Origin of the sequence: Ferrovibrio sp. (assembly GCF_041906005.1) — a bacterium.
Classification (GTDB): domain Bacteria; phylum Pseudomonadota; class Alphaproteobacteria; order Ferrovibrionales; family Ferrovibrionaceae; genus Ferrovibrio.
The window spans coordinates 3,398,371-3,452,670 of the sequence record NZ_JAYRJY010000001.1; the positions used below are offsets into that span (position 1 = coordinate 3,398,371).

At 63.3% G+C, this 54,300-nt stretch carries 60 protein-coding genes and 2 tRNA genes (2 of these 62 cut by a window edge); 50 read left to right on the forward strand and 12 right to left on the reverse strand.

Annotated features, from left to right (window positions below; all coding sequences use genetic code 11):
• From ACE3OO_RS16695 to tgt, 7 genes are all read left to right on the forward strand, one after another.
• Positions 1 to 697 carry the 3' portion of an inositol monophosphatase gene (locus ACE3OO_RS16695; RefSeq protein ID WP_374304571.1) on the forward strand. 134 nt of this gene lie to the left of the window's left edge, so only the last 697 of its 831 coding nucleotides appear in the window; its start codon lies off the left edge, out of view; its stop codon occupies positions 695 to 697.
• A 143-nt stretch (positions 698 to 840) separates the two neighbouring features.
• The gene (gyrA, locus tag ACE3OO_RS16700; protein ID WP_374304572.1) at positions 841 to 3,576 is read left to right on the forward strand and encodes a DNA gyrase subunit A; all 2,736 of its coding nucleotides are present in this window, start codon (positions 841 to 843) and stop codon (positions 3,574 to 3,576) included.
• On the forward strand, positions 3,576 to 4,097 hold the full coding sequence (gene coaD, locus ACE3OO_RS16705; RefSeq protein ID WP_374304573.1) for a pantetheine-phosphate adenylyltransferase: 522 nt from the start codon (positions 3,576 to 3,578) through the stop codon (positions 4,095 to 4,097). Before gyrA ends, coaD begins: the two co-directional genes overlap by 1 nt.
• A 1-nt stretch (position 4,098) precedes the next feature.
• The gene (locus ACE3OO_RS16710) at positions 4,099 to 4,659 is read left to right on the forward strand and encodes a peptidylprolyl isomerase (RefSeq protein WP_374304574.1); all 561 of its coding nucleotides are present in this window, start codon (positions 4,099 to 4,101) and stop codon (positions 4,657 to 4,659) included.
• Positions 4,660 to 4,674: 15 nt separating this feature from the next.
• Positions 4,675 to 5,157 carry a peptidylprolyl isomerase gene (locus ACE3OO_RS16715; protein ID WP_374304575.1) on the forward strand — a complete coding sequence of 161 codons (483 nt, stop codon included), beginning with the start codon at positions 4,675 to 4,677 and terminating at the stop codon, positions 5,155 to 5,157.
• Between the two features lie 31 nt (positions 5,158 to 5,188).
• Positions 5,189 to 6,241 carry a tRNA preQ1(34) S-adenosylmethionine ribosyltransferase-isomerase QueA gene (gene queA, locus ACE3OO_RS16720; protein WP_374304576.1) on the forward strand — a complete coding sequence of 351 codons (1,053 nt, stop codon included), beginning with the start codon at positions 5,189 to 5,191 and terminating at the stop codon, positions 6,239 to 6,241.
• 18 nt (positions 6,242 to 6,259) lie between these two features.
• Positions 6,260 to 7,384, forward strand: a complete 1,125-nt coding sequence (gene tgt / locus ACE3OO_RS16725) for a tRNA guanosine(34) transglycosylase Tgt (protein ID WP_374304577.1) — start codon at positions 6,260 to 6,262, stop codon at positions 7,382 to 7,384.
• A 105-nt stretch (positions 7,385 to 7,489) separates the two neighbouring features.
• Here tgt and ACE3OO_RS16730 read toward each other — a convergent pair whose 3' ends face one another.
• The 4 genes from ACE3OO_RS16730 to ACE3OO_RS16745 all read right to left on the reverse strand — a co-directional run bounded on the left by ACE3OO_RS16730 (position 7,490) and on the right by ACE3OO_RS16745 (position 9,757).
• Positions 7,490 to 7,981 carry a PAS domain-containing protein gene (locus ACE3OO_RS16730; RefSeq protein WP_374304578.1) on the reverse strand — a complete coding sequence of 164 codons (492 nt, stop codon included), beginning with the start codon at positions 7,979 to 7,981 and terminating at the stop codon, positions 7,490 to 7,492.
• 82 nt (positions 7,982 to 8,063) lie between these two features.
• A tRNA-Lys gene (locus ACE3OO_RS16735) sits at positions 8,064 to 8,139 on the reverse strand.
• Between the two features lie 82 nt (positions 8,140 to 8,221).
• Positions 8,222 to 8,761: a DUF3833 family protein gene (locus tag ACE3OO_RS16740; RefSeq protein ID WP_374304579.1), complete on the reverse strand. Its 540-nt coding sequence runs from the start codon at positions 8,759 to 8,761 to the stop codon at positions 8,222 to 8,224.
• Between the two features lie 69 nt (positions 8,762 to 8,830).
• Positions 8,831 to 9,757 carry a hypothetical protein gene (locus ACE3OO_RS16745; RefSeq protein WP_374304580.1) on the reverse strand — a complete coding sequence of 309 codons (927 nt, stop codon included), beginning with the start codon at positions 9,755 to 9,757 and terminating at the stop codon, positions 8,831 to 8,833.
• Positions 9,758 to 9,780: 23 nt separating this feature from the next.
• Between ACE3OO_RS16745 and ACE3OO_RS16750 the strand changes: the two genes are divergently transcribed.
• The 6 genes from ACE3OO_RS16750 to ACE3OO_RS16775 all read left to right on the forward strand — a co-directional run bounded on the left by ACE3OO_RS16750 (position 9,781) and on the right by ACE3OO_RS16775 (position 12,491).
• Positions 9,781 to 10,344 carry a hypothetical protein gene (locus ACE3OO_RS16750; protein WP_374304581.1) on the forward strand — a complete coding sequence of 188 codons (564 nt, stop codon included), beginning with the start codon at positions 9,781 to 9,783 and terminating at the stop codon, positions 10,342 to 10,344.
• A 98-nt stretch (positions 10,345 to 10,442) separates the two neighbouring features.
• Positions 10,443 to 10,631, forward strand: a complete 189-nt coding sequence (locus tag ACE3OO_RS16755; protein ID WP_374304582.1) for a hypothetical protein — start codon at positions 10,443 to 10,445, stop codon at positions 10,629 to 10,631.
• A 121-nt stretch (positions 10,632 to 10,752) separates the two neighbouring features.
• Positions 10,753 to 11,397, forward strand: coding sequence for a hypothetical protein (locus ACE3OO_RS16760; protein ID WP_374304583.1), 645 nt, complete (start codon positions 10,753 to 10,755; stop codon positions 11,395 to 11,397).
• Positions 11,398 to 11,424: 27 nt separating this feature from the next.
• Complete coding sequence (locus tag ACE3OO_RS16765; RefSeq protein ID WP_374304584.1) at positions 11,425 to 11,757, forward strand: hypothetical protein; 333 nt, start codon at positions 11,425 to 11,427, stop codon at positions 11,755 to 11,757.
• 3 nt (positions 11,758 to 11,760) lie between these two features.
• Complete coding sequence (locus tag ACE3OO_RS16770) at positions 11,761 to 11,964, forward strand: hypothetical protein (protein ID WP_374304585.1); 204 nt, start codon at positions 11,761 to 11,763, stop codon at positions 11,962 to 11,964.
• 113 nt (positions 11,965 to 12,077) lie between these two features.
• Positions 12,078 to 12,491: a hypothetical protein gene (locus tag ACE3OO_RS16775; protein WP_374304586.1), complete on the forward strand. Its 414-nt coding sequence runs from the start codon at positions 12,078 to 12,080 to the stop codon at positions 12,489 to 12,491.
• A gap of 2 nt (positions 12,492 to 12,493) precedes the next feature.
• Here the strand turns inward: ACE3OO_RS16775 and ACE3OO_RS16780 are convergent, their stop codons facing one another.
• Together ACE3OO_RS16780 and ACE3OO_RS16785 are read right to left on the reverse strand one after the other, a co-directional pair.
• Positions 12,494 to 12,967, reverse strand: a complete 474-nt coding sequence (locus ACE3OO_RS16780; RefSeq protein ID WP_374304587.1) for a hypothetical protein — start codon at positions 12,965 to 12,967, stop codon at positions 12,494 to 12,496.
• Positions 12,968 to 13,014: 47 nt separating this feature from the next.
• Positions 13,015 to 13,773: an SDR family oxidoreductase gene (locus tag ACE3OO_RS16785; protein ID WP_374304588.1), complete on the reverse strand. Its 759-nt coding sequence runs from the start codon at positions 13,771 to 13,773 to the stop codon at positions 13,015 to 13,017.
• Positions 13,774 to 13,984: 211 nt separating this feature from the next.
• Between ACE3OO_RS16785 and ACE3OO_RS16790 the strand changes: the two genes are divergently transcribed.
• The 7 genes from ACE3OO_RS16790 to ACE3OO_RS16820 are packed head-to-tail and all read left to right on the forward strand — an operon-like array spanning position 13,985 to position 21,232.
• Positions 13,985 to 14,785 (forward strand): glycosyltransferase family 2 protein, encoded by an 801-nt coding sequence (locus tag ACE3OO_RS16790; protein ID WP_374304589.1) that lies wholly within the window; start codon positions 13,985 to 13,987, stop codon positions 14,783 to 14,785.
• A gap of 12 nt (positions 14,786 to 14,797) precedes the next feature.
• Entirely contained in the window at positions 14,798 to 15,121 is a 324-nt protein-coding gene (locus tag ACE3OO_RS16795) for a lipid-A-disaccharide synthase N-terminal domain-containing protein (protein ID WP_374304590.1), read from the forward strand.
• A 1-nt stretch (position 15,122) separates the two neighbouring features.
• Positions 15,123 to 16,778, forward strand: a complete 1,656-nt coding sequence (locus tag ACE3OO_RS16800) for an ArnT family glycosyltransferase (protein WP_374304591.1) — start codon at positions 15,123 to 15,125, stop codon at positions 16,776 to 16,778.
• A gap of 32 nt (positions 16,779 to 16,810) precedes the next feature.
• A complete protein-coding gene (locus tag ACE3OO_RS16805) occupies positions 16,811 to 17,689 on the forward strand; it encodes an alpha/beta fold hydrolase (protein WP_374304592.1) in 879 nt (292 codons plus the stop codon).
• 5 nt (positions 17,690 to 17,694) lie between these two features.
• Positions 17,695 to 18,477, forward strand: coding sequence for a DUF502 domain-containing protein (locus tag ACE3OO_RS16810; protein WP_374304593.1), 783 nt, complete (start codon positions 17,695 to 17,697; stop codon positions 18,475 to 18,477).
• On the forward strand, positions 18,437 to 19,759 hold the full coding sequence (locus tag ACE3OO_RS16815; protein WP_374304594.1) for a cytochrome P450: 1,323 nt from the start codon (positions 18,437 to 18,439) through the stop codon (positions 19,757 to 19,759). The genes ACE3OO_RS16810 and ACE3OO_RS16815 overlap by 41 nt, the downstream gene beginning before the upstream one ends.
• A gap of 9 nt (positions 19,760 to 19,768) precedes the next feature.
• Positions 19,769 to 21,232, forward strand: coding sequence for a M81 family metallopeptidase (locus ACE3OO_RS16820; RefSeq protein ID WP_374304595.1), 1,464 nt, complete (start codon positions 19,769 to 19,771; stop codon positions 21,230 to 21,232).
• Positions 21,233 to 21,284: 52 nt separating this feature from the next.
• Here ACE3OO_RS16820 and ACE3OO_RS16825 read toward each other — a convergent pair whose 3' ends face one another.
• On the reverse strand, positions 21,285 to 22,265 hold the full coding sequence (locus tag ACE3OO_RS16825; RefSeq protein ID WP_374304596.1) for a Bug family tripartite tricarboxylate transporter substrate binding protein: 981 nt from the start codon (positions 22,263 to 22,265) through the stop codon (positions 21,285 to 21,287).
• 129 nt (positions 22,266 to 22,394) lie between these two features.
• Here ACE3OO_RS16825 and ACE3OO_RS16830 point away from each other — a divergent pair, with 129 nt between their 5' ends.
• The 7 genes from ACE3OO_RS16830 (at position 22,395) to ACE3OO_RS16860 (ending at position 26,368) form a co-directional block, all read left to right on the forward strand.
• Positions 22,395 to 23,057 (forward strand): TetR/AcrR family transcriptional regulator, encoded by a 663-nt coding sequence (locus ACE3OO_RS16830; protein WP_374304597.1) that lies wholly within the window; start codon positions 22,395 to 22,397, stop codon positions 23,055 to 23,057.
• A 10-nt stretch (positions 23,058 to 23,067) separates the two neighbouring features.
• Entirely contained in the window at positions 23,068 to 24,216 is a 1,149-nt protein-coding gene (locus tag ACE3OO_RS16835) for an aromatic ring-hydroxylating dioxygenase subunit alpha (protein ID WP_374304598.1), read from the forward strand.
• Between the two features lie 93 nt (positions 24,217 to 24,309).
• The gene (locus ACE3OO_RS16840; RefSeq protein WP_374304599.1) at positions 24,310 to 24,825 is read left to right on the forward strand and encodes a YeeE/YedE thiosulfate transporter family protein; all 516 of its coding nucleotides are present in this window, start codon (positions 24,310 to 24,312) and stop codon (positions 24,823 to 24,825) included.
• 15 nt (positions 24,826 to 24,840) lie between these two features.
• The gene (locus ACE3OO_RS16845; protein WP_374304600.1) at positions 24,841 to 25,455 is read left to right on the forward strand and encodes a YeeE/YedE thiosulfate transporter family protein; all 615 of its coding nucleotides are present in this window, start codon (positions 24,841 to 24,843) and stop codon (positions 25,453 to 25,455) included.
• A gap of 21 nt (positions 25,456 to 25,476) precedes the next feature.
• Positions 25,477 to 25,680, forward strand: coding sequence for a DUF2892 domain-containing protein (locus tag ACE3OO_RS16850; RefSeq protein WP_374304601.1), 204 nt, complete (start codon positions 25,477 to 25,479; stop codon positions 25,678 to 25,680).
• A gap of 82 nt (positions 25,681 to 25,762) precedes the next feature.
• Positions 25,763 to 26,062 carry an acylphosphatase gene (locus ACE3OO_RS16855; protein WP_374304602.1) on the forward strand — a complete coding sequence of 100 codons (300 nt, stop codon included), beginning with the start codon at positions 25,763 to 25,765 and terminating at the stop codon, positions 26,060 to 26,062.
• A gap of 54 nt (positions 26,063 to 26,116) precedes the next feature.
• On the forward strand, positions 26,117 to 26,368 hold the full coding sequence (locus ACE3OO_RS16860) for a hypothetical protein (protein WP_374304603.1): 252 nt from the start codon (positions 26,117 to 26,119) through the stop codon (positions 26,366 to 26,368).
• 32 nt (positions 26,369 to 26,400) lie between these two features.
• Here the strand turns inward: ACE3OO_RS16860 and lipB are convergent, their stop codons facing one another.
• Positions 26,401 to 27,069 carry a lipoyl(octanoyl) transferase LipB gene (lipB, locus tag ACE3OO_RS16865; protein ID WP_374304704.1) on the reverse strand — a complete coding sequence of 223 codons (669 nt, stop codon included), beginning with the start codon at positions 27,067 to 27,069 and terminating at the stop codon, positions 26,401 to 26,403.
• Between the two features lie 132 nt (positions 27,070 to 27,201).
• Here lipB and ACE3OO_RS16870 point away from each other — a divergent pair, with 132 nt between their 5' ends.
• The 3 genes from ACE3OO_RS16870 (at position 27,202) to ACE3OO_RS16880 (ending at position 30,051) form a co-directional block, all read left to right on the forward strand.
• On the forward strand, positions 27,202 to 27,441 hold the full coding sequence (locus tag ACE3OO_RS16870; protein WP_300300877.1) for a FliM/FliN family flagellar motor switch protein: 240 nt from the start codon (positions 27,202 to 27,204) through the stop codon (positions 27,439 to 27,441).
• An 86-nt stretch (positions 27,442 to 27,527) separates the two neighbouring features.
• Positions 27,528 to 27,614, forward strand: a tRNA-Leu gene (locus ACE3OO_RS16875).
• Positions 27,615 to 27,756: 142 nt separating this feature from the next.
• Positions 27,757 to 30,051 carry an NADP-dependent malic enzyme gene (locus ACE3OO_RS16880; protein WP_374304604.1) on the forward strand — a complete coding sequence of 765 codons (2,295 nt, stop codon included), beginning with the start codon at positions 27,757 to 27,759 and terminating at the stop codon, positions 30,049 to 30,051.
• On the opposite strand, the gene ACE3OO_RS16885 is transcribed toward ACE3OO_RS16880, so the two are convergent.
• A complete protein-coding gene (locus tag ACE3OO_RS16885; RefSeq protein ID WP_374304605.1) occupies positions 30,048 to 30,935 on the reverse strand; it encodes a LysR family transcriptional regulator in 888 nt (295 codons plus the stop codon). The genes ACE3OO_RS16880 and ACE3OO_RS16885 overlap by 4 nt on opposite strands.
• Before the next feature lie 104 nt (positions 30,936 to 31,039).
• On the opposite strand from ACE3OO_RS16885, the gene ACE3OO_RS16890 reads away from it, so the two are divergent.
• Genes ACE3OO_RS16890 through ACE3OO_RS16930 form a run of 9 tightly spaced genes read left to right on the forward strand, consistent with a single transcriptional unit; the run spans position 31,040 to position 38,998 of the window.
• A complete protein-coding gene (locus ACE3OO_RS16890) occupies positions 31,040 to 31,492 on the forward strand; it encodes an acyl-CoA thioesterase (protein WP_374304606.1) in 453 nt (150 codons plus the stop codon).
• Positions 31,489 to 31,977, forward strand: coding sequence for a PaaI family thioesterase (locus ACE3OO_RS16895; protein WP_374304607.1), 489 nt, complete (start codon positions 31,489 to 31,491; stop codon positions 31,975 to 31,977). The genes ACE3OO_RS16890 and ACE3OO_RS16895 overlap by 4 nt, the downstream gene beginning before the upstream one ends.
• A gap of 47 nt (positions 31,978 to 32,024) precedes the next feature.
• Positions 32,025 to 33,197 (forward strand): isovaleryl-CoA dehydrogenase, encoded by a 1,173-nt coding sequence (locus ACE3OO_RS16900; RefSeq protein WP_374304608.1) that lies wholly within the window; start codon positions 32,025 to 32,027, stop codon positions 33,195 to 33,197.
• On the forward strand, positions 33,194 to 33,805 hold the full coding sequence (locus ACE3OO_RS16905; RefSeq protein ID WP_374304609.1) for a hypothetical protein: 612 nt from the start codon (positions 33,194 to 33,196) through the stop codon (positions 33,803 to 33,805). Before ACE3OO_RS16900 ends, ACE3OO_RS16905 begins: the two co-directional genes overlap by 4 nt.
• A 19-nt stretch (positions 33,806 to 33,824) precedes the next feature.
• Positions 33,825 to 34,958 (forward strand): acyl-CoA dehydrogenase family protein, encoded by a 1,134-nt coding sequence (locus ACE3OO_RS16910; RefSeq protein WP_374304610.1) that lies wholly within the window; start codon positions 33,825 to 33,827, stop codon positions 34,956 to 34,958.
• 25 nt (positions 34,959 to 34,983) lie between these two features.
• A complete protein-coding gene (locus ACE3OO_RS16915; RefSeq protein WP_374304611.1) occupies positions 34,984 to 36,765 on the forward strand; it encodes a potassium/proton antiporter in 1,782 nt (593 codons plus the stop codon).
• Between the two features lie 32 nt (positions 36,766 to 36,797).
• Positions 36,798 to 37,403, forward strand: a complete 606-nt coding sequence (locus tag ACE3OO_RS16920; protein WP_374304612.1) for a 2-hydroxychromene-2-carboxylate isomerase — start codon at positions 36,798 to 36,800, stop codon at positions 37,401 to 37,403.
• Positions 37,404 to 37,434: 31 nt separating this feature from the next.
• Positions 37,435 to 38,034: a 2-hydroxychromene-2-carboxylate isomerase gene (locus tag ACE3OO_RS16925; RefSeq protein ID WP_374304613.1), complete on the forward strand. Its 600-nt coding sequence runs from the start codon at positions 37,435 to 37,437 to the stop codon at positions 38,032 to 38,034.
• 10 nt (positions 38,035 to 38,044) lie between these two features.
• The gene (locus ACE3OO_RS16930; protein ID WP_374304614.1) at positions 38,045 to 38,998 is read left to right on the forward strand and encodes a DMT family transporter; all 954 of its coding nucleotides are present in this window, start codon (positions 38,045 to 38,047) and stop codon (positions 38,996 to 38,998) included.
• On the opposite strand, the gene ACE3OO_RS16935 is transcribed toward ACE3OO_RS16930, so the two are convergent.
• Positions 38,983 to 39,768 (reverse strand): SDR family NAD(P)-dependent oxidoreductase, encoded by a 786-nt coding sequence (locus ACE3OO_RS16935; RefSeq protein WP_374304615.1) that lies wholly within the window; start codon positions 39,766 to 39,768, stop codon positions 38,983 to 38,985. The genes ACE3OO_RS16930 and ACE3OO_RS16935 overlap by 16 nt on opposite strands.
• 172 nt (positions 39,769 to 39,940) lie before the next feature.
• Between ACE3OO_RS16935 and ACE3OO_RS16940 the strand changes: the two genes are divergently transcribed.
• The 9 genes from ACE3OO_RS16940 to ACE3OO_RS16980 all read left to right on the forward strand — a co-directional run bounded on the left by ACE3OO_RS16940 (position 39,941) and on the right by ACE3OO_RS16980 (position 49,755).
• Entirely contained in the window at positions 39,941 to 41,548 is a 1,608-nt protein-coding gene (locus ACE3OO_RS16940; RefSeq protein WP_374304616.1) for a carboxyl transferase domain-containing protein, read from the forward strand.
• Positions 41,549 to 41,562: 14 nt separating this feature from the next.
• Positions 41,563 to 42,360: an enoyl-CoA hydratase-related protein gene (locus tag ACE3OO_RS16945; protein ID WP_374304617.1), complete on the forward strand. Its 798-nt coding sequence runs from the start codon at positions 41,563 to 41,565 to the stop codon at positions 42,358 to 42,360.
• Between the two features lie 14 nt (positions 42,361 to 42,374).
• On the forward strand, positions 42,375 to 44,393 hold the full coding sequence (locus ACE3OO_RS16950; protein WP_374304618.1) for an acetyl-CoA carboxylase biotin carboxylase subunit: 2,019 nt from the start codon (positions 42,375 to 42,377) through the stop codon (positions 44,391 to 44,393).
• Between the two features lie 3 nt (positions 44,394 to 44,396).
• The gene (locus ACE3OO_RS16955) at positions 44,397 to 45,302 is read left to right on the forward strand and encodes a hydroxymethylglutaryl-CoA lyase (protein WP_374304619.1); all 906 of its coding nucleotides are present in this window, start codon (positions 44,397 to 44,399) and stop codon (positions 45,300 to 45,302) included.
• Positions 45,303 to 45,309: 7 nt separating this feature from the next.
• On the forward strand, positions 45,310 to 45,729 hold the full coding sequence (locus ACE3OO_RS16960; protein ID WP_374304620.1) for a DUF1489 family protein: 420 nt from the start codon (positions 45,310 to 45,312) through the stop codon (positions 45,727 to 45,729).
• Between the two features lie 30 nt (positions 45,730 to 45,759).
• On the forward strand, positions 45,760 to 46,587 hold the full coding sequence (locus ACE3OO_RS16965; protein ID WP_374304621.1) for a division plane positioning ATPase MipZ: 828 nt from the start codon (positions 45,760 to 45,762) through the stop codon (positions 46,585 to 46,587).
• A gap of 125 nt (positions 46,588 to 46,712) precedes the next feature.
• Positions 46,713 to 47,687: a tripartite tricarboxylate transporter substrate binding protein BugD gene (locus ACE3OO_RS16970; RefSeq protein WP_374304622.1), complete on the forward strand. Its 975-nt coding sequence runs from the start codon at positions 46,713 to 46,715 to the stop codon at positions 47,685 to 47,687.
• 36 nt (positions 47,688 to 47,723) lie between these two features.
• Positions 47,724 to 48,239, forward strand: a complete 516-nt coding sequence (locus ACE3OO_RS16975) for a tripartite tricarboxylate transporter TctB family protein (protein ID WP_374304623.1) — start codon at positions 47,724 to 47,726, stop codon at positions 48,237 to 48,239.
• Between the two features lie 10 nt (positions 48,240 to 48,249).
• Positions 48,250 to 49,755: a tripartite tricarboxylate transporter permease gene (locus ACE3OO_RS16980; protein ID WP_374304624.1), complete on the forward strand. Its 1,506-nt coding sequence runs from the start codon at positions 48,250 to 48,252 to the stop codon at positions 49,753 to 49,755.
• A gap of 60 nt (positions 49,756 to 49,815) precedes the next feature.
• On the opposite strand, the gene ACE3OO_RS16985 is transcribed toward ACE3OO_RS16980, so the two are convergent.
• Together ACE3OO_RS16985 and ACE3OO_RS16990 are read right to left on the reverse strand one after the other, a co-directional pair.
• Complete coding sequence (locus tag ACE3OO_RS16985; protein WP_374304625.1) at positions 49,816 to 51,765, reverse strand: TRAP transporter permease; 1,950 nt, start codon at positions 51,763 to 51,765, stop codon at positions 49,816 to 49,818.
• 98 nt (positions 51,766 to 51,863) lie between these two features.
• The gene (locus ACE3OO_RS16990; protein ID WP_374304626.1) at positions 51,864 to 52,838 is read right to left on the reverse strand and encodes a TAXI family TRAP transporter solute-binding subunit; all 975 of its coding nucleotides are present in this window, start codon (positions 52,836 to 52,838) and stop codon (positions 51,864 to 51,866) included.
• Positions 52,839 to 53,113: 275 nt separating this feature from the next.
• Between ACE3OO_RS16990 and ACE3OO_RS16995 the strand changes: the two genes are divergently transcribed.
• Both ACE3OO_RS16995 and ACE3OO_RS17000 read left to right on the forward strand, forming a co-directional pair.
• Positions 53,114 to 53,764 (forward strand): VWA domain-containing protein, encoded by a 651-nt coding sequence (locus ACE3OO_RS16995; RefSeq protein WP_374304627.1) that lies wholly within the window; start codon positions 53,114 to 53,116, stop codon positions 53,762 to 53,764.
• Between the two features lie 4 nt (positions 53,765 to 53,768).
• On the forward strand, positions 53,769 to 54,300 hold the 5' portion of the coding sequence (locus ACE3OO_RS17000; RefSeq protein ID WP_374304628.1) for a DnaJ domain-containing protein. The gene runs 266 nt beyond the window's last position; 532 of the gene's 798 nt are visible here — the first part of the coding sequence; its start codon is at positions 53,769 to 53,771; its stop codon lies beyond the right edge, outside the window.

The window sequence follows — 54,300 nt, forward strand, 5'->3', positions numbered from 1 at the left end:
GGTGGCAGACGAGGAGGCCGAGGCTTTCCTCACGCCAAGGCTGGAGGCTTTATTGGCCGGCTCGCAGGCCGTGGGCGAGGAAGCCGTTGGCCGCAATCCAACGCTGATGGGGCGGCTGCGCGAGCCTGGACTGTCATGGCTGATCGATCCGATCGACGGCACGGCCAGTTTCGCGGTCGGCAGCCCGTTTTTCGCGACCATGGTGGCGCTGGTGCGCGGCGGCGATGCCGTGGCGAGCTGGATTCTCGATCCGCCGAGTGGTCGCCTGTACATGGCCGAGAAGGGGGCGGGGGCCTGGCTGCGGGAGCCGGATGGCAGTCTGCATCGCCTGCACATGCCATCGCCGCCGTCATTGGCGCATTTGTCCGGCGTGGCCAATTTCGGCATCAGCGACCGCGAGCTGGCGCGTCGGATGGCCTATCGGATCGATCAAACCGCCGGCATGCTGAACCTGCGCTGCTCGGGCCAGGAATATCCGGCCATGGCCCTGGGCCAGATTCACTGGGGCATTTATGGCCGCAATATCCCCTGGGATCATGCCCCCGGAACCTTGCTGGTTTGCGAAGCTGGCGGGATAGCCCGGCGGTTGAATGGGCAGGACTATCGGGCGGCCGATCCGCCGGGTGGCAGCCCCCTGGTGGCGGCCTGCGGCGAAGACCAGTGGAATTGGCTGAAAACAGGCATTTTCGACCCCTGATTTCGCCCCTGCAAGTGGGGCTCCCGGCATTGCTGCGGCCACCCCCGCCATGGTAGTTTCCGGGGCCTGATTCCAGGGCTGGAAACGGCCTGTTCGGGCACCCCGATTCGACCCATCAAACCCTTATTCCGGACGCCCGTTTCGTGACCGATCAGCCATCGCTTCCGCACGATATCCAGCCCATCTCCATCGAAGAGGAGATGCAGCGTTCGTATCTCGGTTACGCCATGAGCGTGATCGTGTCTCGCGCGCTGCCCGATGCGCGCGACGGCCTGAAACCGGTGCATCGCCGCATCCTCTATTCGATGCACGAGAACGGTTACCTGTCCGACAAACCCTATCGCAAGTCGGCCCGCGTGGTCGGTGACGTGATGGGTAAATATCACCCGCATGGCGACCAGTCGATCTACGACGCCATGGTGCGCATGGCGCAGCCATTCTCCATGAGCCAGCTTCTGCTCGATGGCCAGGGCAATTTCGGCTCGATGGACGGCGATAAGGCCGCGGCGATGCGTTACACCGAAATCCGCCTGGAAAAGGCGGCGGAAGCGCTGCTGACGGATATCGACAAGGACACCATCGATTTCCAGCCCAACTACGACGACAGCACGAAGGAACCTTCGGTGCTGCCGGCGCAGTTCCCGAACCTGCTGGTCAACGGCGCCAACGGCATTGCCGTCGGCATGGCCACCAATATCCCGCCGCACAACATGGGCGAGGTGATCGATGCCTGCTGCGCCTATGTCGACAATCCCGATGTGACGCTGGAGCAGTTGCTGGACATCCTGCCGGCACCGGATTTCCCCACCGGCGGCATCATCCTGGGCCGGGCCGGCGCCAAGGCGGCGATGTGGACCGGACGTGGTTCCGTCATCATGCGCGGCAAGGTGCATGTGGAGGAAATCCGCAAGGATCGCGAGGCGATCATCGTCACCGAAATTCCGTATCAGGTGAACAAGGCATCGATGATCGAGAAGATCGCCGAGCTGGTGCGGGCTAAGAAGATCGAAGGCATTTCCGACCTGCGCGATGAATCCGACCGCGACGGCGTGCGCGTGGTGATCGAGATCAAGCGCGACGCCATGGCCGATGTGGTGCTGAACCAGCTTTACCGCTTCACGCCGCTGCAGACCTCCTTCGGCGTCAACATGCTGGCGCTCAATGCCGGCAAGCCCGAGCTGCTCAACATCAAGCAGCTGATCGGCGCTTTCATCAATTTCCGCGAGGAGGTGATCCTCCGCCGTACCCGCTTCCTGCTGGGCAAGGCGCGCGACCGTGCCCATGTGCTGGTCGGCCTGGCCATCGCGGTGGCGAATATCGACGAGGTGATCAAGCTGATCCGCAGCGCGCCCGATCCGCAGACGGCGCGTGAGCAGTTGATGACCCGCGAATGGCCGGCTGCCGATGTGGCCGACATGATCAGCCTGATCGACGATCTGAGCCACAAGGTGATCGACGGCAAGTACAAGCTGTCGGAAACCCAGGCGCGGGCCATCCTTGATCTGCGCCTGCAGCGCCTGACCGCACTGGGCCGCGACGAAATCGGCGACGAGATGAAGACGCTCGCCACCGAGATCAACGAGTATCTCGCAATCCTCGGCAGCCGCGAGAAGCTGATGGGCATCCTGCGCGCCGAGCTGGTTTCGATGCGCGAGCGGTTTGCCGTGCCGCGCCGGACCCAGATCGCCGAGATGGAATTCGAGCAGGATGACGAAGACCTGATCCAGCGCGAAGACATGGTCGTGACGGTCAGCTTCGGCGGCTACGTGAAGCGCACGCCACTGTCGACCTACCGCCTGCAGAAGCGCGGCGGCAAGGGCCGCACCGGCATGAGCACCAAGGACGAGGATTTTGTCACCCGGGTTCTGGTCGCCAGTACCCATACGCCTGTGCTGTTCTTTTCCAATATCGGCCGGGTCTACAAGCTGAAGGTGTACCGCTTGCCGGAAGGCACGCCGCAGTCGCGTGGCAAGGCGTTCGTCAACCTGCTGCCGCTGGCCGAGGGGGAGAAGATCACCCAGGTACTGCCGCTGCCCGAGGACGAGGCGAAGTGGGGCGAACTGCATGTCATGTTTGCCACCGCCAAGGGCTATGTCCGGCGTAACGACCTGAGTGATTTCGTCACCATCAACGCCAATGGCAAGATTGCCATGAAGTTCGAGGGCGAGGATGCCGATGACAGCCTGGTCGGCGTGCTGCCCTGCACGGAGCAGGATGACATCCTGCTGGCGTCTTATGAGGGCAAGTGCGTGCGCTTCCCGGTTGCCGACGTCCGCACCTTCCAGAGCCGCGCCTCAACCGGCGTGCGCGGCATGAAGCTGGCCGAGGGAGACCGCGTGATTTCGATGTCCGTGCTGCGGCATATCGAGACCTCGGCGGAGGAGCGCGAGGCTTATCTCAAATACGCCACCGCCCAGCGGCGAATTCGCGAAGGCGAAACCGGCGTGGAGCTGGCCTCCGATCTGCCGATGGAGCGGATCACCGAGCTGCAGGCGGCAGAACAGTTCATCCTCACCGCTACGGAAAAGGGCTTTGGCAAACGCAGCTCGGCCTATGAATACCGCATCACCAGCCGCGGCGGTTCGGGCATCATCAATATCGAAACCACCCCCAAGAATGGCAATGTCACCGCCGCCTTCCCGGTCGAGCATGACGATCAGATCATGCTGGTTACCGATGGCGGCCAGGTGATCCGCTGCCCGGTGGACGGTATCCGCATTGCCGGCCGTAATACCCAGGGTGTCATCATCTTCAAGCTCGGCGAGGGCGAGAAGGTTGCGTCGGTCGCCCATTTGCCGGAAAGTGGCCCCGCGCAGGACGAAGGCCAGGATGACGGCTCGTCCGCAAATGACGATGCAGGTGACTCTGGGGAGGAGTGATGACCAAGCAGCGCATCGGGTTGTACCCGGGCACGTTCGATCCGGTAACCAAGGGTCATTACGACATCATCAAGCGGGCCGGCAAACTGGTCGATAAGCTGGTGGTTGGCGTTGCCGTCAACATCGGCAAGGGACCATTCTTCTCGCTGGAAGAACGCGTCGAGATGGTGCGCGAGGAAATCGGCCCGCTGATGCCGGGCGCCACCGAGTTCGAGGTCAAGCCGTTCTCCAACCTGCTGATGCATTTCGCCATGGAAATTGGCGCGGTGATGATCATCCGCGGGCTGCGCGCCGTATCGGACTTCGAATACGAATTCCAGATGGTGGGCATGAATGCCCGGCTGAATGCCGAGATCGAGACCGTATTCCTGATGGCCTCGGACAACCATCAGTTCATCGCTTCCCGCCTGGTGAAGGAAATCGCCATGCTGGGCGGCGATATAAATCCCTTCGTCTCACCCCGTGTGGCCGAGCGCATGCGCGCCCGCGTTGCGGCCCTGAAGGCCAATGGTGATACCTGACATGCTGATCCTCCGCCGCCATCTGCTGATTCTTGCGCTGGCTGCTGTTCTGGCGCTTCCGGGGGCCGCGCACGCCCAGCGTATCGAGGACCCGGAAAACACCCTGGTCATGGAACTGAAGGATGGCGGCCGTGTGGTGATCGCCATGCGTCCCGATCTGGCGCCCAAGCATGTCGCCCGCATCAAGGAGCTGGTGCGCAAGGGCTTTTACGACGGCATCGTATTCCATCGCGTCATTCGCGGCTTCATGGCCCAGACCGGCGATCCCACCGGCACCGGAACGGGCGGCTCGGGCCAGAAGCTGAATGCCGAGTTCAACCGTGAACCGCACAAGCGCGGCACCGTGTCGATGGCCCGCGCGCAGAACCCGAACAGCGCCGACAGCCAGTTCTTTATCTGCTTCGAGGATTCGCCCTTCCTGGATGGCCAGTATACCGTCTGGGGCAAGGTGATCTCGGGTATGGAAGCAGTCGATCGCATCAAGAAGGGTGCGCCGGGCAGCGGCCAGGTCACCGATCCCGACAAGATCATCAGGCTGCGCGTCGCCGCCGACATCAAGTAACGCCGAGGAATTCCCATGAGCGCCGATCTCGAAAACACCCTGTATCTGGAACTGAAGGACGGCCGCGTGACCATTGCCCTGCGTCCCGATCTGGCGCCCAATCACGTCGCCCGCATCAAGGAACTGGCGCGGCAGAATTTCTATGACGGCCTGAAATTCCATCGTGTGATCGAGGGCTTCATGGCCCAGACCGGCGATCCGCGCGGCGATGGCACCGGCGGTTCGGGCCAGAAGCTGGATGCCGAATTCAACGACGCCCCGCATAAGCGCGGCACCTGCTCGATGGCCCGCGCCCAGAACCCGAACAGCGCCGACAGCCAGTTTTTCATCTGCTTCGCCGATGCCCGCTTCCTGGACCGCCAGTACACCGTCTGGGGGGAGGTGGTGGAGGGCATGGAGCATGTCGATGCCATCAAGCGCGGCGACCAGGCGCGCAACGGCACGGTCAGCGATCCCGACAAGATCGTTTCGCTGCGCGTTGCCGCCGACGTCGCCTGACGCCGGCGCCTCCCGCCGGGGAGGCTGAGCCATGCTGGTATCCGACTTCGACTTCACCCTGCCGCCCGCGCTGATCGCCGAGCGGCCGGCAGTGCCGCGCGAAGCGGCGCGGCTGCTGTATTTCCATGACGGCCAGGTCGATCCGAAGGACTGGGTGGTGCGCGACCTGCCTCTGTTGCTGCGGCCGCGCGACCTGCTGGTGTTCAACGATACCAAGGTGATCCCGGCACGGCTGTTCGGCCGGCGCGAACGTGGCCCGGCCGAGGTGAAGGTCGAAGCTATGCTGCTGAAAAGCCTGGGCAACCGCCGCTGGACGGCGATGGCCAAACCCGCCCGGCGACTGAAGCCGGGCGATGCGGTCGCATTCGAGGGGGGGATCCGGGCCGAGACGGTGGGGCGCGAGGGCGACCAGATCGTGCTGGCTTTCGACCGCGATGATGGTGAGCTTCTCGTGGCGCTGGAAACCGCCGGCAGCATGCCTTTGCCGCCATACATCGCCGCCCAGCGCCCGGCCGATGCCCGCGACCGCAGTGATTACCAGACGGTGTTCGCCGAAAAGGCCGGAGCCGTGGCCGCGCCAACCGCCGGCCTGCATTTCACGCCTGACCTGATCGGGCAGCTGAAAAGCATCGGCATCCGGTTCGCCCGCGTCACCCTGCATGTTGGCGCTGGAACCTTCCTGCCGGTGAAGGCGGAGCGGGTGGAAGAGCATAAAATGCATGCCGAATGGGGCGAGGTGACGCCCGAGACCGTGGCAATGGTGCGGGAGGCCAGGGCTGCCGGCGGGCGGGTGATCGCCATTGGCACCACCTCGCTGCGCCTGCTGGAAACAGCGGCGCGTGCCACCGGCGGCCTGCAGCCCTTCACCGGCGAGACGGATATCTTCATCACGCCGGGCTTCGATTTCCGGGTCGCCGATGGCCTGATGACCAATTTCCACTTGCCCAAATCCACCCTGCTGATGCTGGTGGCGGCCTTCGTCGGGCTGGAAAAACAGCGCGCGATCTATCGCCATGCGGTGGAGCAGGGCTTCCGTTTCTATTCCTACGGCGATACAAGCCTGCTGTTCAGACAGCCAGTCTAATTTGATAATTGGCCCGAAATGACCCTCCGCTTTTCCGTCAGTGCCACCGATGGCGCCGCGCGCCAGGCGAAGCTCGAAACCGCCCATGGCGTGATCGACACGCCAACCTTCATGCCGGTTGGCACGGCCGCCACCGTGAAGGCGATGACGCCGGAGGCGGTGCGCGAGACGGGCGCGCAGATCATCCTGGGCAATACCTATCACCTGATGCTGCGGCCGACGGCGGAACGCGTGGCGAAGCTGGGCGGCCTGCACAAATTCATGAACTGGCCCGGTCCGATCCTGACCGATTCCGGCGGCTTCCAGGTCATGTCGTTATCGCAGCTCAACAAGGTGACCGAGCAGGGCGTCACCTTCCAGTCGCATATCGATGGCGCGCGCCATGAACTGACACCCGAGCGGTCCATCGAGATCCAGCACCTGCTGGATGCCACGATCACCATGCAGCTGGATGAATGCGTCAAGCTGCCGGCCACCGAGAAGCGCGCCGCCGAGGCGATGCGCCTGTCCATCCGGTGGGCCGAGCGCTGCAAGACGGCATTCCGGCAGCGTGAAGGTTACGGCCTGTTCGGCATCGTGCAGGGCGGCACCAATGCGGCTTTGCGCGAGGAATCCGCCAACGGGCTGCTCGGCATCGGCTTCGACGGTTATGCCGTGGGCGGTCTTGCCGTGGGCGAGACGCAGGAGGAGATGTTCGCCACGCTGGATGTCACCGTGCCGCATCTGCCGGCGGACCGGCCGCGCTACCTGATGGGCGTGGGCAAGCCATCCGATCTGGTCGGCGCCGTGATGCGCGGTATCGATATGTTCGATTGCGTGATGCCGACCCGCTCGGGCCGCACCGGACAGGCATTCACCCGGCGCGGCAGCATCAACATCCGTAACGCGCGTCATGCCGAAGACCCGCGGCCGCTGGACGAGCATTGCCGCTGCCCGGCCTGCCGCAGCTACAGCCGCGCCTATCTGCATCATCTGGTGCGGTCGGATGAAATCCTCGGCGCCATGCTGATGACCCAGCATAACCTGACCTATTACCAGGACCTGATGATCGGCATGCGCGCGGCCATTGCCGAAGGCCGGCTGCAGGCGTTTGCCGCCGATTTCCAGGCCAGCCAGGCGCTGGGCGACATCGAGCCGCTTTAGATGTTCCTGCGGCACCTGAAGGTTTTTGGTATCGCAGCGGTTTTCGCGGCGATCGCTTATGGACTGATGACCTTGATATTCAGGCTGACCCGCGACTGGCTGTGATCAGCCCTCGTCGTCGTAATAGGTGACATTCAGCAATTGCTCGACCTGATCTCCGCCACTCACGGTCAGCGGCATGGTGATCGATTCAAATTCCACAAAGCTGCGGTCGACGAAATAGTAACTGCCGACAGCCCGCAGCGGCCTGGCCTCGTCGGTTGCCCATGACAGGCCGCGATTGAAGTCGGCATAGGCTTGCTCGCTCATGATTTCGTCGACGAACCTGCCGGTGGGGTCGCGGCCGGAATACTGGCTGATCAGCGTGCCGTACAGGCGGATGCGAAACCGCCGTTCCGCCTGGCTGGACACGATCTCGTAGATCAGGATGCGGGGCAGATAGGGGCGCAGGACAAAAGGGGAGAAGTCGGCACGATCAGGCGCAATCCGGCCGGCGCGTTTCTCCTCCCACAAAGCCGCCAGTTCGTGCAGCTCAGGCCGGATGAAACGCAGGCTGGAATCAAGACGGAACCTGCTCTCGATGATCTGCCGGTTCACGGAGTTTCCCCCTGATTGCCGTCAGCATATCCGAATGGGCAACCGGATCACGAATAAATTGGTTGTCAGGGGGGTATAGAGGTGGTGAGCCCGCCGGGATTCGAACCCGGGACCTCTCGATTAAAAGTCGCTTGCTCTACCAGCTGAGCTACGGGCTCACAGAGGTCGGTAATCCTTCGGGCGGGGTGGACCGCGCCCGAAAGCGCGGCGACCATAGGTCGGTCGTCCAGCCCCGTCAACCTACTCGATCTTGCGAAATGCCAGGGTCACGCTGCCCACCGGCAGGCCCCATTTCGTCACCGTCGCCCGGTTCAACACGATCTCGTCGTCGAAGCGGTAGAGCCAGTCGTCGAAACCGACATCAATGCCGCCGGACTGGGTTTTCAGGCGTAAATCATAGGCCCAGGCCAGGGCGTTGCCCCGGCTGCGCCCCTGGGCAACGCCCAGCACATCGTCAGCCGTACCGGAATAGCCGCCGGCGCCGTCGGGCTGGATGCGCCAGACCCGTTTCTGGATTTCCCCGTCGCTGAAACGGAAATCCTCGTCCAGCACGAAAGCGGTGCCATCCCTGCTGCCCCGGATGTCGACCGTGAACTGGCGCACCGACCCGCCGAACCGGGGTTCGAACAGGCCCCAGGCTTTTACCCGGCCCGTGAAATACCGTTCCAGCTCGAAAGACCCATAGGCGGCCTGGCCGGCGGGGTCCGGGCGGTCGGTTCCGCAGGCGGTGAGCGACAGGAGGACGAAGGGCAGCAGCAGGAGGAGAAGGCGATGGCGCATGGCAAATTCCAATCTAACTCTTTGAAAAGAGAGCTAGATCGATGTGGATTGTCGGCAAGGGCCGCGGTTTCAGGGCCGGATGCGGTCCGGCGGAAGGTTTCGCTCGAACAGCCGAAGGGCCAGGCTGCCGATTTCGATCCAGGCGTCCACCGGTCCCAGGCCGGCGAGCCAGCCGTAATCGAATATATGCCGGTTGCCACTGCGCCGCTGATGGCTGGCCATGACCGTTATGGCGGGAAGGCTGCGCGCCAGCAGGGGCACTAGACGGGGTTCGCATTCGACGATGAGCCTGCCGCATAGTGACGCGAGGTCGCGCAGATCGCTGGCGAAACGGATCTGGTCGCCGATGCCCTGTTCCGCCACCACCAGCAGACAACGCCCCATCATGTCCTCGCCATGCCATCGTGGCGCGTGGAGCCCCTCGCGCAACACTTCAAGCCCCGGTCCAGGACGCAGGCGGTATTCGTAGTCCTCCAGTCCCGGCTGCCATATCTGCTGGCTTAGCAGCATGGTGGCGCGGGCCATGTGCAGGTTGCGGTTATCGGGCTCCAGCGCGATGGCGCGATCCAGATCGCTGCGGGCCGCGGCCATCTCGCCGTTGCGATAGGCCGCTTCCGACGCCTGGCTCAACATCTCTGGCCAGTCCGGTTGCACGGCAAGCGCCTGCCGGAGCCAGGGGAGGGCTTCGGCCGCCGCACCTTGCTCCAGCAACAGGGAGCCCAGCGCAGCCGCGCGTGCTGCATTGAAGTCCGGATTGCCGGGCTGCAGGCGCAGAGCGGTTTCGGCCGCCGACCAGGATTCGGCCCAGCGGCGTTCCTGCCGGTACAGCACGGCCAGACTGTGCAGCAGGCCCACATCGGTTGGTGAGAACCGACGCGCCGCTGCAAAATGCCGGGTGGCGGCAGCCGTATCGCCGTCCTGCAGGGCCCGAAGGCCGGCCTGCGTGAAGGCGGCGGCCGATGATTTGGGAGTCTGTGACATCTCTGGCGTCAGCATGCGGGGATGCTTAAGCTGCCGCAATGCTTTCCGGCTTCCTGCAATCCGCCCCCGCCATGGCCGATGCCCAGCGCCAGCGCCTGGTGGCCATGGCCGGAGGGCGGCCGCGGATCGGTCTGTCCTGGCGCAGCGCCAATGTCGATTTCGGGCCGCAGAAGTCGCTGCAGCTTGCCGATTTCGCCCCGGTCTTTGCTGCTGTCGATGCGTTCTGGATCGATCTGCAATATGGCGAGACGGCGGCCGAACGGGCAGCCCTTGAGGCCGGGCAGGGTGTTTCCCTCTGGCGGGACCCGGCCATCGACCCATTGCAGGATATGGACGGGGCGGCGGCCCAGTATGCGGCCCTCGACATGGTGATCACGGTCAGCAACACGGTGGCCCATCTGGCCGGCGCCCTGGGTCTGCCGGTCTGGCTGCTGCTGCCCGCTCCGGGTTATGGCCTGCTCTGGTACTGGTTTCTGGATCGTACCGACAGCCCGTTCTACCCGACCCTGCGGTGTTTCCGGCAGCGGCATCCGAGGGACTGGGGCGCCCCCCTGAACGACGTGGCGGCGGCCCTCCGGGCCCAATTCGGGGCAAAACCGTAGGGTTTGTTATCAACTTACAACCTTCGTGGGTCTGTCTTTTTCTTCGCAGTTGCGGAATAATGTTCTGCATCCGGAAGACAGGCCGGAGGATGAGGACGATGCCCGTGTTTTACGTTGAAGGCGGTATTTTCAAGGACTTGGCTGACCCGGCGCCGATGGCCGGCACCGAGGAGCGCTACGGTCCGTTCCAGACCGAGCGTGAGGCAGATCAGGTCTGGCGCGCCCGCATGGCCGACAAGATCGATATCTGCAATCACCGCCTGCGCGTCATCCAGCGCGACGCCTGATCGGCGGCCTTGGCCCTCCTGCCGGCCGGGCCCTGCTTTCCCAGTTGCTAACTGCTTCGCCTGCCATGATGATTTCGTGGCGGGGCGGTCCGATTCGCCCAGCATGGAGCGAGGGCTAGCGATGTTCGATCCTCACGCCGCCGGCCGGCTAATCGGCAATCGCGGCGACCTGAAGCGCAAGGCTGTGAATTACAAGCGCGGACAGGATATGCGCCTGACGCCAGAACTGCGTGGTCAGATCGAGAAGGTGATCGTGGAGAACCAGGCGGATTTCGAACGCAGCGCACGCGACACCATGCAGACCATGAAAGAGGCCTGGGGGTCGGCCGCGTTCAATTCCATCGGCCGTGGCCGGTATTACGAATGGATCCACGACCTGGCGCTGGAGCTGAAAGGGCAGGGCAGCCTGTTTGGCTATCCGCTGGTCACGCTCTATGCCGATAACCTGAAAAATCTTTGCGGCGGCCTGACCCATCCGTCGACCCGCCTGCATGCCATCATCGGCCTGAATATCGACGCATTGAACATCATCGTGCGCCGCCGCATTACCGGACCGGGCAGTGTGCTCGAACGCCGGGTTGCCGAAGCCCTGCGCGAAGCCTATGTGAAGATGCGTCTGCGGGCGCCGTCGGAAATCGCGGTCGAGCACAAAGTGGCGACAGCGGTTCGGCAGCTCGACAGCAAGCGGGCGCCGGCGGTGCAGAGCCCTGAATTGAAGCAGACCGCGCGGCAATGGCCGAACGGCGTGCGGCTGCCGGCCAATTGAACTATTGCCGGTATTGAAAGTTTTGCCATGGCCTCGTCCGATGATCGCAATGCCAACCAGCCGCCCGACGGCTTTAACTGGCGGCCGCAGGCGATCAAGCCGATCCCGGCCGTGGAAGTGATTTCGGAAGCCATCAAGAAATCCGACACCAGTTATTTCTTCGAGAACTACACCAAGCAGGCCAATGCCGTTGTCGCCGAATTGCGCAAGCATGGTTATGTGATTGTGCCGTATTATCCCACCGTCGAGATGGTGAAGGCGGCAATGGACGAACTGCAGTATGGCCAGAACAAATTCACCAATGTCGTGATGCCGATGTATCTGGCGATGATGAAGTCGGCGCCCAAGGCGAAGGGGTAGGGGATGAGCCGGGAAAAGCTGGTGGCTTTCCTGCGTGTCGCCGGACCGGAGCGTACGGCGGAGATCCTCAAGCGGCTGCCGCCGCAGGAGGCGCTGGCGGTGCGCCAGGCGCTTGACCAGATGCCGGCCATTCCCTCCAACCATGTCGACCAGGCCGCCGATGCCGCCGCCACCTTTGTCGCGGCGATCACCCATAACAAGCGGTGACACCGCTGCTGCAACGCGGCGTTGCCGCATGTCTTGCGGCCTGCTTCGCATTGCCGGCGCTGGCCCAGGAGGGACTGGGCCCCGGCAGCCGGCCGAAAAGTCCGCAAATATGCATGACGGCACCGGAGATGGAGGCCGAGGCCATCGTTCGCGCCGGCATGATCATCCGTGGTTATGCGCGGGATTGCGCCCGGCTGGGCCATGACGGCTCGATCCTGCCCATGTGGGGCGCGTTCGATCAGGCCAATATCCAGCGGTTCCGCGATGCCGTGCAGGTGCGCTCGGAATCATACAAGCGCAATTATCCGGACGATCCTTACGCCGAGCAGCGCGCCACCAACGCCGTGGTGGCCTCGCGCCAGATCACCGAATTCGCCAGGGAAGAATGTACGGCGCTCGCCGGTCTGGTCGGCTCGTTCAACGACTGGGACGCCTTCATGCGTCACGTGCGTACAACTGTATTGGGGCAGGTGAAGACAGCGTTCAAATTGTGCCCGAAGGCGCGCGGCGGTGCTGCCGGTCGGTAGACTTATCCGTTCGGCACCACCACGATCTTGTTGTTTTCGAGAACCACGCTGCCAGCGCGGAAAACCGGCGCGCCATAGGGATCCATCTGGCCGATCACGCGCACGCGGTCGCCGGCCTTCACCTTGGTCAGGTCGCGCCAGCTCGAGCCCAGGCTGATCACCTGACTGGCATTGCCGTCGTTGAGCACAAACGTGGTGGCCTGCGGCGACAGGACCACGCCCTGCAGCATGACGGCCTTGCCGCGGGGAATTTCGGCGATCGGCACCAGATCGGGCAGGGTGAAAGCCATGGTCTGGTTGCGCGGCGCGGCCGTGCCGCTTTTCGCCGCCGGCTTGGGGGCGGCCTTCGGTTTGATGGGCTGCGTCTCGGGCTCGGCGGCCGCGCGTGGATCGGTGGTGCTGGGCGTGGGCGGCGTGGTGCCCTGCATCTGGGCGGGTGGCGGGGCGGCAGGAGCCTGCGCTGGTGCCTGCGCCATTACAGGCCCTGCCAGAAGCAGGGCCGCCATAAACGGAAGGGTTTTCGTTATATGCATCGGCCGCCATCGACCTCCATGCAGACTCCGGTGATGAAATTCGCTTCGTCGGAAGCGAAATAGAGCGCCGCGTTGGCGATATCCTGCGGCGTGGAGAACCGGCCGATCGGGATGGTGCTGACGAATTTGGCTTTCATCTCGTCGGTTTCCTGGCCGCCCATGAATTCCTTCAGCATCGGCGTCAGGCCGGCCACCGGATTCAGGGCATTCACGCGGATCTGTTCCGGTGCCAGTTCCACGGCCATGGCCTTGGTGAGCGTGATCACGGCGCCTTTGCTGCCGTTATACCACACCAGGCCGGGACGGGGGCGCACGCCGGCGGTGGAGGCAATATTGATGAATGCGCCGCCGCCGCGTTTGCGCATGGCCGGCACGGCATGCATCGCCGAATTGTAGATGCTTTTCACGTTGACGGCGAAAATCTTGTCGAAGGTGGCTTCGTCGGTTTCCAGCAGCGGGGCATTGCGTTGCGGCATGCCGGCGTTATTGACCATGATATCGAGGCCGCCGAAGGCCTCCACGGCCTTCTCGACCAGGCTTTTCATCTGTTTGTTTTGAGAGACATCAACCGCGACCGGCAGTGCGCGATGCCCGGCCTTGTTGATCTCGCCAGCGACTTTCTCGGCGGCCGCGAGGTTCAGGTCGCCGATCACCACCGCGGCGCCTTCCAGGGCGAATCGTTTGGCGATCCCCTCGCCAAAACCCGAGCCGCCACCGGTTACAATCGCCACCTTGTTCGCCAGACGCATTCTCAAATCCTCCCGGATATCCTGTCTTGCACGGTTCCCGGCCACTCTAGCCGGGCATCCGGCCGGCGCAAGTGATTCGCCGGCTGCGGAAAACCGGCTTTCCTGCGACAATCCGGCAAAACTGCAAGCTCCGGGTAAGCTTGCGCCGATAAGAAACTTGCGCGATTTTACTGGCCTCTCAAGCATCCCCCTGCCATAAACACCCCCCATCATGAACGGCATTCCCCCATCCCCGGCCGGGCAGCATTCCGCCTCGGCCAGCGCCCCGACTCAACCAGCCCCGGCCTGCGCGCTGTCGGTCGTGATCCCGGTGCATAACGAGGCTGCGAATATCCGCAGCCTTCTGGAAGAAATCTGTGCCGCTCTGCGGGGCCTGGTCAGTTTCGAAATCCTTGCCGTTGATGATTGTTCTACCGACGACACCCCGGCAATCCTGCGCTCCTGCGCCGCCACGATGCCCGAGCTTCGCCCGCTGCGGCATCGCCGCAATGCTGGCCAGTCGATGGCCGTGGTGACCGGCGCGCATGCCGCGCGCGGCACGGTGCTCGTAACATTGGACGGCGACGGCCAGAACGATCCCGCCGACATTCCCGCCCTGTGGGCCGCGTTGCAGGCCGCTCCGGATGGTGGGGCCGGATTGCTGCTGGCCGGCCACCGGGTGAAACGGCAGGACAGCCGGATCAAGAAAATCTCGTCGAAGATCGCCAACGCTGTCCGTTCGCGCCTGCTGGGCGACGCGACGCCGGATACAGGCTGCGGCCTGAAGATGCTGCGCCGCGACCTGTTCCTGCGCCTGCCGGCTTTCGATCACATGCATCGTTTTCTGCCCGCCCTGGTGCTGCGTGCCGGTGGCAGTGTGCGGTCGGTGCCGGTGCATCATCGCCATCGTCGCGGCGGCGCTTCGCATTACGGCACCTGGGGGCGGCTGAAGGCTGGCCTGGTGGATCTGGTTGGCGTCATGTGGCTGAAACGCCGCTGGCGCGATAGCGGCGGCAGCGAGCCGCTTGTGTAAGGAAACAGCATCATGATTGGTCAATTGCTGGCCGAATACTGGGACCGTCTCGACGACAGCCTGAATTTCTGGGCCGTGATCGGTTTCCTCGGGCAGGCGGTTTTCGCCTCGCGCTTCATCATCCAGTGGTTTCATGCCGAACGGGTGAAGCGGAGCGAGATTCCCGTGATCTTCTGGTACATCAGCATCGCCGGCGGCGTGATCCTGCTGTTCTACGCCGTCCATATCGCCAACGTGGTATTCATCATCGGCCAGGTTTCCGGCCTGGTGGTGTATCTGCGCAACCTGCACCTGATCTACAAGGCGCGGCGCGAAGGCCGGGAAGCGGCGGTGTAACATGCAGCCGCTCAGCAACCGCAACGCCTTCACCTTCACGGCGCTGCTCTGGCTGGTCGTGGTGGCTGCTGCGCTCTATGCGCGGCCGCTGATGCCGATCGACGAGACGCGGTATGTCACCGTCGCCTGGGAGATGCATCTGGCGGATCACTGGCTGGTGCCTTTGCTGAATGGCGAGGCCTATCACCACAAGCCGCCCCTGCTGTTCTGGATTATCCGCCTCGGCTGGCTGATTTTTGGTGTCAGTGATGTCTGGGCGCGGCTGGTGGCGCCGCTGTTTGGCGCCGGCGCCCTCCTGCTGACCGCGGTGCTGGGACGTCTGCTCTGGCCGGGCGAACAGGGCAGGGCGGCGGGCAATGTCGCGCCCCTGCTGCTGCTGACGGCGGCGTGGTGGATGCTGTTTGCCACGCTTACCATGTTCGATCTGATCATGGCCTTCTTCGCCCTGCTGGGCTGGATCGGCCTGACGCTGAATCTGCATTACCGCAAACGCTGGGCTGGTATCCTGATCACCGGCCTGGCGATTGGTCTCGGTGTCCTGGGCAAAGGGCCGGTGATCCTGGTCTACATTCTGCCACCGGCGTTGCTGGCGCCGCTGTGGATGCGGCGCGAGGCGAAGCCGAACTGGTTCGGCTGGTATGGCGGCGTGCTGCTGTCGATGGCGATCGGCGCCGCCATTGGCCTGGCCTGGGCTCTGCCGGCGGCCGAAGCCGGCGGTCCTGTCTACAAACAGGCACTGCTCTGGGGCCAGACGGCAGGCCGCGTAAAGGACAGCTTCGCCCATCGCCGGCCATTCTGGTGGTATCTGCCGCTGCTGCCGCTGCTGCTATTTCCCTGGTCGCTGTGGCCGCCGGCCTGGCGCGCGCTGGCGCTGTGGCGCCGCCCTGCCGAGCCGGGCCTGCGCTTTGGCCTGGTGGTCAGCCTGACCGGTCTGCTGGTGTTTTCCATGATCAGCGGCAAGCAGCCGCATTACCTGCTGCCGCTGGCGCCGGCCTTCATGCTGATGCTGGCCCGCAGCCTGACGGCTGACTGGGCCGCGACGCCGAAAGCCCGCGATGCCTGGTGGCTGGCGGTTGCTTTCGGCCTGCTGGCTGCCGTCGTGCTGGCCATGCCGGCCCTCATGGCCGCTTTGCCCAAACTCGCCGACAAGGCGGATCTGCCAGACTGGGCGCTTGAGAACCTGATTGAGATTGCTGCGTTATTGCTGTTCGGGGTGCTTGCCGCGCTGTGGCTGGCGCGGCGGGGCGGTTTTCCGGCGGCTCTCGGCGCGATGACGGTTCCCGCCACGCTGTTGTTCCTCGCCGTGCATCTGTTCGGTTTCATGCCAGCCAAACCGGCCTACGACCTGATCCCGGCCGGCATGGTGATCAAGCGCGCCCAGGATGAGGGCCGGCCGGTCGCCTATGCCGGTGATTACCACGGCGAATACCAGTTCCTCGGCCGGCTGGAAAAGCCGCTGCAGGAAATCGACTATGCCGCCATTCCCGCCTGGCTGGCGGCGAACCCCAGTGGCTGGGTGGTGGCACGCTACCGGGAGGAGCATCTCGACAGCGCCCCGAAACCGGTATACGCACAACAGAAGCGTGGCCGCATGATGGTGATCTGGGACGCGTCGGCGCCGCCGGCGAATCCGGAGTTTTTCCGCCAGCCGCGCTAGCCGGCCATCGCCGGCAACAGGGAGGCGAGAGCGTGCTGTTTCCGGGATTCGAGCAAAAGCGGGTAAACGGCGCGGGCGCCGAAATCAATGTGCTTGTCGGTGGCAAGGGGCCCGCGCTGCTGTTGCTGCACGGTTATCCGCAAACCCATGCGATGTGGCACCGGATCGCGCCGAAACTGGCCGAGGATTTCACCGTGGTCTGCGCCGACCTGCGCGGGTATGGCGACAGTTCCAAGCCGGCGACGTTGCCCGACCATTCCTCCTATTCCAAGCGCGCCACCGCCGCCGACATGGCTGCCGTGATGACGGCGTTGGGATTCGATACTTTCCGGCTGGCCGGCCACGATCGCGGCGGGCGGGTGTCGCATCGGCTTGCGCTGGATTATCCCGATCGCGTTGAGAAGCTTGCCGTGCTCGATATTGTGCCGACGCGCACGCTGTTCGAGACGGTGAACCAGCAGGTCGCCACCGGTTATTATCACTGGTTCTTCCTGATTCAGCCTTTCGACATGCCGGAGCGCATGATCGGCGCCGATCCTGAATTCTATTTCCGCAAGAAAACTGGCCAATGGTCGGGTGCGGGGCATAAATTTGACGACGAGGCGCTGGCGGAATACCTGCGCTGCTTCCGCGATCCCGCCACGATCCACGCCTCCTGCGAGGATTATCGCGCTGCGGCCACCATCGATCTGGAACACGACCGCGCCGATCAGGACAAGCGTGTCCGCTGTCCGATGCTGGTGTTGTGGGGCGAAAAAGGCCTGATGCACAAAGCCTATGACGTGCTGGGGACTTGGCGCGACAAGGTTTCCGGCAGCCTGGAGGGCCACGCCGTGCCGAGCGGGCATTTCCTGCCTGAGGAAGCGCCCGACGAAACCTACGCGGCCTTGCGTCGCTTTTTCGTGAGCTGAGCGTCATGAGCGAGACACCGCCGGCCGGACAGACTCCGGAATCCGAACTCCCGCCGATCATCGCGCCGGTTCCCAAGCTCGGGCTGTTCGCACGGCTGCGCAATTACTTCCTGGCCGGCATCATCGTCACGGCGCCGATCGGACTCACCATCTATCTCGTCGTGATCACGATCCAGGCGATCGACCGCAACGTGCGCGGCCTGGTGCCGGAAGGATACGAACCGGAACGGCTGATCCCGTACCATCTCCCGTTCGGCATCCCCGGTCTTGGCGTGCTGGCGGCACTGGTGCTGCTGACGCTGATCGGCTTCCTCGCCACCAACCTGCTGGGGCGCACCCTGCTGCGGGTGAGCGAGCGTCTGGTGGCCCGCATGCCGGTCATCCGCGGGCTCTACTCGGCGCTGAAACAGATTTTCGAAACCGTGTTCAGCCAGTCAGGCCAGTCATTCCGCCAGGTTGCGCTGGTGCCCTGGCCGTCTGCCGGCTCCTGGACCATCGCCTTCGTCACCAATTACGTGCAAGGCACCGAGGTATCCCAGAATCTGGGCGACGACCTCGTCACCGTCTATGTGCCGACCACGCCGAACCCGACCGGCGGTTACATGGTGTATTACCGTCGCAAGGATATCGTGATCCTGTCGACCTCGGTGGATCAGGCGATGAAGCTGATCATTTCCTGTGGCGTGATCGTGCCGCCGGAACTGGCGGGAAAAATGGCCGCGAAGACGGCCGGCGGAGGAAACGGCAATGTCAAACCCGGGAATGGCGACGGCGGCTTCACACCCTGAAACCGGCCTGAACCACCTGCATCTGGGCCGCTATGCCGGGACCGGCGAGGCGGCACAGCGTGCGGCCGTGGCGGATTTCGATCTGCGTGCGCTGGATCGCGCCTTTCTAGACGATCCCTATCCGATGTATCACCTGCTGCGCCATTACGATCCGGTGCGGCGGATGCCCGATGGCAGCTATTTCCTGACCCGTTATGACGACCTGCAGGCGGTCTATCGTGACAGCAAGCGGTTCAGTTCCGACAAGAAGATCGAGTTCAAGCCGAAATTCGGCGACACGCCGCTCTATCGTCATCACACCACCAGCCTGGTGTTCAACGATCCGCCGCTGCATACCCGCGTGCGGCGCCTGCTGGCGCCCGCCTTCACGCCGCGCGCGCTGAAACTGCTGGAGGCGCGCTTCGTCGCCTTGGTCGACCGGCTGCTGGATCGCGCCGCGAAGCAGGGCGGCATGGATGTTGTCACCGATTATGCCGCCGCGCTGCCGGTGGAGATCATCGGCGACATGCTCGCCGTGCCGCCGGCCGACCGCCACCTGCTGCGCGATTGGTCGCTGGCCATCCTGGGTGCGCTGGAGCCGGTGCTGACCCCGGAACGGGCCGATGCCGGCAACAGGGCCATGCTGGAATTCGAAGCCTATCTCGCTAGCCATCTGGCCGAATGGCATCGCCGCGTGGAGCGGGATGCCGATGCGGGCAGCGACGGTTTCGGCGACGTGCTCGCCGGCCTGATCCGTGGCGAGAATGGCGAACGGCTTACCGCCGACGAGCTGGTACAGAACTGCATCTTCCTGCTCAATGCCGGCCACGAAACCACCGCCAACTTGATCGGCAACGGCGCGGCGGCCCTGCTGGACTGGCCTGACCAGAAGCAGCGCCTGATCGAGGATCCCTGCCTGATGAAAACGGCGGTGGAGGAATTCCTGCGCTTTGAATCCTCCAACCAGCTCGGCAACAGGCGCGTGGTCGAGGAAGTCGAGATCGGCGGCGTGACCTTTGAGGCCGGCACGCTGGTCACGCTGTGCATCGGCGCGGCCAACCGCGACCCGGCACAGTTCCCCGATCCCGACCGCCTCGATGTCGGCCGCCAGCCGAACCGCCACCTGGCCTTCGGTGCCGGCATTCATGCCTGCGCCGGCATGTCGTTGGCGCGTATCGAGGGGCAGATCGCCATCGGCCGCCTGCTGGCGCGCTTCCCGGACTATCGTCGCAGCGGCGAACCAGTGCGCGGGGGCAGGGCGCGGTTCCGGGGCTATCTGTCATTCGGGATCGAATTCGATTAAATCGGACTCATGAGCACAGAAAAACGTCTAGCTGTTGCCCGGCTCTGGCATGAAGGCAACAGCTTCTCCCCGTTGCCGACCACCTTGGCTGATTTCGAACGCCGCGAATGGTTCGATGGTGTGGCGCAGCTTGCCCGCTATCGCGGCACCGGCACCGAACTGGGTGCGGTGGCTGCGTTCCTAGACAGCCACCCTGACTGGGAGATCGTTACGCTGCGTTGCGCATCCGCGCCGCCAGGGGGGGCAGTGGAAGATGCCCTGTATGAAGGCATCGTCACCGACATATTGCGCGGCCTTGCCGATGGCGGGCGCTGGGATGCCGTCTACCTGTCGCTCCATGGCGCACTGGTGACGATGGGCGAACCGCAGGCGGACCTGAAACTGATCCGCCGGGTGCGCGATGTCATCGGTTCGACGGTTCCGCTAGGGGTCAGCTTCGACCTGCACGCCAATGTCTCGCCGGAGCTTGTGCATCTGGTCGATTTCGCCTCTGGTTACAAGACGCATCCGCATGTTGATATGGATCAGACCGCCGCCCGCGTGCTGGCCGAGCTTGAGCGACTTGCTGCTGGCGGCGCCAGGCTGGCTGGTGCGGTGGCAAAGGTTCCGGCACTGCTGCACAGCTTCAACATGCGTACCAACGCGGGCCCGATGGCCGAGACCATGGCCGATGCAAGGGCCGCCACGGCCGATGGGGTAAAAGACATCAGTGTCTTTGGCGGTTTTGTCTGGGGTGATAGTCCCGACGCCGGCGGAACGGCGCTGGCCTGGGCGGAAACGCCGCAGCAGGCAAGGAATGCGGCCGAGGATATCGCGGCCCGGCTCTTTGGCCGTCGCGCGCAGTTCCAGACGTCATTACCCACACCGCAACAGGGGCTTGCCGAGGCACTGAAACATCCCGGCCTCGTCTGCGTCGTTGAACCGAGCGACAATCCTCTGTCCGGCGGCATTGGCGATACCACCGCGCTGCTGCGCGCTCTGCTGGATGTCAGGATCGATGGTGAGGCGGTTTTCGCCTTCTTCTACGATGCCGGCCTTGTGCAGATGGCCGCTGCGGCCGGCATCGGTGGGGTTCTGCCGGTGAAACTAGGTGGCCGCATCGCGCCGCATTTTGGCGCTCCCATAGAAGCAAGGGCTGAGGTTCTCGCGCTCACCGATGGGCACTTCATCAATGAAGGCCCGTTCGAGACCGGCATGGCGGTCGACCTGGGGGCTACCGCCGTCCTGAAGGTCGATAATGTAAAGGTGATCGTGACGTCGAGCTGCCAGGCCGGAATCGATCCGGCCTATTTCCGTCTGCATGGTATTGATCTGGCTAAGACGCGGCTGGTTGCCGCAAAAGCCAAGAACCATTTCCGCGCCGCCTTCGCCGATCGCGCGGCCGTTATCGTCGATGTGGATACGCCGGGGCCGGCAGCGCTGGATCTTTCGGTCCTGCCATTCCGGCATCTGCCGGCAGGCATGGAAATGTAACGCCGATAAAAAGGCGATCCCCGCTTTCGCGGGGATCGCGCCTGTGTGCTGTTCAGTCGATGCGGGCGCCTGAAGCCTTCACGGCCTTGGCCCATTTCTCGATTTCGGTTTTCATCAGATCGGCCAGCACCTGCGGCTTGCCGCCCACCGGATCGGCACCCTGTTGCTCGAACTGGGCCTTCATTTCCGGCGTCTTCAGGATGGTGTCGATCTCGTCGCTCAGCTTGTTGACGATGGCGGGCGGTGTTTTCGCCGGCGCATACATGGCAAACCAGGCTGTGGCGCTGTAATCCGGCAGGCCCTGTTCGGCGATGGTCGGGATGTCGGGCGTGGAGGGCCAGCGTTTCGGCGTGGTGACGCCCAATGCGCGCAGGGCTCCGGAGCGGATATGCGGCAGGGCAGAGGGAAGGTTATCGAAAGTGAACTGGACGTTGCCGCCGAGCAGGTCCGTCAGCATCGGACCCGAGCCCCGATAGGGTACGTGTATCATGTCGGTGCCGGTCATGCTCTTGAACAACTCGGCCGAGAGATGGCCCGATGTGCCGTTGCCCGGCGTGCCGAAATTGAGCTTGCCCGGCTGTGACTTCGCCAGGGCAATGAATTCCTGCACGTTCTTGGCAGGCACGGAAGGGTGCACCACCAGCACGTTGGCCACCATGGCGACCAGCGAAATCGGCGCAAAATCCTTCACCGGGTCGTAGCTGAGCTTGGAATACAGGCTGATGTTGATCGAATGGGTGCCAATGGTGCCCATCATGATCGTGTAGCCGTCAGGATCCGATTTCGCCACCGCTTCGGTGCCGATGTTGCCGCCGGCGCCTGCCTTGTTGTCGACGACGAACTGCTGGCCCAGCCGCTCGGTCAGCTTCTGCGACACATGGCGGGCGAGGATGTCGGTGGTCCCGCCGGCAGGGAAGGGCACGACGACTCTGACCGGTTTGGTCGGGTAGGCCTGTGCCAGGGCGGCGGGGGCGGTCGTGCACAGGACCAGGAATGTTGCGGCGGCAGCGATCAGTGTTCGGGAAATTGTCATGGGTTCTGTCGTCTTTCTTCTGATTTGTTTATCGGCGGCGGGCCCCGCCATGCCCGCATTCTATGGCGGGGGCACCTCTCGCCCAAGGATTTGTTTGTCTATTGAATTGAATTCAATTAAGGTGTCGCCATGCCTCCGCGTCTCCGTGTCTCCGCCGCCCAGCTCCTGCCGCCTGAACTACCTGCCTCGGCGCGAGGCGGCGAAACCCGCGAGCGCATCCTGAAGGCGGCGGCCAAGGTGCTGGTGGCCGGCGACGGGCAATGCGAGATCGCCGATGTGGCGCGCGCGGCCGGCGTATCGGCCGGCTTGAGCTATCACTATTTCACCTCGAAGGCCGGGCTGATCGCCGCCGTGGTCGAAGCCTTCTACGATCGTTTCGAAGCCGCAGTGATGGACGTGAATCCCAAACCCGGCGCGACCTGGGGTGAGCGCGAAAGGCTGCGGTTGGATCGTATGGTGGCGTTCCATTACGCCGAGCCGCTGGCGCCGCTGATCCTCACGCGGCTCAGTCGCACGCCGGAGGTGGCGGCGGTGGAGGCGACGCGGCTGGCCCGGCATATCGCCCTGGCCGCACGCAATATCGAGATCGCTCAGAAACGCGGTGAAATTCCGGCCGATCTCGATGCTAGCCTGCTTGGCGCCATGATCCTGGGCGGCCTGCGGCAGGCCATCGGCCAGGCACTGGCAGCGACGAAGCGGCCGGCACAGGCGAAAGTGACCGAACAACTCTGGCAATTCATCGCCGGCACGGCCCGGTTCAGTCCGCCGCCGGCCAAAAAGAAACAGCGATAGGGAGCGGGCCATGCAGGCGGCGCAGCAGAACGACTGGCTGGATCGAACCCGCCGCAATATCGCTGCCGGCGCCACCGACATGGTGGACAGCATCGCCCGCATCGATGTGGCGCGTTATATCGATCCGGTGCGGCTGGCGCGTGAGCAGGACCTGCTGTTCCGCCGCCATCCCATGGCGGTGAGTTTCTCATCCAGGCTGGCACGGCCGGGCGATGTGGTGACTCACGATCTGCTCGGGATTCCGATCCTGCTGACGCGCGACCGCGAGGGGCGGCTGAACGCTTTCCTCAATGTCTGCCGTCATCGCGGCGCCAAGCTGGTCTGGCAACGCGACCAATGCGGCCAGCGGTCGCTGGTCTGCCCGTATCATGCCTGGACTTACGATCTGGCTGGAAAACTGCGCGGTATCCCACACGAGGAAGGTTTCGCCCAGCTCGATAAGGTCACGCACGGCCTTGCCCGTCTGCCGGTGACCGAGGCGTTCGGGATTGTCTTCGTGGTGCCGCAGCCGGGCGAGAGCTACGACTTCGACAGCTTCTTCGCCACGCTGCGCGCCGATCTCGATGGTTTCGGCCTCGGCAATCATGTGCTTTACGACGAACGCGAGATCGGTGTCGCCGGCAACTGGAAGCTGGTGGTGGAAGGCGGGCTGGAAACCTATCACGTTCGCCACGCCCACCGGGCCACCATTGCGCCGATGTTCGCCGACAATGTCGCGGTGGCCGACCGGCTCGGCCGCCATGCGCGGCTGTATTTCACCAAGCGCAATGCCGCCGAGCTGCAGGGCCAGCCGCTGGAAGGCAAGTCGGTGCGCGACTATGGCAACCCGCTATATTACATCTTCCCCAATCTGGTGATCCTGGTACAGCCCGACCACGCCACCGTGATGGCGGTGTTTCCGCAGGGCACCGATGCCAGCATCGTGCAGGGCGGCGCGCTGATCCCCGAGCCGCCGCAGAGCGACAAGGCGCGCCAGCATTGGGACAAGAACGTGAAGATTTTCTGGGATGCGCTGGACGAGGATTTCCAGATGGCTCAGGCGATCCAGCCCGGCTTCCGCTCCGGCGCCAACAGCCATGTCACCTTCGGCCGTTTTGAGCAGGGCTGCATCTGGTTCCACGAGGAAATGGACCGCGTGTTGGCGGCTCATGGAATGTGATCCAGCCGCTTGATTTAGGTCAAGCTAAAACACAAAATAGGTGTATAAATTGACCTCGCGGCCAATCCTCATGATTCGGCCGGGGAGGTGGACATGTATTCGCTACGCGAAAAAGCCTGGTCGCCCTACGCGGCCGGCATCCTGATCGGGTTGCTGCAGATCCCGGCATTCCTGCTGATCAACACGGCGCTCGGCGCCTCATCGTCCTACGTCACGGTCGCCGGCCATATCGCCGGCTTCGTCGATCCGGCCGTGGCCCAGATCGACTACTTCGCCAAACACCTGGCCGGGGCCAAGAACTGGTGGCAGGTCGCGCTGGTGATCGGCGTGGCACTGGGTGCGGCCCTGTCTGCCCGGCTGTCCGGCGCGCAGCGGCCTGCCATGTCCTTTGTCTGGTCGCGCGGTCTGGGGATTTCCAGCCTGTCGGGCCGCCTGCCGCTGGCCTTCGTGGCCGGCTTCATCATGCTGTTCGGTGCCCGCATCGCCGATGGCTGCACCAGCGGCCATGGCCTCTCAGGCATCGCCCAGCTGGCGATCGGCTCGTTCATCGCCGTGGCGGCGATGTTCGCCGGCGGCATCGCCACGGCCCTGTTCCTGCGGCGCGTGTAAGAGGAGGAGGAGATCATGAGCGTGTTATCCGCCATCCTTGTTGGTCTGACCATGGGCCTGGTCTTCGGTCTGGCGCTGGAGAAATCCCGCGTCTTCGAACCCGGCGTGATCGTCGGCCAGATGCAGTTGCGCAATTTCACCATGCTGAAGGTGTTCCTCACCGCCGTTGCCACCGGCCTCGTGGTACTGGCGGCCATGAATGGCTTCGGCATCATCAAGCTGGCGCCCAAGGCCACGCTGTATACCGCCGATATCGTTGGTGGCCTGATCCTGGGGGCCGGCATCACCCTGGCCGGCGCCTGCCCCGGCACCGTGCTGGCGCAGGTTGGTGCCGGTTACCGCGATGCCTGGGCCACCCTGGCTGGCGGGATCTGCGGCGCCATGGCCTTCGGCTATCTGGAGCCGACGCTGAAGCCCTGGCTGTCTGGCGGACCGGGCAAACTGACCCTGGACCAGATGATGGGGCTGCCGTTCTGGCTGGTTGCGCTGGTGCTGGCGGCTCTGCTGGTTGTGCTGCTGGTGGTCATGGAACGCTGGCGCCCCTGGCGCAGCGAACTTGGCCGGAATGTCGATGGCGACGGGGAACGCTCCCTGCCTTCCGGTAGCACCCGCATTGCCCCGCAATCCTGAAGACAGAAAAGGAAGCCTCCCATGAAAAACAACGTCGGCGGCATCGACCGCATTCTTCGTATCCTCGTCGGGCTGGGTCTGCTCTCCCTGCTGGTCTGGTATCCGGGTGAGGCCCGCTGGTTCGGCCTGATCGGGCTGGTGCCCCTGGCGACCGGCCTGTTCCGGTTCTGCCCGGCCTATAGTCTGCTCGGTGTGAATACCTGTCCGATGAAATCGGCCGAGTAAAACCGGCCTAATACCAAGGCATAAACCGGGCCGGTGCCCGGCCCTCTGGCAGGGTCGGGCGCCGGCGGTTTAAAGTTGCGCCATGAGCAAGATGGCGCGTCGCTATTTCGTCACCGGCCGGGTTCAGGGCGTCGGCTTCCGGTATTGGACCGCCGGTCGGGCGAAGCATCACGGCCTGGTCGGCTGGGTGCGAAACCGCCGGGATGGCCGGGTGGAGGTCCTCGCCTATGGCGAAACGGAAGCCCTGAGCAATCTGGAGCGGGAGCTGGCGGATGGTCCTCCTGCTGCGCTGGTGCAGGGCGTCGAGCCCGGGCCGGTGACACCAGAAGAAGCTGAGCTGGCTGCGGGGGCGACTGCCTTCGAGCAGACGCCTACCCTGTGATATCGGGGGTGCGCCTTCATCTGATGTCTAGCTTGATGAAACTGGTTTAGATAAATGGAAAATAACAAGAAATTTAAATTGACGTGGCGGCAATGGTTGATCTGCTATGCAGGTTCCATCGGGTTCGGCGGACTGACTTGGTGGGCCACCGGCAATCCTTGGATCGGTGGCGGCGTGTTGGTCGCGTTCACGGCGGCTTACGTGTTCTATCTGGCGGGCCAGGCGACGAAGCAGCCCGGACAGGTTTCTGCCGAAGGATTGTCGCGCCAGCAGAAACGGGCGCTTAAAAGAAAGAGTAAAACATAATTATATCAATATTTTATTATTACAATCTGATCTTAAATTTCACATGCTGAGCCAAGCCGCTCAAGCAGGGCCGTGCGAAGTGTGTCGCGCAGGATCAGGTCCACTTCCGGCAGGCTGGCGGTATGACCAAGATCGGCCAGCGAGGTGACGCCGAAAGGCTCGGCCTCGGTGTTCTGGATGCCGCAGGCGACGATGCCGTCGTAATGGTCGAGGGCGGGATCGACATTCAGGCTCAGACCATGGAAGGTCACCCAGTGCCGGACCCGGACGCCGATGGCGGCGATCTTGTCCTCCCGGCCCGGGCCCTGATCCGGACGGGCGACCCAGACGCCCACGCGGCCATCCCGGATCTCCCCCTTGATGTTGAAACGGGCCAGGGCTGCGATCACCCAGTCCTCCATCCGGCAGACAAAGGCACGAACGTCCTTCCCGCGCCGGTTGAGGTCCAGCATCAGGTAAACCACCCGCTGGCCGGGCCCGTGATAGGTGTACTGGCCGCCGCGGCCGGCGGTGTAGACGGGGAAACGTGGGTTCAGCAGATCGGCTGGCTTGGCCGAAGTGCCCGCGGTGTAGAGCGCCGGATGCTCCAGCAGCCAGACCGCCTCGCGGGCTTCGCCGGCGCGGATGGCTGCCACGCGGGCCTCCATGGCGGCCAGGGCATCCTCGTAGGCGACCGGGCTGTCGCTGACGATCCATTCCACCGGGCCGGCGGGGGTGTCGATCAGGTCGGAAGACGGGGGAAGGAGGGGCATGCGGGGTAACGCGAACCTTAACGCTGTGCTAACCTTGCCCGGGTTACTTAGCGTCTGCAGAGCCCCGAAGGAAGGTGCGGCATGGCCATCAATACAGCTGTCAACGACGTCTCGGTCGAAATCTCGGTCGTCCTGGGCAAGGCCACCATGCCGATCCACCAGGTGCTGAAGGTGGGCCGCGGCGCCGTAATCGAGCTGGATGCCAGCGTCGACGACCATGCCTGGATCTTCGCCAACAACAAGCTGATCGCCCGGGGCGAAATCGTCATTTCCGGCGAGAAGGTCGCGGTCTCGATCACCGACACCATGTCGGACGAGTGAGGGCCGGCTGGCCGGCTCAGGAATAGCCCCGCCCGGCCTTGAATACCCCGGCCGGATTTGCTATTCCCCCGCGTCGCCCGAAAAATGCGGTCGTGGCGGAATTGGTAGACGCGCAGCGTTGAGGTCGCTGTGGCCGAAAGGCCGTGAAAGTTCGAGTCTTTTCGACCGCACCATTCTCTGAAGGCAGGGGTATTATCCCCGCAATGGCGGCCTTCCCACTTTCATCCCGGATGCGGCTGTTGTAAGCCTGCTTTCCCCGGCGGCAATTTTGCCGATGCCGGCGAAATTGATTATGTCGATCTCACGAGTGCCTCGATGACCTCCGATCTCGACCGTGCGGCGCTGGAATACCACCGGCTGCCCAAGCCCGGTAAGCTGGAAATCACCCCCACCAAGCCGCTCGGCACCCAGCGCGACCTGGCGCTGGCCTACAGCCCGGGCGTGGCGGCGGCCTGCAATGCCATCGTGGCCGATCCGGCCCAGGCGGCCGAGCTGACCGCTCGTGGCAACCTGATCGGCGTCATCTCCAACGGCACGGCTGTTCTGGGACTGGGCAATATCGGGCCGCTGGCGTCCAAGCCGGTGATGGAAGGCAAAGCCGTCCTGTTCAAGAAATTCGCCGGCATCGACGTCTTCGACATCGAGATCAACGAAACCGATCCAGCCAAGCTGATCGACATCATCGCGGCGCTGGAGCCAACCTTCGGCGGCATCAACCTGGAAGACATCAAGTCGCCGGAATGCTTCGTGGTCGAGCGTGCTCTGCGTCATAAGATGAAGATTCCGGTCTTCCACGACGACCAGCATGGCACGGCGATCACCGTGGCGGCGGCCGTACTCAATGGCCTGCGCGTGGTAGGCAAGAAGATCGGCGATGTGCGCCTGGTTGCCTCGGGCGCCGGTGCTGCCGCGCTGGCCTGTCTCGACCTGCTGGTCGAGTTGGGCGTCAAGAAAGAGAATATCGTCGTCAGCGACATCGTCGGTGTGGTTTATGAAGGCCGCACCGAGCAGATGGACGAGTTCAAGGCGCGGTATGCCCGCCCGACCAACCACCGCACGCTGGGCGACGCCATTGTCGGTGCCGACGTGTTCCTTGGACTTTCAGCGGCCAATGTGCTGAAAGGCGAGATGGTCGAGAAGATGGGGCCCAAGCCGCTGATCCTGGCGCTGGCGAACCCGAGCCCCGAAATCCTGCCGGAAGTGGCCAAGAAAGCGCGTCCGGATGTGGTGATCGCGACCGGGCGTTCGGACTATCCGAACCAGGTCAATAACGTGCTGTGCTTCCCGTTCCTGTTCCGCGGCGCGCTGGATGTGGGTGCCACCACGATCAACACGCAGATGGAATTGGCCGCCGTGCGCGCCATCGCTGATCTGGCCATGGCCGAGATTTCCGATGTCGTTGCCCGTGCCTATGGCAACGACGAGGAACTGAGTTTTGGCCCGGACTATTTCATCCCCAAGCCCTTCGACCCGCGCCTGATCCTGCAGATCGCCCCGGCGGTGGCCCAGGCGGCGATGGACAGCGGCGTGGCAACCCGGCCGATCGCCGACATGGAAGCCTATCGCCACAGCCTGGAGCGCTTCGTCTATCGCACCGGCTTTGTCATGCGGCCGACATTTGAGCGCGCCAAGCGCCGGCCGATGCGCCTGATCTATGCCGAGGGTGAGGATGAGCGCGTATTGCGCGCCGCCCAGATCGTGCTGGACGACAAGGTGGCGCTGCCGATCCTGATCGGCCGTCGCGCGGTGGTGGAGCGCCGCATCGAGAAACTCGGCCTGCGGCTGAAGCCTGGGCAGAATGTCGAACTGATCGATCCCGAGCGCGACGATCGCTACCACGAATACTGGAGCGGCTACCTGGCGCTGATGAAGCGCAAGGGCGTGGCGCCGGATGATGCCCGCACGGTGATCCGCACCAATACCACGGTGATCGCGGCCATGGCCGTGCAGCGTGGCGAAGCCGACGCGATGATCTGCGGCGCGGTCGGACAGTATGACCAGCATCTGCCGCATCTGGTCGATGTGTTGGGCCTGCGTAGTGGCGCAAGGCTGCCGGCGGCGATGCAGCTTCTGGTGCTGCCACATGGCATGCTGTTCATCGCCGACAGCAACGTGAACCTGGATCCCAGCACCGACGAGATCGTGGCCATTGCGCAGCTTGCGGCCGAGGAAGTCCGTCGTTTTGGCCTGGTGCCGAAGATCGCCCTGCTGTCGCACTCCAACTTCGGCACCTCGGCGGCACCGTCGGCGGTGAAGATGCGCGAAGCGACCCGCCGGCTGCATGAACTGATGCCGGATGTGGAAATCGAGGGCGAGATGAAGGCCGATGCCGCCATCTCGGAAACCATCCGCGAGAAGCTGATGCCCGACGGCAACCTGAAGGGCAGCGCCAACCTGCTGGTGATGCCAAATCTGGATGCGGCCAACATCGCCGCCAATCTGGTCCGCCAGATGGAGCAGGGCTTCTATGTCGGGCCGATCCTGATGGGCATGGGTAAATCGGCCCATATCGTATCGCGCAATGTCACGGTACGCGGCCTGGTCAACATGAGCGCGGTAGCCGTGGTGGATGCGCAGGATCACGCCGATGGCGTGATGGGGCGCGGCTAGTGACCGATCACGGGGTGCCGCGCGGCAGCATCCCAGTCATGACCGGCGGCAAAATCGCGGAATGGCCGCGCGGCGGTTTCGCCGCCCTTGCGCCAGACCAGCCCGATACGGTGGCTGTCGCGCAGTTCTGGCAGTGCGAGTGTTGCGACTGAGTCATCGGCCAGCCAGTGCGGCAGGATGGCGACACCGATCCCGGCGGCCACCAGGGCCAGCAGGCCATGGTCGCTCTCGGCCCGGCCGATGATGCGCGGTCGCACGTTCAATGTGGCAAACAGCTTCTCGGCGGCCGGCATGATCTCGGCCTGCGGACGGATCACGAAGGGCTGATCCTGCAGATCGATGATCCGCGCCGTGCTGCGATGGGCCAGCGGATGCTGCGGCGGCACGGCCAGCAGGTAACGCTGGCGGAACAGGCCGAGTGTCATGTCTTCGGTATCCTCCGGCAGGGGCAGGATGGCGGCATCGATACGGCCCAGATCGAGCCGGCGGTGCAAAGTGGCGGCGGGGGCCTCCAGGATTTCCAGTGCCATGTCGGGATGCGCGGCGGTGAAACTGCCCAGCAGGGCAGCAAGCCGGGCCTGTGGCAGACCCGACACGTATCCCAGGCGCAGGCGCTGCCGGGTCGGCTTCCCCTCCTGGCGCAACTCGCGCCGAGCCGCCGTCCATTCCTGCAGCAACAGCCGGGCACGCGGCAGGAAGCGAGCGCCGGCCGGCGTGAGCTGGGCTGACCGGCCGCGTTCGAACAGGATTGCTCCCAGGGATTCCTCCAGCCGCTTGATCCCGGCCGAGAGCGTCGGCTGGGTCACATTGGCGCGTTCAGCCCCCCGGGTGAAACTGCCAGTTTCGGCCACGGCCATGAAATAGCGGATCAGGGTCAGGTTCATGATCCATAGAAAAACCCTATCTGGATTATAAAGACAATTGATTTTCTCTATTTTCTTGCGGGCGCTATAGAGGCAGGCGAGGAAACACCCAAAAGGAGCAGACGATGGCCGAACGCTACGTCGAAACCCTGCGCCTGATGACCCAGGCCTGGCAATGCGATCATCTGGGCCATGTGAATGTCAGCTTCTATGTGGGCTGGCTCGGCGATGCCGCCTTTGCCATCGGCGCCATGCATGGCATGCCGCGCGAGCGGGCCGAGGCAGAGAATGTGGGCACGGCCGCCGTGCGCATGGAAATCGACTATCAGGCCGAACTGCGTGGCGGCGACATGGTGCGGATGGAAACCACCGTGGAAAGCATTGCCGAGCGCAAGATCGTGTTCCGCCATCGGCTGATCCGTGTCGGCGATGAAAAGCTGGCGATGTCGGCCCGGCTGACCGGGGTGTGCATCGATCTGGTGAAGCGCCGGTCGCGCGCCTTTCCGTCCGATTTCGTCGAGCGGATCGCCGCCACCTTTGGAATCACGCCTCTTGCGCCCAAGAGTGCCGTCGCATGACCGCAGTGCCTGAATACAAACCGCAGGACCCGGATTTCGAAGCCCGTGTGCGCGACAGCTTTGAACGCCAGCCGGCCATGCATCTGATCGGCGCGCGCATGATCGTGGCCCGGCCCGGCCATTGCGAGATCGAATTGCTGCGGCAACCGAAGGTCACCCAGCAGCATGGTTTCGTGCATGGCGGGATTGTGGGCATGATCGCGGATTCCGCTGCCGGTTATGCGGCCTACAGCCTGTTTCCAGCCGAGTCCACCGTGCTGACGGTGGAATACAAGCTCAACCTGATGGCGCCCGCCGATGCCGACCGTCTGGTGGCGCGCAGCATCGTCACGCGTCACGGACGCACATTGACGATCTGTTCCCTCGATGTGTTCGGCCATAAAAACGACAAGATGACGCATTGCGCGACCGGCCTGGCGACCATGATGTGCATTCTGGGCCGTCACGATGGCCCACGGGATGCACAGCCCGGCCCAATCCGCTAATATCCCGCCACCCGATTCAGAGTATTCCGTCAGAGAAGGGTATAATCATGATCGCCAATTCCTATCCGACGCTCGATTTCGGGTTGGGCGAAACCGCCGATATGCTGCGCCAGAGCGTGCGTGGCTTTGTCGACAGCGAACTGGCACCGCGCGCCGACGAGATCGACAAGAGCAACCACTTCCCGCGCGATCTGTGGACCAAGTTCGGTGATCTGGGTCTGCATGGTATCACCGTGGAAGAGGAATATGGCGGCTCCGGCCTGGGATATCTTGAGCATTGCATTGCCATGGAGGAAGTCAGTCGTGGTTCGGCCTCGGTGGGCCTGTCCTACGGCGCGCATTCCAATCTCTGCGTCAACCAGTTGCGGCGGAACGGCAACGAGCAGCAGAAGAAGCGCTATCTGCCCAAGCTGATTTCGGGCGAACATCTCGGCGCGCTGGCGATGAGCGAGCCAAATGCCGGTTCCGATGTCGTGTCGATGAAGCTGCGCGCCGAAAAGAAGGGCGACCGCTACATTCTCAATGGCAATAAGATGTGGATCACCAATGGCCCGCAGGCCGATGTGCTGGTGGTCTATGCCAAGACCGACCCTGCCGCCGGCCCGCGTGGCATCACCGCATTCCTTGTCGAGAAAGGTTTCAAGGGTTTCTCCACGGCGCAGAAGCTCGACAAGCTGGGCATGCGCGGTTCGGATACCGGCGAACTGGTCTTCGAGGATTGCGAAGTGCCGGAAGAGAACGTGCTGGGCCAGGTTGGCCGTGGCGTGAACGTGCTGATGAGTGGTCTGGATTACGAACGTGCCGTGTTGGCGGCGGGTCCGATCGGCATCATGCAGGCAGCCCTGGATGTGGTGTTGCCATATATCCATGAGCGCCAGCAATTCGGCCAGCCGATCGGCAGCTTCCAGCTCATCCAGGGCAAGGTTGCCGACATGTATACCGAGATGAACGCGGCGCGTGCCTATGTTTACGCCGTGGCGCGGGCTTGCGACCGTGGCCAGACCACGCGCAAGGATGCCGCGGGCGCAATCCTGTTTGCCGCCGAGAAGGCGACCAAGCTCGCGCTGGATGCGATTCAGATCCTGGGTGGCAACGGTTATATCAATGATTATCCGACCGGCCGGCTGTTGCGCGATGCCAAGCTGTACGAGATTGGTGCCGGCACTTCCGAAATCCGGCGCATGCTGATCGGCCGTGAAATCTTCGAGGAGACCAAGTGAGGCGGCTGCATCTTGCTCTTGCAATATTGCTGACTGCCGGCCCCGTCGCGGCTGATGAGCATGATTCGCGCTGGGAATCCCTGCGCATGGTGCAGCAACGCGTCGGCTGGACCGCAGAGGGGCTGACGGCCGCGCCGCAGATCGCGGAAACCTTTACGGCGCCGATGGGGTATCGCGTGGAGCGCTACCTGTGGAAAGCGCAAAAACCTGCCGGGGCCTTTGCCTTGGCGGTCTTGCGTGACCTGAGCGAGGACGATCATTACCTCAGCGGCCCGGTTGACCTCATGAAGTTTGCGACCACCGTGCTGAAGGGGCTGGAGGCGCCGACGCCCAAGGCGCTGGAAGCCACGGACCAGAAGCTTGTCACCGGGCATGGTCCGGTTCTGGCCCGACGGTTTGAATTGGGCCTGCGGCAATGCCTGGTGCTGGGATTCTATGCCGGACCGCAAGACAAGCCGAATGGCCCGTCCATCGCCAAGGGCGAACCGCTCACCGAGGGCAGCCTGCGACTGGACGGGGTCTATTGCGCCGCAGCGGGCCAGCCGCTGACACCGCAGCAGGTGCTGGCTTATGCCGCCGGCATGAAATTGCAGCCGGCAAGAAACTGAGAACGATCGGGAGGACGGCATGCTGAACCAGGAACAGCAGATGGTGCGCGACATGGCGCGCGATTTCGCCCGAGAGAAACTGGCACCGGGCGCTGCCGAGCGCGACCGCACGGCCGAACCGCCGCTTGGGCTGTTGCGCGAAATGGGCGGGCTCGGCCTGATGGGCATGGGCGTGCCGGAGGAATGGGACGGTGCGGGTGCTGATTTCGTGTCCTACGTCCTGGCGCTGGAAGAGATTGCCGCCGCCGATGGCGGGGTCAGTACCATCATGTCCGTCAATAATTCACCTGTATGCGCGGCCCTGTTGCGCTACGGCACGCCGGCCCAGAAAGAGCGCTTTCTCAAGCCGCTGGCGCGCGGCGAATGGATCGGCGCTTTCTGCCTGACCGAACCGCAGGCAGGTTCCGATGCCTCGGCGCTGAAGACCCGGGCCCGGCGCGAGGGCGATGGCTGGGTGATCAACGGCGTGAAGCAGTTCATTACCTCGGGCTCCATCGCCAAGCTGGCCCTGGTGTTCGCCGTCAGCGATCCCGGAGCCGGCAAACGCGGTATTTCCTGCTTTCTGGTCCCGACCGACACGCCCGGCTACACGGTGGCCAGCGTGGAGAGGAAACTGGGGCAGAAATGCTCCGATACCTGCCAGATCGTGTTCGACAATCTGAAAGTGGGGAATGACGCCCTGCTGGGCGAGGAGGGGGAGGGCTATCGCATCGCGCTGGCCAACCTGGAATCCGGCCGCATCGGCATCGCCGCCCAGGCCACCGGCATGGCGCGGGCTGCCTTCGAGGCCGCCCTGGCCTATGCCGGCCAGCGCGAGGCGTTCGGCACGGCGATCATCAATCACCAGGCGGTGGGTTTCCGGCTGGCGGATATGGCGACGCAGATCGAGGCAGCCCGGCAACTGATCCTGAATGCGGCGCGGCTGAAGGATGCCAGCCTGCCCTGCCTGAAAGAGGCCAGCATGGCCAAATTGTTTGCATCTGAAATGGCCGAACGCGTATGCTCGGATGCCATCCAGATTCACGGCGGTTACGGCTATCTCGCCGACTTCCCGGTCGAGCGCATCTATCGCGATGTCCGTGTCTGCCAGATCTACGAGGGCACCAGCGATGTGCAGCGGCTGGTCATCAGCCGCGCCCTGACAGGAAGCTAACGGCCGAGGCCAAAAGGAACGAGGATTGAATCAGGCCAACGAGATACTCTTTGTCGCATCTCTGTTGGTCCTGGTGAGCATCTTCGCCGGATCGGCTTCCAGCCGTTTTGGCGTGCCCTTCCTGCTGGTTTTCCTTGGCCTGGGCATTTTTGCCGGCGAGAGCGGGCCGGGCGGCATCGTTTTCCGCGATTATCAGCTCACCTATGCCGTCGGTTCGGCGGCCCTGGGCATCATTCTCTTCGATGGTGGCCTGCGCACCAATTTTGCCACCGTCCGCCTGGTGGCCGGCCCGGCGTTTGCGCTTGCCACGCTAGGCGTGGTGGGAACCGCGGCGATCGTCGGTGTCGCGGCACATTTCGCCCTCGGCCTGGCACCGCTGGAAGCCTTTCTGGTCGGCGCCATCGTGGGCTCGACCGACGCGGCGGCGGTGTTCTTCCTGCTCAACATGAAGGGCCTGGCACTGCAGAAGCGGGTCAGCGGCACGCTGGAGGTGGAATCCGGCATCAACGACCCGATGGCCATCTTCCTCACCATGATCTGCGTCGAGTTGGTCCGGCTGGGTCAGCCGCCCGACAGCCTGCAGCTGGCCCTCCTGTTCATAGCTCAGATGCTGGGCGGCCTGGCTGTTGGCGTGGTTGGCGGTTTCCTGCTGGTGGCGCTGTTCAACCGCGTGCCGGTGGCCGGCGGCCTGTATCCGATCGTCGCCATGGCGGCGGCGCTTCTGATCTTCTCCGGCGCGCATTTCCTGCAGGCATCCGGTTTTGTCGCGGTCTATGTGGCCGGCCTCGTGCTGGGCAACCGGCGTCACCGCGGTGCACAAGTGATCCTGCGATTCTATGATGGCTTGAGCTGGCTCGGACAGATTGTCATGTTCCTGCTGCTTGGTCTGCTGATGACGCCCGAGGAGATGACGCCTTACGCGGTGGGTAGCGGTATCGTGGCGGCCATACTGATCTTGTTGGCCCGTCCGGTGGCCGTTCTGCTCTGTCTGGTGCCATTCCGCTATACGTGGCGCGAGATCGGTTTCGTTTCATGGGTTGGCCTGCGTGGCGCCGTGCCGATTTTTCTCGCCACCATTCCAGTATTGGCACAGTTGCCCAGATCGGAGCTCTATGTGACTGCGGCCTTCGTCTGCGTGGTCGCCTCTTTGACCGTGCAGGGCTGGACCATCGGCCCCGTGGCGCGGTTCTTCGGGCTCGAACTGCCGCCCAAGCCAGAAGCGGTTACGAGAACCGACCTCGATCTCGGTTCCACGCTGGATCGCGATGTCGCCAGCTATCGCGTCGAGGCCGATGCTCCGGCGCTGGGGTATCGCTACAGCGAACTGCCACTGCCGCGCCGCTCGCGCATCATCAGCGTGATCCGCGATGGCGCCGTGATGGATCGCCTGAAACTGGAGAATCTGGCGCCCGGGGATTACCTCCTGGTGCTGGCTCCGGCCGAGCATTTCTTCCAGCTTGACCGCCTGTTCACGGCGCGCCGGCAGAGCAAACGTGAACGCAAGCGTGCTGAACGCGGGGAAGAAGTGTTCGGCGAATTCGTGCTGGCTGGCGACACGCTGATGGGCGAGGTGTCGATGCTCTACGGCATTCCGGTCGACGAAAAAGATCACAGGGAGCCGGTAGGGGCTTATGTGCGCCGCAAGCTGCGCCACCGGGCCGTGGTCGGTGATCGCGTGCGGGTCGGCCCGGTGGAATTCGTGGTGCGGGAAATCCGCAACGAGCGAATTACCTCGGTCGGCATCGAGCTGGAGCCGGAAGAGCATCCGATCCTGCGTGGCTTCCGTCGCGCCTTCGGTTTCGATTAGACTGCAAAGTACAAGAAACGACGGAGGAAGCCATGCCGGCCCCGCTGGAATTCTATTTCGATTTTTCCTCTCCATACGGGTATATCGCGGCCGAACGGATCGACCGGATTGCAACCAAGCATGGTCGCAGCGTTGACTGGCGCCCGATGCTGCTGGGGGCAGTGTTCAAGGTGGCGGGCAGCAAACCACTGACGGAGTATCCACTGAAGGGAAAATACTCCACGCACGACTTCAACCGGTCGGCGCGGGAGCATGGCATCGCGTTCAATATGCCTGCCACTTTTCCGCTGCCGACCCAGGGCGCAGCGCGTGGCGTTTATTGGCTCAAAAAGGTATTGCCCGAGAAAGCAGTGCCTTTCATTAAAGCTGTTTATGCTGCGTATTTTGTCGACGGCAGGGATATTTCTTCGCCAGACGTGATTTCCGACATTGCCGTCGGGCTCGGCATTGATCGCAAGGCGTTCCTGGAAGGGATCGAGAATCCGGAAATCAAAGCCAAGCTGCGCGAAGTGACCGAGGACGCGATCCACAATCGCGGCGTGTTCGGCTCGCCCTATGTATTTGTCGACGGCGAGCCATTCTGGGGCGCCGACCGCCTGGATCAGATCGACCGCTGGCTGCAGCGCGGCGGCTGGTGAATTTCGGTATATAAAAACAAGGAAAAGTCCGATGGCCGACCCGATTGTATTTTACTGGGATTTTCCGTCACCCTATGCCTATATCGGCGCGAACGAGATCGAGGCCGTGGCGGCCAAACATGGCCGCAGCGTCGACTGGCGACCGGTTTCGATCGGCCATCTGTGGAAGGCGATCCCGGATCGCACGCCGTTTCCCAAGATCAAGATGGATTACATGATGCACGACTGGACGCGCTCGGCCCAACTGGCCGGGCTGCCCATCGTCACCACGCCCGATCCGTTTCCCACCGATGCCAAGCTGCCGCGCCTGTTGTTCTATCGCCTGAAGGCGCAGGACACGGCCAAGGCCGCCGCTTTTGCCAAGGCCGCTTTCCGTCAGTATTGGGGTGAGGGCAAGGATATCGCCAAGTCCGAACATCTGATGGGCATCGTGAAAGCGCTCGGGTTCCCTGAATCGGAGATTGGCGCTGCCGCCGAGGACGCCGCTGCCCGTCAGGCCGTGCTGGACGCCACCGCCGAGGCGATCGCGCTGAAGGCATTCGGCACGCCGACCTTCGTGGTCGACGGGGAAATGTTCTGGGGCTCCGATCGCATCGACCATCTCGATAAATGGTTGAGCCGCAAAGCCTGAGCCAAACGTAATGAGCCACAAGCCTGCCGGAGGCAGTCTGCTCGCCTCGCTGGGTCTGGTAACCACCGCGCTGCTCTGGGGCGCGATGATCCCGATGACTCATGCCTTGGCAACGAAATATCTCGATCCGTTTTTCGTTTCGGCAATCCGCTACCTGATCCCGGCGCCGCTGCTGATCGGCATGGTGTTCCTGTTCGACCGCCGCTCGCCGTTCCGCGCCCCGCTACCCTGGCGGACAGTGTTCAAGCTCGGCGCGGGCATGGCATGCTTTTCGGTTTTTTACACCATCGGGATCATGCTCTCTGATCCGGTGCGAGCAGCGATTGCCATGAGTTGCGGTCCGCTGGTGGCGGCCTTGCTGACCAAGCTGATGCTGCGGGTTCCGCTGGCGCGCGGTTTCTGGCCGGCAGCGATCTGCGCCGTGATCGGCGCCAGCCTGGTGGCGCTGGATGCGGTGCGGCCACGGGCGGGTAGCGCGGCCGATACCGGCTATGCCGGTGAAGCCTTGCTCGTGCTCGCGATGGTGAGCTGGAGTTGGTATTCGATCAAGGTGCAGGCCTGGCTTGGCCCGCTGGGCTGGAGCCAGATGCGCATCACCTGCCTGACCTCGCTGGCCGGCGGCATTCTGATCTGTACGCTGTTTGCCGTGCTGGCCGGCTTGCAGCCGGCGCGGCTGCCTGCCGAAATGCCATCGGCCCCGGTGTTGGGCATGCTGGCCTGGGTCGGGATCGGCGGGGCGGGGCTGGCGATCCTGTTCTGGAATTTCGGCGTCAGCCATGTCGGCGTGCCGGTCGCCACCCTATACACCAGTCTGGCTCCGGTCTTTTCCGTCGGCGTGGCGGCGGTCTTCTTTGGCAGCAATGTCACACTGCAGCAGATCGCCGGCGGGATGTTGATCCTCGCCGGCGTCGTGCGGATGCAATGGCTGCAGGCGCGTGCGATGCGGCCTCAGAAGATGGTGTAGGCGCCGTCGATCACGAAACTGTCGCCGGTGTGATAGCTGCTGGCGTCGCTCATCAGGTAAACCGCGATTCCGGCGAAATCCGAACCCTGGCCCCAGCGTCGGGCAGGAATGCGCGGCAACACATTGCCGCTGAATTTCGGATCGGCCACGCCGGCGGCGGTCATTTCCGTCTCGATCCAGCCGGGCAGGATTGAATTGGCGGTCACGTTATAGCGTGCCATCTCAACGGCAAGTGCCCGGATCACCGATACCATGGCGCCCTTGCTGGCGGCGTAGGACTGTGCGCGAGCGGCGCCGTGCACCGATGCCGTGCTGGCCATGCCGATCAGGCGGCCGCCCGAGGTGCCGCCATTCTTGCCGCGTTCCACCATGTGGCGCGCAGCGGCACGCAAGGTGAAGAAGGCGCCATCCAGGTTCACCGACAAAACCCGGCGCCACTCCGCCGTGCTGAGTTCGTGGAAAGCCGCGCGGGCCTGGCTGACGCCGGCATTGGCGAAGCAGCCATCGATCCGGCCCATCACCTTCAGGGCCTCGGCAAACCCGGCCTCAACCTGCGCCTCGTCCGAAACGTCCACCTTCTGCACCAGCACGCGGCGGCCGAATGCCTTCAGTTTGGCTTCCGCCGCGGCATTCTTGCTGGGATTGCCGCCCCAGATCACCAGATCGCAGCCGGCCTGCGCCAGGCCCTCGGCCATGCCCAATCCGATGCCGCCGTTGCCGCCGGTCACCAGGGCTACCTTGCCGTTCAGATCGAAGCCTTTGCCGGCCATGGTTCCTCCATAGTTTTTATCGATGTTGCCAATAGATAGAGCAAATTAACAACCCACTATCCGGTACACATCCTTTTCGCGTCAAGGCCGGGCCGGGCCCCTTGCGGCGGGCGGGGGGCGCTGGCATGTTCGCCCGGTATTGCCCGAGAATGAAAAGCAGAACGCCAAGGTCATGAGCGCGCTAACCAGCCAACTCGATACCCGTTCGGCAGCCTTCCGCGATAACGCGGCCCAGATGCAGGCGCTGGTCGACGATCTCAAAGCCAAGGTCCGGCTGATCAAGCAGGGCGGGGGCGACAAGGCCCGCGAAAAGCATCTCGCCCGCGGCAAGTTGCTGCCGCGCGAGCGGGTCCGCACCCTGCTGGATCCGGGCTCGCCGTTCCTTGAACTCAGCCAGTTCGCCGCCTGGGACATGTATGGCGGCGACATCCATGCCGCCGGTGTAATCACCGGCATCGGCCGGGTGATGGGCCGCGAGTGTGTCATCGTCTGTAATGATGCTACCGTGAAGGGTGGCACGTATTTCCCGATGACGGTGAAAAAACATCTGCGGGCACAGGAAATCGCCTGGCAGAACCGTCTGCCCTGTCTCTATCTGGTCGATTCCGGTGGTGCGAATCTGCCGACCTGGGACGACGTGTTCCCCGACCGCGAACATTTCGGCCGCATTTTCTACAACCAGGCCAATATGTCGGCCGACGGCATCCCGCAGATCGCCGTGGTGATGGGTTCCTGCACCGCGGGCGGCGCCTATGTGCCGGCGATGTCGGACGAGTCGATCATCGTGCGCAATCAGGGCACCATCTTCCTGGGCGGTCCGCCGCTGGTGAAAGCCGCCACGGGCGAGATCGTCTCGGCCGAGGAACTGGGCGGCGCCGATGTGCATGCCCGCGTCTCGGGGGTCAGCGACCATTACGCCATGAACGACGCTCACGCCCTGGGCCTGGCGCGTCGCATCATCGGAAACCTCAACAGCGTCAAACAGGTTTCGGGCGATATCCGCCCACCATTGCCGCCGCGCTACGATCCGGCCGAGCTTTACGGTGTGATCCCGAAGGATGGCCGCATTCCGTTTGACGTGCGTGAGATCATCGCCCGTATCGTGGACGATTCCGAACTGGATGAGTTCAAAAAGCTCTACGGCACCACGCTGGTCTGTGGTTTTGCCCGCATCCACGGCTATCCGGTCGGCATCATTGCCAATAACGGCATCCTGTTCTCGGAAAGCGCCCTGAAGGGGGCGCATTTCATCGAATTGTGCTGCCAGCGCAACATCCCGCTGCTGTTCCTGCAGAACATCACCGGCTTCATGGTTGGCAAGAAATACGAGTCCGGTGGCATCGCGCGCGACGGCGCCAAGCTGGTGACGGCGGTATCCTGCGCGAAGGTACCGAAATTCACGGTGATCATCGGCGGTTCTTATGGCGCGGGCAATTATGGCATGTGTGGCCGGGCTTATTCGCCGCGTCTGCTGTTCATGTGGCCGAATGCGCGCATCTCGGTGATGGGCGGCGAGCAGGCGGCCAGCGTGTTGGCGACCGTGAAGCGAGACGGCATCGAGGCTTCGGGCGGCGCCTGGAGCAGGGACGAGGAAGAAGCGTTCAAGAATCCGATCCGCGCCCAGTATGATCGTCAGGGGCATCCATATTATGCCTCGGCGCGTTTGTGGGACGACGGCATCATTGACCCGGCGGATACCCGTACCGTGCTCGGCCTTGGCCTCAGCATGGCCCATAACGCACCGATCGAGCCGACGAAGTTCGGCGTGTTCAGAATGTAAGGGCAGGGAACGTCATGAGCGAGACGCAGGAACTGGTTCTGCTGGAAATCGACCCGCGCGGCGTTGCCACGGTCACGCTGAACCGGCCGCACATTCACAATGCGTTCAACGACGATGTGGTGCAGCGGCTGGGCGCGATCTGGGCCGACCTGGCCAGCCGCAAGGATGTGCGCGTGGTGGTGCTACGCGGCGCGGGCAAGAGCTTTTCCGCCGGCGGTGATCTCGACTGGATGCGCAAGTCCGGCCAGGCCACGCCTGAGCAGAACCGCGCCAGCACGCTGAACATGGCGCGCATGCTGAAAAACCTGAACGACCTGCCGCAGGCGGTGCTGGCACTGGTGCAGGGTAACTGCATGGCCGGCGGTACCGGACTGGCCTCGGGTGCCGATATCGTGGTGGCCACCAAGGCAGCCCAGTTCGCGCTGACGGAAGTGCGGCTGGGTCTGACGCCCGCCACCATCTCGCCCTATGTGGTTGCCGCCATCGGTGCGCGGCAGGCCCGGCGCTATTTCCTCACCGGCGAACGCTTTGGCGCGGATGAGGCATGCCGCATCGGTCTGGTGCATGAGGTGGTTGCGGATGAAGGTGCGCTGGAGACGCGGGGCGTCGAATTGATCGGCGCGCTGCTGCAGGGCGCGCCGGGCGCGATCCGCGACAGCAAGGTGCTGATCGGGCGTGTCGCCAACCGTAGCGTCGATGAAGAGATCATGGAATTCACCGCCCGTAACATCGCTGACCGCCGCGCCAGTGCGGAAGGGCAGGAGGGGCTCGCCGCTTTCTTTGAGAAGCGCAAGCCGAACTGGACGACCTGAGTGGAGTTGAGCGCGTGTTCCGCAAGATTCTGATCGCTAATCGCGGCGAGATCGCCTGCCGGGTCATCCGCACCGCCAAGCGGCTGGGCGTGGCCACCGTGGCTGTCTATTCCGATGCCGATGCCAAGGCGCGTCACGTCGCCATGGCCGACGAGGCCGTGCATATCGGTGGCGCCGCCGTGCGCGACAGCTATCTGGTGGCCGAGCGGGTTATCAATGCCGCAAAGCTCACCGGCGCGCAGGCGATCCATCCGGGCTATGGTTTCCTGTCCGAGAATTCCGGCTTTGCCAAAGCCTGTGCCGAAGCCGGGCTGGTTTTCATCGGCCCGCCGCCCTCGGCCATCGAGGCGATGGGCCTGAAAGGCGCGGCGAAGGCGCTGATGGAAAAGGCCAAGGTACCCGTGGTGCCGGGCTATCACGGCGATGACCAGTCGCCCGAATTGCTGGCGAAGGAAGCCGAACGCATCGGTTATCCCGTGCTGATCAAGGCCGTGGCTGGCGGCGGCGGCAAGGGGATGCGTCGCGTGGATGCGCCCAAGGATTTCGCCGCCGCCCTTGCCGGGGCGCAGCGCGAGGCGGCCAACGCCTTCGGCGATGACAAGGTTCTGCTGGAAAAATATCTGGTGAAGCCGCGCCATATCGAAATTCAGGTCTTCGCCGACAGCCATGGCAATGCCGTGCATCTGTTCGAGCGCGACTGCTCGGTGCAGCGTCGCCACCAGAAAGTGCTGGAAGAGGCCCCGGCGCCTGATATGCCACCAGCCATGCGGAGCGCAATGGGCGAGGCCGCCGTAGCCGCGGCCAAGGCGATTGGCTATGTCGGCGCCGGCACGGTGGAGTTCATCGCCGATGTTTCCGAGGGTCTGAAGCCGGACCGTTTCTATTTCATGGAAATGAACACCCGCCTGCAGGTGGAGCATCCGGTGACCGAGATGATCACCGGGCAGGATCTGGTGGAATGGCAATTGCGGGTCGCATCTGGCGAACGCCTGCCGTTGGCCCAAAAAGACCTCGTCATCGATGGTCACGCCGTCGAGGCGCGTATCTACGCCGAAGATCCGCAGAAGAATTTCCTGCCTTCGGTCGGCACGCTGCACCGCCTGCGCCCTCCGGCGGAGGATGCTCATGTTCGGGTCGATACCGGCGTGCGTGAGGGCGATGCAGTCACACCCTATTACGATCCGATGATCGCCAAGCTGATCGTATGGGACCGCGATCGGCTTTCCGCCTTGCGCCGCATGCGCCAGGCGCTGGCGGAATACCAGGTGGCCGGCGTGGCCACCAACACGGCTTTCCTGATCGCTCTGGCCGGCCATCCGGCCTTCATGGCCGGCGATCTGGATACCGGCTTCATCGAGCGTTTCCGTGCTGACCTGATCCCGACGCCGCAACCGGCCTCCACCATGATCCTGGCGCTGGTCGCTCTGGCCGTGACGCTGGAGCGTCGTGAGGCGGTGGCGCGGCAATCGGCGCAGAGTGGCGATCCCTGGTCGCCCTGGGCCGCCGTGAATGGCTGGCGCATGAACGACCAGGGCTGGGATGAACTGATTCTGCGCGACCGCGATTCCGATATTCATTGTCGCATCGAATACCTGCCCGATGGCGATCTGCGCGTGCATGGGCCGGAAAGCAGTCTGGTGGTGCAGGGCAACCTCGATGGCGATGGCGGTCTGGATGCCGTCATCGAAGGCCGCCGTCTGCGTGCCGGTATCGTGCGGCAGAATGACGACATCGTGGTGCTGTTGCCGGGCGAGAGCCATCGCCTGACCATCATCGACCCCCGCGCGGCTGGTGATGCGGAGGAGGGTGGTGGTGGCCAGTTGACCGCACCGATGCCGGGCAAGGTCGTGCAAGTGCTGGTGACCGAAGGCGCCAAGGTGGAAAAGGGCCAGCCGCTGCTGATCCTGGAAGCCATGAAGATGGAGCACACGATCAGCGCACCCGCACGCGGCACGGTCACCAAGCTGCCATTCCTGGCGGGCGATCAGGTGGCCGAGGGCGCCGTATTGCTGAATCTGGAAACCGAGGACTGAGCCATGGCAATGCCGCAGCGGATCATCCTGTGGGAAGCCGGGCCGCGTGATGGCCTGCAGAACGAGCCGGGCGTGGTGCCGACCGAGGTGAAGGTTGAGTTGATCGACCGCCTGGCCGATTGCGGCCTGACCCATATCGAGGCCACCAGCTTCGTCTCGCCCAAATGGGTACCGCAGATGGGCGATCATAACGAAGTGATGGCCCAGTTGAAACGCCGGCCCGGCGTGATCTATCAGGTGTTGACGCCCAACATGAAGGGCTATGAGGGGGCTCGGGCGGCTGGCGCCGAGGCAGTTGGCATCTTCGCCGCCGCCAGCGAAAGTTTCTCGCAGAAGAACATCAATTGCAGCATCAGTGAGAGCATCGAGCGTTTCCGTCCGGTGGTGGAAGCCGCCAAACGCGATGGCGTGAAGGTGCGCGGCTTCGTCTCCGTTGTGGTCGGATGCCCCTTCGAAGGCGCCATCGCGCCGCAACAGACCGCCAAGGTCGTGAAGATGATGTACGATCTGGGGTGCGACGATATCGGCCTGGGCGACACCATCGGTGTGGGTACGCCGGGCAAGGTGAAGGCGATGATCGAGGCCTGCGCCGCGCAGGTGCCGCTGGAAGTCCTGGGTGGTCATTTCCACGACACATACGGTCAGGCTCTGGCCAACACGCTTGCGGCGCTGGAATGCGGCGTGGCGCGGCATGATGCCTCGGTGGCGGGCCTGGGCGGTTGTCCCTACGCGCCAGGGGCCACTGGCAACGTGGCGACCGAGGATCTGGTTTACATGCTGGATGGCTTGGGGATCGAAACCGGCGTGGATATGAAGAAACTGGTGCAGACGGCGTGGTGGATATCCGATCGCCTTGGTCGGACGCCCGTTTCGCGGGTGGCGCGCGCTCTCAAATCGAAATGCCTGTGAGCCGGCCGTGCCGGTACATCTGTTGAAAATCGCGGTCGGTATTGAAAGCGTCGAGCATTTCCGCGAGCGCATCAAGATCCGCCGCAAACAGGGCAAGACCTTCACCCATTACACCCGGCACATGCCCAAGCGGGCCGAAGAAGTGCTGGCTGGCGGATCCCTCTACTGGATCGTGAAGGGCTATATCGCGGTGCGCTGCCCCATCGTGCGGCTGGAAGAGGCGGTGCTGGAAGGCAGGGGCCCGCATTGCGGCATCGTGATGAAAAGCGAATTGATCCCGGTGGTGCCGCAGCCGCGCCGGCCGCATCAGGGCTGGCGTTACCTGGAAGCCGAGGATGCGCCGCCCGATCTGGCCGATCTGGGCAAAGGCGCGGCCGACATGCCGCCCGAGATGGCGGCGCAGTTGCGCGACCTAGGTCTGCTGTAATACCAAGCGTCATCTGATTCCGGGGGTATCATGGACGCTCAGGCGCGGGCGCGCATCATCGTCGTCGGCAATGAAAAAGGCGGCTCGGGAAAATCCACCACGGCGATGCATATCCTCATCGCCCTGCTGCTGGAAGGCGGACGGATTGCCGCCATCGACCTTGATGCCAAGCAGCGCACGCTCAGTCGCTATCTGGAGAACCGCGCCGCTTTTATTGCCCGTCATGGCCTGAACCTGGCCATGCCCGAACATGTGGTGGTGGGCGAGAGCGACAATCCGCTGAAACCCGAGGCCGAGGCCGACGAGGCGGTACGCCTGGCGGCGGCGATTGCCGATCTGTCACAGCGGCACGATTTCATTCTGATCGACTGCCCAGGCAGCGACACCAATCTGTCGCGTCTCGGCCATTCCTATGCCGACCTGCTGGTGACGCCGGTGAATGACAGTTTCATCGATGTCGATCTGTTGGCCAGCGTCGACCCCGATACCCTGAAGGTCCTCAAGCCCAGCCGGTATGCCGTGATGGTCTGGGAGCAACGAAAACAGCGTTTCGCACGTGACCGACAGAACGTGGATTGGGTGGTGATCCGCAACCGCCTGTCCCATCTGGATGCGCGTAATAAGCGTAATGTGGGGCAGGTGCTGGAAGCATTGCAGAAGCGGATCGGCTTCCGTTTCCTGCCCGGACTGTCGGAACGGGTGATCTTTCGTGAGCTTTTTCTATCCGGCCTGACCCTGATGGACCTCGACCGTACCGGACTTTCAGGCGGGAGCGGCGGGTTGAACATGGCCCAGGCCGCCGCACGCCAGGAAGTCCGCAACCTGTTGCTGGGACTGAATTTGATCACTGATGATTGATGGTTTTTTCATCATGCTGCGGTGCGTCAAAGCATGATTTTTCCTTACGTTCTGCTGGCAGAACGCAAAACTTCTATGCTTAATACATTACCCTTAGAAGGCGTCATTTCACAGGGAGAAACACAATGAAAAAGACGTTGTCACTGATGGCCGGTGGCCTGATGTTGCTTACCGGCGTCGCCGTTCAGGCGCAGGACTTTCCGACCAAGCCCGTCACCATCGTTGTGCCGTTTGCTGCTGGCGGTCCGACGGATACGGTGGCGCGCCTGATCGGTCAGTCAATGGGCAACGCCTTGAAACAGCAGGTGATCATCGAGAATGTCGGCGGCGCCGGCGGCACGCTGGGCGCGGGCCGCGTCGCCCGTTCAACCAACGATGGCTACACCCTGCTGCTGCATCATATCGGCCAGGCGACCAGCGCCACGCTGTATCGCAAACTGCCATATGACAGCATCAATGACTTTGCTCCCATCGGACTGGTTACCGACGTGCCGATGACCATGGTGGCCAAGAAGGACCTGCCACCGAAGGATTTCAAGGAACTGATCGCCTATGTTCAGGAGAACAAGGACAAGGTGTCGTATGGCAATGCCGGCATCGGCGCCGCTTCGCATCTTTGCGGCCTGATGTTCATGAGCGCGATCAAGACGCAGATGACCACGGTGGCCTACAAGGGCACCGGTCCGGCGATGAACGATCTGCTGGGCGGCCAGATTGATCTGATGTGCGACCAGACGACCAACACCACCGGTCAGATCAAGGGCGGCAAGATCAAGGCCTATGCCGTCACGACCAAGACCCGTGTGCCGTCGCTGCCCGACCTGCCGACCATGGACGAGGCTGGCATCAAGGGCTTCGAGGTCGCGATCTGGCATGGCCTGTATGCCCCGAAGGGCACGCCCAAGCCTGTGATCGACAAGCTGGCCGCGGCCTTGCAGGCGGCGCTGAAGGATCCCAATGTGGTGCAGCGTTTCGCCGAACTGGGCACCGAGCCCGTCGCAGCCAACCGCGCCACGCCGGAAGCTCTTGGCAGCCACCTGAAATCTGAAATTGCCAAATGGGCGCCGGTGATCAAAGCGGCGGGCGAATACGCCGACTGATTGTGTAGATAATATGTGTCAAACCGGCGCCCGGCCTTGATCAAGGTCGGGCGCCGGCAGTATCAGGATCAGTGTATCAGTGCCAGTGGGGGAGCCATGCCAATTCGGAGTTGGAAAGATTTTCTGTCAGGGCTGATGTTTATCGCCTTTGGAACTGCTTTTATCTGGATTGGGCAGGATTATGCTTTCGGCTCCGCAAGGCGGATGGGGCCCGGCTTCTTCCCGGTCGTGCTTGCCAGCATTCTGGTACTGATCGGCTTGGTGGTGGCGGTCCGCGGTTTGCTGGTGGACGAGGAACGGCCCCGCGGTTTCACCTGGCGCGGCCTGCTGCTGGTTCTTGTGGCGAGCATCATGTTCGGTGTTCTTGTGCGCACGGCGGGCCTTGCTTTGGCGACGGCGGTCCTCGTGATGCTCAGTGCATATGGCAGTCGTGAATTCCGTTGGAAACCGACGGTTGTCTTGGCTGTTGGGTTGACGGTTTTCTCCGTTGTGGTCTTTGTCTACGCCCTCGGCCTGCCGATCCCGGTGATCGGCCCGCTGCTCGGTGGTTGAGGGGGCGGTCATGGAATTGTTGGCTAATCTCGCACTTGGTTTTGAAGCGGCACTGACGCCGCTGAACCTGATGTACTGTCTTGGCGGCGTGTTTCTCGGCACCCTGATCGGCGTGCTGCCCGGCCTTGGGCCGGTCGCCACGATTGCCATGTTGCTGCCGGTTACTTTCGGCCTGCCGCCGGTCTCGGCGCTGATCATGCTGGCCGGCATCTATTACGGCGCGCAGTACGGTGGTTCCACCACCGCCATTCTGATCAACCTTCCCGGCGAATCCTCATCGGTGGTAACAGCACTGGACGGATACCAGATGGCGCGCCAGGGCAAGGCTGGCCTCGCGCTGTCCACCGCGGCGCTCGGTTCCTTCTTTGCCGGCACCGTCGCGACATTCCTGCTGGCCCTGTTCGCGCCGCCGCTGGCCGAGATCGCACTGAAATTCGGCCCAGCGGAGTATTTCTCGCTGATGGTATTGGGGCTCGTCGCCTCAGTTGTGCTCGCTCATGGCTCGCTGATCAAGGCCATTGCGATGATCCTGCTCGGTCTGCTGCTGGGCCTGGTCGGTACCGACGTCACTTCGGGCACGCCACGCTATACTTTCGATACTCCAGAGCTTGCCGACGGCATCAACTTTGTGATCGTCGCGATGGGCATGTTCGGCTTAGGCGAGATCATCCGGAATCTCGAGCATACCGAGGTCCGCGATGTTTTCACTCGTAAGATCAGTGGCCTGCTGCCCACGTGGAAGGATCTGAAACAGATCGCGGCGCCGGTGCTGCGCGGCACCGCGCTGGGCTCGGCGCTCGGCATCCTGCCGGGCGGCGGCGCCATGCTGTCCTCATTCGCCGCCTATTCACTGGAAAAGAAGATTTCCAAGAACGCCAAGAAATTCGGCAAAGGGGCAATTGAGGGTGTGGCGGCACCGGAATCGGCCAATAACGCCGGTGCTCAGACGTCCTTCATTCCAATGCTGACGCTGGGCATTCCCTCCAATCCGGTGATGGCATTGATGATCGGGGCCATGATCATCCAGGGTATCCAGCCCGGCCCGCAGGTGATGACCGAACAACCGGAACTGTTCTGGGGCATCATCGTCTCGATGTGGGTGGGCAACTTCTTCCTGGTCGTTCTGAATCTGCCGATGATCGGGTTGTGGGTACGCATGCTGACCGTGCCTTACCAGCAGTTGTTCCCGGCCATTCTGGTTTTCTGCGCCATCGGCGTGTACAGCCTGAACAATTCCTCTTTCGATGTGCATCTCATGGCTCTTTTCGGCTTGCTGGGATATATTTTCGCCAAGCTTGATTGTGAGCCGGCACCGCTGCTGCTCGGCTTCATCCTTGGGCCGATGATGGAGGAATACCTGCGCCGCGCCATGGTGCTGTCGCGTGGCGATCCGATGGTATTCGTTGAGCGCCCGATCAGTGCCGCGATGCTGGTGCTGGCCGTTGTGGCTTTGATCGCCGTGTTTTCGCCGGCTATTCGCAAAAAGCGCGAAGAAGCATTCCACGAAGAGGAATAAGCCGCCCTACGGGCTTTGTGTCAAAAACGCCGCCGGAGCAAACCGGCGGCGTTTTTTCGTTCAGGTCGGCGAGGGAATCTTCGCACCTGGATCGGCGCCGTGCCGCAGGCGTTGGATTATCCAGATGCCCGCGCCGACAGCGATGCCGATCATGTCAGTAACCGTTTCCGGGGTGATCAAACAGACCGCACCCCCAAACAGCAGAATGCGTTGCGGCCAGGCCAGCGGTCCGTTCAGCCAGCCTTCGGTGGAGCAGGCCAGGAAGAACACGCCGGCACTGGCGGTGGCGAAAACGTAAAGGATGCTCAACAGGTCGCCCTGTGCCAGCAGCAACGGACTGATGAAAAACATGAAGGGCACGATGAAGGTCGCCAGACCCAGTTTCACCGCGATTATCGAGGTGCGCCACTGGTCGGCCTGGGCGATGGCGGCGGCGGCGAAAGAGGCCAGGGCCACCGGCGGCGTGATCGACGAGATGACCGCGTAATAGAAGATGAACATATGTGCCACGATCGGCTCGATGCCGATGCGGATCAGGCCCGGCGCGACGACTGATGCGGCAACGGCATAGGCGGCGGTGGTGGGCATGCCCATGCCGAGGATCAGGGAGATCAGCATGGCAAAGAACATGGCCAGGATCTGGCTTTCGCCGGCGATGCTGAGGATCAGGTGCGAGAATCGCCCACCCACCCCGGTCAGGGCAATGACGCCCACGATAATGCCGGCGCAGGCGCAGATCGCCACCAGCTGGGCGGTTTCCCGCGCCGCGATTTCCAGCGCGGCCAATGTTGCCCGTGGCCCCATGCGGTGGTCACGATGCAGCCAACTGACGATCAGCGCGCTCAGGATGCCCAGGGTGCCGGAACGGAATTCCGAATATCCCATCAGCAGCGCGCCGATCAGAACGAAGATCGGGGCCAGAAGATAGGCTTTGCGCATCATCGCCCCGATGGGCGTCAGTTCGCTGCGGGGCAGGCCGCGCAGGCCATGTTTCACGGCATGCAGGTCGCAATGTACATAGCAGGCCAGGTAAAACAGCAGGCAGGGGATCAGGGCCGCCAGTGCAATATCGGTATACGGTATGCCAGTGATCTCGGCCATCAGGAAGGCGCCGGCGCCCATCACCGGCGGCGTGATCTGCCCGCCGGTGGATGAGGTGGCCTCAATGGCGCCGGCGGTTGAACGGTCGTAACCGACGCGTCGCATCATCGGAATAGTGATCATGCCGCTGGCCACCACGTTGCCTACCGCGCTGCCGCTGATGGTGCCGAACAGGATGCCCGACAGCACCGCCACCTTGGCCGGTCCGCCACGTGCCCAGCCCACCAGCGAGACCGCGAGGTCGTTCATGTAGTCGCCGGCCCGGGAAGCGGTGAGGAAGGCGCCGAAAGTTATGAATAGCACGATATAGGTGGACGAGACCTGCGTGGTCACCCCGAAGATGCCCTGGTCGCTGTATATGTAGGAAAAGAAAAAGCCGAAATTGTAGCCCTTGTGATAGAGCATGCCGGGCAACCAGGGCCCGATGAAGCAATAGAGGATGAACAGGCAGGCGATGATCGGCAGGGCAAGACCTGCCGTGCGCCGCGTCATTTCCAGGATCAGCAGGGTGCCGACGACGCCGGCAATCACATCGCCGGGTTCATACAGGGCGCCGGCGCGGAATTGCAGCTCGTCGATGTAATAGGAAACATAGCCGGCGCAGGCGATGCTGAGGCCGATGAACAACCAGTCGTATAGCGGGATGCTGCTTAAGGTCCGTCCCCGCAACGGGGCATAGACGGCGAACGCAATCACGCCGCCCCAGCCGACATGGATGGCGCGGAACAGGATGGAGTCGATCGGGAACACGTTCAGGATCAGCAGGTGAAAGACCGTGAACGCGACGCAGACCCAGAACAGCAGATGTCCCTGCCAACCGGTCAGGTTGCGCTTGTAGCCCGTGAATTCATAATTGTCTGCGGCGGCCAGATCGATTTTGTCGTCATTGGCCTGTTGAGCAGCAGCCATTCCGCGCCCCCCTTATAATGCTTGCGCTGTGAATGGTGATCGGAACATGCCGCCGCCATGGCGACGGCGGCATGCCGGTGATGCAGGCCCGTCAGCGGTCAGCTGGAGGGCATGGTCTTGGGGTTCAGGGCGATGCCCTTCTCCTTGTAATATTGCACAGCGCCAGGGTGGAACGGCAGGAAGCCATTGCGCGAGGCGTTTTTGGCGAGGGTCTCGACTGCCGCGGCATGACCCTTGACCATGCGGTCGTTGTTTTCCAGCACGGCCTTGACGATCTTGTAGGCGACGTCATTCGGCAGGTCCTTGTGGGCGATACCGAAATTGTAGACCCCGACGGTCTTGTGATCTTCTGTCAGCGTCTTGTAGGTGCCCTTCGGGATCACGCTGTCGCTCAGCTCCGGCATCTTCTGCTTCAGGGTGGCAAGCTGGGCGTCGGTAAAGGTGATGAATTTTACCGGGCGCTGTGCCTCGATTTCCGAGAAGGCCGCGATCGGCAGTCCGGCCGCGAAGGCAAAAACGTCCAGCAAGCCATCGGCAAGCTGGTTCTGCATGTCGGCGGCCTGGCCGTAGCGCCAGTTTGCCTTGATGCCCAGGGCATCGAACATCAGCGGGAAATAGGTGCCCGGCGTACCGGCCTTCGGCCCCGCGCCCAGGGTCTTGCCGTTCATTTCCGCCACCGACTTGATGCCGGTCTTTTCGGTCGTAACGAAGTGGAACGGCGTATCATACATGGGGAAGAGGGCGCGGACATTGGTGAACTTGCGTCCCTTGGTCCATTCACCCGTGCCTTCCCATGCTTGCAGGGCAATGCCCATGGTGGTCATGCCCAGTTCGATATTGCCGCCATCGACCAGGATGATGTTCTGGTTCGGGCCCTGGGTTTGCTGGGTGGAAACGTTGATGCCGATGGTGTCGGTCAACAGGGTGGCGACCACGCCGCCATAGATGAAATAGGTCCCGCCGACCGAAGCCGTCCCCAGGGTCAGGGATTTGGGCTGGGCCTGGGCGATGCCGGCAAAAGCGACAGCGGCAACGGTTGCCGTAGCCAGGGTTTTGAATGTTGACGCGAGCATGTAGTCCTCCCGGTTATTAACGTTTCCTCGCAATGGCGGTCTGACTGCCGCTTTTTGCATGAACAGGATAACGATTGTGCTTGCCAAGGCCAGCGATATTGTCAGTTCACGGCGTAGAACGGCGCACCGCAATTACGACCTTCTGGCAATGTGTTGCCGGCTACCTATATCCTGACGCGAAGTCATGGAAAGATCGAAGCGTGGACAACAGCCGCAAGCCTTCTGATTCGGACCGGATCCCGGCCAGATCCTCCAGCCGGGAGGTCGAGGCTTTTTTGCGCCAGGTCGCCCTCAGCCCGCGTGCCGATCTGCCGCAGGGCGGGCGTGGCCGTCTGGTCTTTGCCATGGATGCCACCGCAAGTCGCCGGCCGACCTGGGATGAGGCGCAGGATATTCAGGCCGAGATGTTCCGCGCCACGGCTGGCCTTGGCGGTCTCGATATCCAGCTCGTCTTTTTCCGCGGTCAAGGCGAATGCCGGGCCTCAAGCTGGGTCTCCGATACGCGCCGGCTGCTGCGGTTGATGCGGCAGGTCGAATGCGTGGGAGGTTATACCCAGATCGAACGGGTGCTGCGGCATACGCTGGCCGAGGCGCGTGAAGGCAAGATAAACGCGTTGGTCTATGTTGGCGATTGCATGGAAGAGGACCCTGACGAGATCGCCCGGCGGGCTGGTGAGCTTGGCCTGCTTGGCGTGCCGATTTTCGCTTTCCAGGAGGGCGAGGAGCCCCAGGCGCAAGCCTGCTTTCGCGACATGGCGCGGCTGACCCGCGGCGCTTATTGCGCCTTCGACCGCTCCAGCGCTGCCATGTTGCGCGATTTGTTGTCGGCGGTGGCGGTCTATGCGGCCGGTGGTATCCGGGCCCTGGAGGATTATGCCAGACGGTCCGGCGGCAGCGCACAGCTGCTGATCGGTCAGATGCGGTGACCTCATGGCGGCATGGTTCGCTCTTGGCATTGTCGGCGTGATCCTGCTCTGGCTCGGGGGCAGGGCTTTCGTCAACGCCGATCCCCGCCTGCTGGCGCGAGGGATCAAATATGCCAGCGCGGCGTTATGCGGCGGTCTGGCGGTATTCTTCCTGGTGCGGGGGCGCATCGATGTGGCCATGATGCTGGGCGCTGCCGGTGCCGCTGCCTTGGGCTATTTGCCGCGTGGCCTGCTGCCCTTCGGAGGCTGGTTCGGCGGCCGCGGGGGGCGGGGCAGCCGGAATGCCGGCCCTGACTGGCACAAGGCTCGCAGCGGCTTCGAGCAGCCGTCCGATCAGGCTGGTGGCGGACAGCAGTCGCAGGTGGAAACCGCCTGGCTGCGCATGCGGCTGAACCATGCCACGGGGCGCATGCATGGCGAAGTCCTGCAGGGGCGTTTCGCCGGCCGCAGCCTGACATCGCTGTCGTTCGAGGATTTGCTTCTGCTGCTGCGCGATTGCCGTGCCGCTGACAACCAGGGCGCGGCATTGCTGGAAT

Bases quoted from the DNA above. Each gene is read 5' to 3' on its own strand.
- coaD (WP_374304573.1), top strand. From the start codon at position 3,576: ATGACCAAGCAGCGCATCGGGTTGTACCCGGGCACGTTCGATCCGGTA.
- ACE3OO_RS16710 (WP_374304574.1), top strand. From the start codon at position 4,099: ATGCTGATCCTCCGCCGCCATCTGCTGATTCTTGCGCTGGCTGCTGTT.
- ACE3OO_RS16715 (WP_374304575.1), top strand. From the start codon at position 4,675: ATGAGCGCCGATCTCGAAAACACCCTGTATCTGGAACTGAAGGACGGC.
- queA (WP_374304576.1), top strand. From the start codon at position 5,189: ATGCTGGTATCCGACTTCGACTTCACCCTGCCGCCCGCGCTGATCGCC.
- tgt (WP_374304577.1), top strand. From the start codon at position 6,260: ATGACCCTCCGCTTTTCCGTCAGTGCCACCGATGGCGCCGCGCGCCAG.
- ACE3OO_RS16740 (WP_374304579.1), bottom strand. From the start codon at position 8,761: ATGCGCCATCGCCTTCTCCTCCTGCTGCTGCCCTTCGTCCTCCTGTCG.
- ACE3OO_RS16745 (WP_374304580.1), bottom strand. From the start codon at position 9,757: ATGCTGACGCCAGAGATGTCACAGACTCCCAAATCATCGGCCGCCGCC.
- ACE3OO_RS16750 (WP_374304581.1), top strand. From the start codon at position 9,781: ATGCTTTCCGGCTTCCTGCAATCCGCCCCCGCCATGGCCGATGCCCAG.
- ACE3OO_RS16755 (WP_374304582.1), top strand. From the start codon at position 10,443: ATGCCCGTGTTTTACGTTGAAGGCGGTATTTTCAAGGACTTGGCTGAC.
- ACE3OO_RS16760 (WP_374304583.1), top strand. From the start codon at position 10,753: ATGTTCGATCCTCACGCCGCCGGCCGGCTAATCGGCAATCGCGGCGAC.
- ACE3OO_RS16765 (WP_374304584.1), top strand. From the start codon at position 11,425: ATGGCCTCGTCCGATGATCGCAATGCCAACCAGCCGCCCGACGGCTTT.
- ACE3OO_RS16770 (WP_374304585.1), top strand. From the start codon at position 11,761: ATGAGCCGGGAAAAGCTGGTGGCTTTCCTGCGTGTCGCCGGACCGGAG.
- ACE3OO_RS16775 (WP_374304586.1), top strand. From the start codon at position 12,078: ATGACGGCACCGGAGATGGAGGCCGAGGCCATCGTTCGCGCCGGCATG.
- ACE3OO_RS16780 (WP_374304587.1), bottom strand. From the start codon at position 12,967: ATGGCGCAGGCACCAGCGCAGGCTCCTGCCGCCCCGCCACCCGCCCAG.
- ACE3OO_RS16785 (WP_374304588.1), bottom strand. From the start codon at position 13,773: ATGCGTCTGGCGAACAAGGTGGCGATTGTAACCGGTGGCGGCTCGGGT.
- ACE3OO_RS16790 (WP_374304589.1), top strand. From the start codon at position 13,985: ATGAACGGCATTCCCCCATCCCCGGCCGGGCAGCATTCCGCCTCGGCC.
- ACE3OO_RS16795 (WP_374304590.1), top strand. From the start codon at position 14,798: ATGATTGGTCAATTGCTGGCCGAATACTGGGACCGTCTCGACGACAGC.
- ACE3OO_RS16800 (WP_374304591.1), top strand. From the start codon at position 15,123: ATGCAGCCGCTCAGCAACCGCAACGCCTTCACCTTCACGGCGCTGCTC.
- ACE3OO_RS16810 (WP_374304593.1), top strand. From the start codon at position 17,695: ATGAGCGAGACACCGCCGGCCGGACAGACTCCGGAATCCGAACTCCCG.
- ACE3OO_RS16815 (WP_374304594.1), top strand. From the start codon at position 18,437: ATGTCAAACCCGGGAATGGCGACGGCGGCTTCACACCCTGAAACCGGC.
- ACE3OO_RS16820 (WP_374304595.1), top strand. From the start codon at position 19,769: ATGAGCACAGAAAAACGTCTAGCTGTTGCCCGGCTCTGGCATGAAGGC.
- ACE3OO_RS16825 (WP_374304596.1), bottom strand. From the start codon at position 22,265: ATGACAATTTCCCGAACACTGATCGCTGCCGCCGCAACATTCCTGGTC.
- ACE3OO_RS16830 (WP_374304597.1), top strand. From the start codon at position 22,395: ATGCCTCCGCGTCTCCGTGTCTCCGCCGCCCAGCTCCTGCCGCCTGAA.
- ACE3OO_RS16835 (WP_374304598.1), top strand. From the start codon at position 23,068: ATGCAGGCGGCGCAGCAGAACGACTGGCTGGATCGAACCCGCCGCAAT.
- ACE3OO_RS16840 (WP_374304599.1), top strand. From the start codon at position 24,310: ATGTATTCGCTACGCGAAAAAGCCTGGTCGCCCTACGCGGCCGGCATC.
- ACE3OO_RS16845 (WP_374304600.1), top strand. From the start codon at position 24,841: ATGAGCGTGTTATCCGCCATCCTTGTTGGTCTGACCATGGGCCTGGTC.
- ACE3OO_RS16850 (WP_374304601.1), top strand. From the start codon at position 25,477: ATGAAAAACAACGTCGGCGGCATCGACCGCATTCTTCGTATCCTCGTC.
- ACE3OO_RS16855 (WP_374304602.1), top strand. From the start codon at position 25,763: ATGAGCAAGATGGCGCGTCGCTATTTCGTCACCGGCCGGGTTCAGGGC.
- ACE3OO_RS16860 (WP_374304603.1), top strand. From the start codon at position 26,117: ATGGAAAATAACAAGAAATTTAAATTGACGTGGCGGCAATGGTTGATC.
- ACE3OO_RS16870 (WP_300300877.1), top strand. From the start codon at position 27,202: ATGGCCATCAATACAGCTGTCAACGACGTCTCGGTCGAAATCTCGGTC.
- ACE3OO_RS16880 (WP_374304604.1), top strand. From the start codon at position 27,757: ATGACCTCCGATCTCGACCGTGCGGCGCTGGAATACCACCGGCTGCCC.
- ACE3OO_RS16885 (WP_374304605.1), bottom strand. From the start codon at position 30,935: ATGAACCTGACCCTGATCCGCTATTTCATGGCCGTGGCCGAAACTGGC.
- ACE3OO_RS16890 (WP_374304606.1), top strand. From the start codon at position 31,040: ATGGCCGAACGCTACGTCGAAACCCTGCGCCTGATGACCCAGGCCTGG.
- ACE3OO_RS16895 (WP_374304607.1), top strand. From the start codon at position 31,489: ATGACCGCAGTGCCTGAATACAAACCGCAGGACCCGGATTTCGAAGCC.
- ACE3OO_RS16900 (WP_374304608.1), top strand. From the start codon at position 32,025: ATGATCGCCAATTCCTATCCGACGCTCGATTTCGGGTTGGGCGAAACC.
- ACE3OO_RS16910 (WP_374304610.1), top strand. From the start codon at position 33,825: ATGCTGAACCAGGAACAGCAGATGGTGCGCGACATGGCGCGCGATTTC.
- ACE3OO_RS16920 (WP_374304612.1), top strand. From the start codon at position 36,798: ATGCCGGCCCCGCTGGAATTCTATTTCGATTTTTCCTCTCCATACGGG.
- ACE3OO_RS16925 (WP_374304613.1), top strand. From the start codon at position 37,435: ATGGCCGACCCGATTGTATTTTACTGGGATTTTCCGTCACCCTATGCC.
- ACE3OO_RS16930 (WP_374304614.1), top strand. From the start codon at position 38,045: ATGAGCCACAAGCCTGCCGGAGGCAGTCTGCTCGCCTCGCTGGGTCTG.
- ACE3OO_RS16935 (WP_374304615.1), bottom strand. From the start codon at position 39,768: ATGGCCGGCAAAGGCTTCGATCTGAACGGCAAGGTAGCCCTGGTGACC.
- ACE3OO_RS16940 (WP_374304616.1), top strand. From the start codon at position 39,941: ATGAGCGCGCTAACCAGCCAACTCGATACCCGTTCGGCAGCCTTCCGC.
- ACE3OO_RS16945 (WP_374304617.1), top strand. From the start codon at position 41,563: ATGAGCGAGACGCAGGAACTGGTTCTGCTGGAAATCGACCCGCGCGGC.
- ACE3OO_RS16955 (WP_374304619.1), top strand. From the start codon at position 44,397: ATGGCAATGCCGCAGCGGATCATCCTGTGGGAAGCCGGGCCGCGTGAT.
- ACE3OO_RS16965 (WP_374304621.1), top strand. From the start codon at position 45,760: ATGGACGCTCAGGCGCGGGCGCGCATCATCGTCGTCGGCAATGAAAAA.
- ACE3OO_RS16970 (WP_374304622.1), top strand. From the start codon at position 46,713: ATGAAAAAGACGTTGTCACTGATGGCCGGTGGCCTGATGTTGCTTACC.
- ACE3OO_RS16980 (WP_374304624.1), top strand. From the start codon at position 48,250: ATGGAATTGTTGGCTAATCTCGCACTTGGTTTTGAAGCGGCACTGACG.
- ACE3OO_RS16985 (WP_374304625.1), bottom strand. From the start codon at position 51,765: ATGGCTGCTGCTCAACAGGCCAATGACGACAAAATCGATCTGGCCGCC.
- ACE3OO_RS16990 (WP_374304626.1), bottom strand. From the start codon at position 52,838: ATGCTCGCGTCAACATTCAAAACCCTGGCTACGGCAACCGTTGCCGCT.